Consider the following 57,671-nt stretch of genomic DNA (forward strand, 5'->3'; position numbering starts at 1 on the left):
GCTTCGCAGTCGTATGGTGCCCTGTTTTTAAGAGGCATCGAAACTCAAACCAGCCTACAATTATGAAAATCCTGCAAAAATTAACGGGCGATCAAGAATCATATTTCATTTTTAAACCTTACATTGCAATATACCATTCATTTATAAACACCTGTAAAATGCCAACGAAAGCTATATAAACAAATTTTCAAGTCAGTAGCATAAGGCGAAGGAAAAAAATCTCTAGTGCTTCGATTCCAAAGTGAATTCCTTATTTAATGAGAAAATCCATGATCATTGAACAGATCTAAACCTCAAGTTTTAAGAACCTACTTCGGAATCACAGTACTAGTAACAGTTTCAGCCTGAACCCGTCTTTAAATTAAAAAATACTGTAAAAACCGGTACTCGACCTGTTCAAAAATCGATTCAAAAAAAGTGACACTGCAAAAATAAGTCCCCCGCCCGGTTCCCCTCCGGACTGAAACCCCGCCGTCGGAAATTTTCATATAATTTTTCACTCCGACGGAAGCTGGCTGACTTTTATCAGAAATAAATCTTGATATCTCGAAAGGGAGAGGCTATCTAAGTTTGCTTGTCAAACCGGCCTTAATTATGAAAATCCTGCAAAAAATTATGTATAGGTATACGAAAAAGCCTGATTATGCAGGGTTATTCATTACTATATCCCAGTTTTGCATTACTCTCCTTGGCTTTTGCAAGGTATTGAGCAGCTTCTTCAGTTTTGCCCATTTTTTCAAGTACACTAGAATATTTTTCCAGGATCATGGAGGAACGGGCAAGGTAATTAAAGTCCTCGGGATCGGTTTCAAGCTGTTTTGCATTTAAACTCATTGCTTCTTCGAGGGCTTCCTTTGCTTTTTCCAGATCGTTTTGGGCTAAGAATGTGATTCCCATCTGGTGGAATGTGCCTTCAAGAACAGTTAAATAATTCAGATTTTAGGGGGTTTTTTCGTGTAATTTTTTGCGGAATGCAAGGGAACGTTCGAATTCTTCAATCGCCTCCTCATACATTTCGTTCTCTCTTAAGGTGATGCCCATCTTTTCAGCGAGTTCGGCAATCAATTCCTGATCTCCTATTGTTTCCGGTTTGACTGCCTGAAGTTTTTTCTCTGCTTTTTGAGCAAGCTCAAGGTACTCTTTGACAATACTGCTTTCTTTTCCTCGGGCTTCTTCCCCGAGTTTGAGAGTTGATCCCAGAAGATAAAGACCAATTATATGCCTGCTAAGATCTTCCAGATCTTCAGAAGATTTTTCCAGTAGTTTTTCATGAATATCAAGAGCCAGCCTGTGATAATGGGCTTCCTGCTCAATATCCCCTCTTTCAGAGTAAAGAAGTGCAAGGCTGGTGTAAGTTGCCGCAAGGTCTTTCCCATGTTCCCATTCTTCGGGGTCAAGGTCAAGCATACGCTGCTGGACTGCAAACAGTTTGCGGAACATCTCAACGGCCTTTTCATACTCCTCCAGGTTTTTGAACAATTTAATTAAGTTGTTGAGGACTGTCTTGAGCCCTGAATAATGTATCTCCATTTCCGGTTCCAGCTCGAAATTGTTTTCAAGCACGGGCAGAGCATCCTCAAAGTATTTCTGTGCTTTTTTTGGGTCTTCATCAAGATAGAGCTTTCCGATAGCAGCCTGTATCTCAGCCTTATATGTCTTAAAGTCCAGAGCATCGGGCTCTTTTTCCAGAAGGCTTTCGTAGATTTCGATTTCTTTTTCGTAGTAGCTCCTTGCTTTTTCGGTATCCCCCTGTTCTGCAAAGAGTTCTCCGAGGTCATCATAGGTATCGGAGATATAAATTATGGGATTCAGGTCTTCAGGGTCTTCATCATGCAGGTTCTGGAAAATATCCAGTTTGTCTTTATAGCAGAGCTCCGCAGCCTCTAATTCCCCTATTTCTGAAAAACGACCCCCCAGGTCATCCAGGTACATTGCAATTTTTTTGTTGCGTGCAAATTCTGAAGGGTGGTTTATTATCAGGCCCCGGTAAATTTCCCTGGCTTTTGTGTAATTCTCTATTGACTTTTCGACGTCTTCGCTTTCGGAAAACGCAGTGCCGAAGTCTTCATAAATGTTGGCAAGGGAGATGGCATATGCATTATCCTCAGGAAACTCTTTACATAGATTTTCCATCAGTTCCACAGCTTCTTCGAAATAATTCTCTGCTGTTTCCAAATTATCCATGCCTGAATACAGGCTCCCAAGGTAGCTGCAGGTATAACTCAGGTAATATTCGGCCAGGCTATTTTCAGAGTCTTTCTCAATCATTTTTCTGTAAATGCCCTCTGCTCTGAGGTAATTGCCTTCGGCTTCCTCCAGGTATCCGGAATTCCGGAATAAATACCCGTAAAGCTCGACGTCCCCATCAAAGTCACCGAGAAGATCCGTCTCTTCAGACTCAAGCTCGAAGATTTTTTCGTAAATGTCTATTTTTTTATCGAAAAGCTTCACAGTCTCATTCATTAAGTGCCCTGAATGATAACATAACCCCATATGGCCGATAATCTCCAGAAACCTCGAAAGCTGCTCCTTATTTTCAGGGTCTGATTTCACCAGTTTCTCAAATGTCCGGACAACTCTTTCGAGCTGTATTTTCATCGGTTCCAGCAACTCTTTAGCTCTTTCCTTATCATTGAGCTTGCCAAATGAACTCCCGATTTCCTCAATCGTATTGCTTATGAATTTTTGATAGTTCTCTTTCCCCGGCTCTCCTGAAAACAGAGGTCCGATAACTTTGAGGGCCTCCTCATAAAATTCCAGAGCTCCTTCAGGATCTCTAGCTTCACTTATTGCATACCCCTTCAAAAATAAGGTGTGGAAAGAAATTTCAGGGTCTTTTTCTTTTTTCATGAGTTTATCAACATCTTTCAGGCTCTCAAGAGCCCTGTCATACTCTCCGTTTTCAATGAAAGTGGTTGCTTTGCTGAATAAACGATTCGCAGAATCCTGAAGCCGTCTTGATACCATAATTGCAGTTATTGTCCTGATACATAATTAATACCAACGAACCTCATTACTAATGAAACGGCCTGGCCGAGGTAGCAGAGTTGAGCCAGCAGAGTTGCGGCTCTGTAATGCGCTGCCGTGTCCCTCACTTCGTTCGCTCAAGCGGACTAAATAACCTCATTTTTATTTTCTCCCGGGCGGTTCTCCCCCGATCAGCTCTCTCGAACCGTTCGAAAACTCGATGGTCCACAGAGCCCCGGCAAAAGCTCTCGCAATCATTTTCTTAGAAAAATGGAAAGGTGGAGGCCGGGATTTCTAGAAAGGAAAGGCAGCAAAAAATCCAGGCATTGTAATTATTCAATTCCAAGAACCATCTTCCATAGAGAAACGTACCTGATCCCTTCTTCTTCTTTTTCCAGGTTTTTTGTGAGCAGTATAAGTTCAGAAACTTTCTCTCCGAATTGCTCTTTGAATTCCAGCAAAGCACTGGTTTCTCCGGTCCTTACGCGGTCTGTGTAGGTGCAATTTATTCCGTTGAGGGTTCCATCCCTGTTTTTGACTACGAAATCCACTTCTCTTTTTCCTTTCCAGTAAAAGAACTCTACTTTTCTCCGTTTCAATTCCAGAAAGACAAGGTTCTCTGCCAGTCTCCCTTCATCTGCAGAAAACGTGAAAGCTGCCGCGTTCCGAAGCCCGTTGTCTATGCAGTAGAGTTTTTTAGGCATCTGGGATGAGATAGAATCCTTTACCGAATACGAAAAGAAGTGCAACTGGTATATCAGGTAGGCCTGTTCCAGATAGAGCAGGTACTCTTTCAGGCTGTTGATAGAAAGTCCTGCAACCTTTGAGATTTTAGAATAACTCATCAGGGTCGAAACATTTGAAAGAGAATAGTTTGCAAGCTCGATCAGTTTTGCGCTTTCTCTGATCTTCTTCCCGGCTATAATATCCCGGAGGAGGATGCTGTTGAAATATTCAGTAAGCCGCATGTGGTTGATACCATTATCTTCCTCCAGGACAACTTCGGGAAAACCCCCTTTGAAAATATAGTTGTTAAAGTGGTGAAGAATTTCGTTTCTTTGGGTGTCAGTGTCCTTAATTTCAAATCCTGCAAAATCGAGAAACTCCTTAAATGAAAGGGGAAAAACATGCTGGGTGATCATCCTCCCTGTAAGGAGGGTAGAAAGCCTGTCCGAAAGCATGGTGCTGTTCGAACCCGTGAGCACGAACTTGAGCTCTTCCCCGTAGAGGTCGTAAAATTTCTTTACCCATTGTTCCCAGTTTTCTATATTCTGGATTTCATCCAGGAAAAGGTACTTTCGCCCTTTCGGGGCGTGCAATTCGATATATTCGTCGAAGATTCGGTCGAGCAGCCCCACATTTTTGTCCTCGAAAGGCTCGTCGAGGTTGAAGTACAGGATATTTTCGGGTGCAACCCCTTTCCCTATCAGGTGGTCTATTGCCTGATACATAACTGTCGATTTCCCGCACCTCCTTACTCCGGTGATGCAGACTATCTCCCTGATGTCCAGAATCTTCAGGATTTTTTCAAGAGTATCCGGCCTGGAAATCCTTTTCCTGGAATCAGGAACTTCTCTCTCCGTCCACCAGGGATTCCACATCTTCATGAGCTGTTTCATGAAGAAATATTTGCTCTGTGGTTATTTATACTTTTCATTATAATGAAAGGTTTTGATGCGAAAATAATCATTATAATGAAACATATTTAAACGAATTCAATTAGCTCAAATGGATAAAAATAAAAATAGAAACTATCCTTAGAAGGTTTGATAGATTTTTTCAGCTACCCGACTTAAAAGATATTTATTATCGGTTATTAACCTCAGATAGTTCTCAAATAAATCGATTCAAAAAAAGCGACCCTGCAAAAATAAGTCCCCCGCTCGACGCCCCTCCGGACTGAAAGCCCGCCGCCTAAAGTTTTCATGTATATTTGCTATTTCGGCGAGAACTGGCTGATTTTTCTCAGAGACAAAAGCCAGAAACAATCGGTCATAAGTTGTACTCTATTTTAAGCCTTACATTACAATTTCATATAATTATACAAAAGCTTGTAAATTGCCAGAGCAAACTATATAGACTCAAAAAGTGGGTTACGGGGGTTAGTTACTGAAAAAGCATTAGCAGAAGTATTCAGTGTACTTAGTTAAAAAAGCATATCGAATGATTACTATTAAGAAATGTGTGTTCTAGATAGTATATATAAATCGAAGTGGTATACTATTTATATTCATTGAAGTTGAGATCTGGATATTCCAATCTCAAAATGAAAATGAATATGCTCAAATAGAAAAATTGGGTGTAGGGTAGCTTGCGGAGAATCATAAACGATGACAGATGTATCGTTTTATGGGATTTCAGTAGTAACTCTCTCCGCTGTCGCAATAAGTAAAAAATAATCTACCTTCCGCCTTCCCTTCAAGACTGAGACGAGATGCCGGAAATCCCTCCCCAATAGGTTTATTCCGGCAGGAAATTCGAGTGAAGGAAAACTATCCTTCACTCATTTCTGTTATTCAGTACTCATCTTCATCTTCTTCTTCGGCTTCTTCTTCGGCTTCTTCTTCGTTTTCTTCCTCAGCCTCTATCTCTTCTACTTCTTCTCCCTCGGATTCGTCGATGTCTTCAAGTTCTTCGATTTCTTCGACTTCGTCCTCTTCGACCTCTATTTCAGATCCTGCTGCTTTTGCTTCTCTGGCTTTAAGGGCGGTCAGTTTCAGCTCCTCTTCGGCTTTTCCGTTTTTGATCCTTGCCATGCCAACGACTTTATCCCCGGCTTTCATGTTCATTATCCGTACTCCCTGTGTGTTTCTACCCTGAATGGAGATGTCTTTTGCAGGGATGCGGATGATGATGCCTTCGGAGCTGGTGATCATTAGCTCATCGTCTTCGGCTACGGATTTGACGTTCGAAACCGGGCCGTTCCTGATGTTGGTCACGATTGTAATCACGCCTTTTCCACCGCGGCGGTGCGCAGGATACTGGGAGTATTCCGTCCTTTTACCGAAGCCGTTTTCGGTTACTGTCAGGAGGGTTGTGGTTTCGTCGACCAGGTCCAGGCTGACTACTTCGTCGTCGGGGCCGTCAAGGGTCATGCCGCGTACGCCTCTTGCGGTCCTGCCCATGGGACGGACATCTTCTTCAGCAAAGCGGATGGCTTTGCCTTTCTTTGAGACTATAACAATTTCCTGTTTTCCGTCGGTAAGGAGAACTTTTACAAGCTCGTCACCTTCATCAAGGCTGACTGCAATAATGCCGGCTTTCCTCGGGTTCCTGAACTCAGAGAGCGGGGTCTTCTTGATCGTACCTGCCCTTGTAGTCATAAGGAGGTATTTGTCTTCGGCAAACTGTTCCACAGAAATCATAGCATTGACCATTTCGCCTTCCTGAAGCTCAAGAAGGTTTACTATGGCTTTGCCTCTCGACTGGCGGGAGCTTTCCGGAATTTCGTAGACTTTCTGCCAGTAGAGCCTGCCCTTGTTTGTGAAGAAGAGAATATAATTGTGGGTTGACGAAACGAAGAGATTTTCCACAAAGTCTTCTTCCTTCATTTCCATGCCGATAATCCCTCTGCCTCCGCGTCGCTGCATGGTATAGGTGTCAAGAGGAAGGCGCTTTATGTAGCCGCTGTTTGTAATTGTGACCACAACGTCTTCTTCCGGGATCAGGTCTTCATCAGTCACATCTCCTGTGTACTGTATGATCTTTGTCCTGCGGGCGTCCCCATACTTTGCCCTGAGCTCAAGAAGTTCAGTCCTGATAATTTCATACTTAAGCTCATCGCTTTCCAGGATCTTTCTGAGTTCTGCGATCAAGTTTACAAGGCTTTCGAGTTCCTCAAGGATTTTCTGTGTCTCAAGCCCTGTGAGGCGCTGCAGGCGCATATCCAGGATAGCCTTTGCCTGAACTTCGTCAAGAGCGAAGTTTTCCATCAGGCCCTGCTTCGCTTCATCGCCATTTGCAGAACCCTTGATAAGAGCAACCACTTCGTCTATGTTGTCAAGGGCAATCCTTAATCCTTCAAGTATATGGGCCCTTTCTTCACTCTTTCTGAGATCGTAAAGCGTCCGCTTCTGGATTATTTCTATCCTGTGTTCCAGGTAAATTTCCAGAATCCGTTTAAGATTAAGCTCTTTGGGCTTTCCGTCAACAAGGGCAAGGTTGATGATCCCAAAACTGGTCTCCATCTGAGTGTGCTTGTAGAGCTGGTTTAAGATAACATTGGCATTTATGCCTCTTGAAAGCTCGACTACAACCCTTATTCCGTCCCTGTCAGACTCGTCCCGAAGATCGGAAATTCCGACAATGACCTTATCCCTGACGAGCTGGGCAATGTTTTCGATCAGCCTCGCCTTGTTCACCTGGTAAGGGAGTTCGGTTACTATAATTTGCTGCCTGTCTTTTTTGAGTTCCTGAATTTCGGCAACTGCCCTGATCTTTACAGGACCTCTTCCTGTTGTATATGCAGACCTTATGCCTGCTGTCCCGAGGATATGCGCACCTGTAGGAAAGTCCGGACCCTTTACTACAGTCATCAGCTCCGAAACCGGTGTTTCCGGGTTTTCGATAAGCATCAGGGTCCCATCAATAACTTCAGTTATGTTATGGGGCGCCATATTAGTTGCCATTCCGACAGCAATTCCGGTTGACCCGTTGATAAGCAGGTTTGGAAGCTTTGCAGGGAGGACTTCCGGCTCTTCCATGGACCCGTCATAGTTAGGTCTGAAAGGAACAGTTTCCTTATCAATGTCAGCCAGCATCTCCTCTGCAATCCTGTCCATACGGACTTCGGTGTATCGCATAGCTGCAGCCGAGTCCCCATCAATGGACCCGAAGTTTCCTTGCCCATCAATTAAAGGATAACGAAGTGAGAAAGTCTGGACCATACGCACAATACTGTCATAAACTGCAGAATCTCCATGCGGATGGTATTTACCAAGCACATCTCCTACAACACGGGCTGACTTTTTGTAGGGCTTTTCATGCGTAATCCCTGCTTCTTTCATGGAAAAAAGAATCCTGCGGTGGACAGGCTTTAAGCCATCACGGGCATCCGGGAGAGCCCTTCCGACGATTACACTCATCGCATAGTTAATGTATGAGCGTTTCATCTCGTCGTCGATAAGGATGGAGGTGACTCCTGTCCTTTCTGGTTCTTCGTCCGGCTCTTCGGGTTCTTCATTCAACTCTTCGGGTTCTTCAGCCGGTTCTTCAGGGGCGGTGTCAGTTCCGGCTTCCTGCTCTTCAAATCCGGATTCATCGGCCGGTTCTTCGGCTGTAAGGCTGGACACTTCTTCTGTTTTGGGACCTTCACCAGGTACTTCCGGAATAAGGGTTGCCTGGTAAGATTTTTTAATTTCCGCTTCTGTCTTCATTTCTGAATCTGATTTGTTTTCTTCTTCATGTTCTGCCATTTTTCACCACCTCAGATATCCAGGTCCACAACTTCTTTTGCATGCGTTTCAATGAAGTTCCTGCGCGGCTCAACCTCATCTCCCATAAGGATACGGAATATCTCGTCCGCGCGGATTGCATCCTCCAGAGTGACCTGCAAAAGAGTCCGGCCCTCAGGGTTCATGGTGGTTTCCCAGAGCTGTTCCGGGTTCATTTCTCCAAGACCTTTATAACGCTGGATAGCGAGTCCTTTCTCTCCGATTTCCTTTATCTTTTCGTCCAGCTCTTTGTCTGAATACACATAGTAATCCGCCTTTCCTTTCTTTACACGGTAAAGAGGAGGCTGGGCGATGTACACATACCCGGCGTCGATCAGGGGCCGCATATAGCGGAAGAGCAGCGTAAGGAGAAGAGTTCTGATATGAGCTCCGTCTACATCGGCATCGGTCATGATAATGACCTTGTGGTAGCGTGCGTTTTCCAGGGAAAAGTCCTCACTGACTCCTGTCCCTATGGCTGTAACCAGAGAAACAACCTCATTGTTTTTCAGAATTTTTGCAAGTCTGGATTTTTCCACGTTCAGGATCTTACCCCTGAGAGGTAGAATTGCCTGGAAACCCCGGTCTCTACCCTGTTTTGCCGAGCCGCCTGCAGAGTCTCCTTCAACAATATAAATCTCACATGCTGCAGGATTCTTCTCAGAGCAGTCCGCAAGTTTTCCGGGAAGGGTACTGACCTCGAGTGCATTCTTTCTCCGCGTAAGTTCCCTTGCCTTCTTTGCAGCTTCTCTGGCTCTTTGGGCAAGAAGGGCTTTTTCGAGAATAATGTTTGCAACCTTCGGATTTTCCTCAAAGTATTCCGCAAGCCCGTCTGTTACAAGGGAATCGACTATCCCTTTGACATCACTGTTTCCAAGTCTTGTCTTGGTCTGCCCCTCAAATTGGGGTTCCATAAGCTTGACACTGATGATTGCAGTCAGCCCTTCCCTTACATCGTCCCCGGTCAGTTTTTCTTCTTCTTTGGAGAGTTTGTTGGTTTTTATATAATCATTTGCGACCCTTGTCAGAGCGGTTTTGAAACCAATTATATGGGTCCCGCCTTCATGAGTGTTGATATTGTTTGCAAAAGAGTACACGTTTTCGTTATAGCTGTTCGTATACTGCATCGCAATTTCTACAACCATATCATCTCTTTGCCGCTCGAAATAGATCGGTTTTTCGTGGAGAGACTGTTTTTTCTTGTTCAGGTACGCCACGAATTCCACTATTCCTCCACTATAAGTGAAGGTTTCTGCCTGCCCTTCCGGGCTTCTTAAGTCTTTCAGGCTGATTGTTAGGCCCCGGTTCAGGAAAGCCAGTTCCCTGAGCCTGTTAGAGAGAATATCGTACTGGAAGTCTGTGGTCTCAAAGATTTTTGTATCGGGTTTGAAAGTGGTCTTTGTGCCTGTAACATCGGAGGTTCCTATTTCCTGAACGTCAGCCTCAGGCTTTCCGCGGATATAGCGCTGGAAATACTTCTTTCCGTCTCTACTCACTTCTACTTCCAGCAATTCTGAAAGGGCGTTTACAACGGAAACCCCTACTCCATGCAGTCCTCCGGAGACCTTGTAGGTATTTTTGTCGAACTTGCCTCCTGCATGCAGGACGGTCATCACGACCTCAAGAGCTGACTTTTTATGCACTGGATGGGGGTCAATAGGGATACCTCTCCCATTGTCCAGGACGGTCACGCTTCCATCGGGATTGATCGTGACATCGACCTTGGTACAGAAGCCTGCAAGGGCTTCATCAATACTATTGTCTACAACCTCATAGACTAGGTGGTGGAGCCCGCGGCCATCCGTGCTCCCTATGTACATGCTTGGGCGTTTTCGGACAGCTTCCAGGCCTTCGAGTACCTGGATGCGCGAAGCGTCATAAACCTGTTTATCACTCATCTTAGTTTATTCTCCATAAAAATCTGGTAAAATTATTTAATTGAAATCTCGTGACATGTTACACATTTTTAAAAACTCGCAGGAAAACTCTGTTCAAAATAGAACCTTAAAAGTCGTGCCAATTCTCTAAGCCTTCGCTTTTTATTATGCTATTTTTATATTTAATTTTTATGTTTTCATCACGAAACAAATTCATTATGCGCTCATACATTTTAAGCCTTTAGATCAGCCGCATATTTCGCCTGATTTTTCAGTCTCAACTCTCTCCTAAGAGGCAATTTTTAGCATAATTTTATGTCCAGATATGCCCTTTTCAGACTAATTTTTTAATATGTCTTTGGTTTAAATAAATATTTGCTGTTCCGCAGGGGAAAATTTGCTTTTCTTCGGGTAGTCAGGGCGTAACTCGCGGCATTTCAAAAGCCTCGATAAGTATTTTTGTAACAGAATCCCAGCTTTTTTTCCTGGACATATCAGGCACATAATCAGATCACTATATGGCAAAAGACTACTGTATAGCAAAAGCGTAACTGTATGGCAAAAGACTACTGTATAGCGAAAGCGTAACTGTATGGCAAAAGCATCACTATATGGAAAAGTATCGTTGTACAGCAAAAGTGATCACTTAGATATATACATTTATTAGCAAATTACACATGATAGTATGCTTTATGAAAACAGCATACGATTATGCAAACAGTGAATTTTCCATATATAAGCGATTGATACTTAGAGACTTGATCATACAGGTCATTCTTTAATTATATTTAGCTCCTCGAAACCTGCAGGTTCCAGCCAGCGCAAATTTCCGATTATCCACAGTACCCGGGATGATCCGGTTCACTGCCACGGTTCCGGTATTATTGAATTCCCTATACTGCTGTGTCCATCTGATTTATAGGAAGAAGCGTAAAACCCATGAAACCTTTATTTCATGGGATATAAGCGTCAACTTCCATATATTTTTCAATTGTTGATTCTGCTAAACTATTTTTCGTATTAAGTTAATTTAATAGTAGATACTGTCACCACAACCCAAAATGCGAAAACCAAGCTGAGGGAGTTGGATAACAGGGTATCGTATACCTGAAGGGATCGGGAACATTAAGCCGGAGAAAACCGGAAGCTCTAAGCATCTCAAGTAATCTCACGATCATATTTTTATTTCACCTGTGGTACGCGGGGTAGAGCCTGTATGACTTGTCCTCAGTAGAGGGAAGGATGACTCAGGAGGCAGGTAAATCTTTAGTTTAGCGGTAGTTCACCTTACACCATTCCCAGTTCTTTAAGCCGGTTCGGAAGATATACCTCGGTTACGAAGTCTAGGCCTTTTCCTGCAAAAGCTTGTTGTTCAGCCTTCTTACCTATATCGAGCTGGAGCTGGATCTGCTCTTTCCAGTAATCAGTCTCAAAGCGAGGATCGGAAAGTTCACTCCTCAGTGCACTTACATCCTGCTCGGTGAGTTTGTCAGTTGAGAGTTCGTACTCCACAATATCCGAGGGCTGAAGTCCCAGGAATTTGGCTGCAGGTGTTGCCATGAATTCCGAAAGGTGAGCACTTTTTATGGCTCCGTAAGCAACAGATGCATAGATCCTGTAAGACCATGGGTCGCCGTCAGTAAAAACTGCTACAGGGATCCCCAGCTCCTCGTTCATACGCTTGATCATCCTGCGGGTTGACCGAGCAGGCTGGCCCTTTAAGTGGACGAGAATCGCATTATAAGCCTCGTCAAACCCGTTTTCCATCAACCGTGCATACATACCGCCGGTTTCTATGGCTATAATCATGCTTGCGTCGTTGCTCTTGAACTCGATATTTTCTACATTGAAAGGAATCTGATATCCACCTTCCCCTACATCCTTCTGGCAGTGGATATTCCGCTCCCCGCGCTTTGTCTGTTCCGAGATCTCAATCGGCCCGAACATAGTGGCTCCGTCTTCTTCAGGACGCATGTGGAAATACTCCCTCTGAAGGCTGGTCAGGAGTTCCAGGTCTTCGATCAGGCGGTCGCTTTCAGCCTGCTCTTTGAATTTGGCAGCATCCCAGCCCTCGGATATATAGTAAAGTTCTCGAAGTGTTGAGCCGCGGTTCTGGGAAAGGTGTTCGTTTATGAGGAAATCTGTCGCATAAGTAGTTTTCAGGAGCTGAAATGCGCCTTTTACGGTCTTTGCACTCCTTTCGCTCTCCCTATCCCCGTAGACCCAGACATCGCTCTCATCGGAATATTCTATGTTTGCCTTGGTCCGGCTCGGAAGGCTGACGCTCGGAATAATCTCATCTTCAAACTGGTTATAGATCTTTTCTGCAAGCTCAAGCAGCCTTTCCTTTGCCAGGGCATCTCCCTGTCTTGTTTTGCTATTTGATACTCTTGCCATTTCAAACACCTTTAAACGCTTTTGCCCCGGTTACCAGTTCTTCTTCAAGCCCTTCTACAATCAGCTGGGGAAGTTTTCTGAGCTCTTCTTCGGTTGCAGATTCTATCCTGTAGCTGAGTACTTTTGAGGATCCTGCAGCTGCCGAAATCTCCCAGATGTAATCGTAATCATTGCCCATGGTCACAACCTTTGGCTCAGGTTTTACCCCGTTGATTTTGCAGGGAAGCATTTCATGTACCCTGAAAGAATAAGCTGAGGTCCCGAAATTCTTGACCTTAATAGCCACATCTGCAGTCCCATCTCCGTTGCTTTTAACTTTCCTGTGCACAAGCAGGTTTCCCATGATTTTTGCAACAACAGGATTTATGTCAGGGACGTCCTTTTCCAGGATATTTGCAACCTTTACTGCCATTTTCGGAAGCACCTTTGTAATTATAATCTCTTTTTCCCTGCGTTTCTTGAGGTTGCTCTGCTTGCTCAGGTAATGCTTGAGTTTTCTTGCAACTTCTTTGATTGCGAGGTCCACTTCTTCTTTAATCACAGGGATATCTGCAATTGCATCCTTTGATTCGGAGGTAAAGGGCACGTTAATAGAAGCGACATGGATCAGGAGAAGGACAGGACCTACAGGAATCCCTCCTCCGGGCTGGTTTAAGCCATACTGCTTCCATTTGATGTCTTCTACGGCGTGCGTGGTTACACAGCCTCCCTGCTGATAAAGTAAAGGCACACGGTTTGCAAACCGCATGATACTTATTTTATCTTCCTTCGGGAGATTACCCCCATATGCAAGCCCGACTTCCACCACAAAGGGGTTTCCTGAGTAGACAGCCGGTTTTCGTGTGCTTGTAGCAATGAAGTCCACATTTGTTTCTTTTTCAAGCCCCCGGTAGATCAGCTCTTCTCCTATCGGGGAGAGGCAATCTGTAGGGGGGGCCATGATCTTTACTTTCCCAAAAGCTTCAATCAGCTTCCTTGCTTCGTGGCGGCCAAGTGCCTGGGGATCGATTTCGGGATCGAGCCCTGCAGCCTTGCAGATTTCCTCCGCAGTAAGCAGCCCGATCTTACAAAAAGAGTAACGGAGAAATGGGGAAAGCTTCTGGCGCTCCGTGTAATGGAGCATTTTCAGAAGGGTTCCAAGTTCGATACCTTCGGGATGAGGCAGGATTTCCTCGGCAGGGTCGGGCATTTTATCCGTAGCCCTTTCAAATACTTCCTCGTTGCCGTCAGGGTCGATAAGAGTTATCCTGGCGTGGGGGTTTACAATTGCAGTGGCTTTAAGGTATTCGTAAATGGACTGCCTTCTCCCTTTTACGTAGGCAGCTTTCATCTCCAGTTCGACCTGGGTGCCATGTGGGCGGAACCAGTCCCTGACCTCATCTATCAGGATGTCAGGCTCATTGGTACTTGTATTGATCATGAGCTCGTAATAGTGGGCAGGGGACGTTGAGCTGGTTTTTGAGAGGATTTTTGTGTGCCTGCCTGCAGTCATCTGGGAATAGAGCACTGCTGCCGAAATTCCTATTCCCTGCTGCCCCCGGCTTTGCTTGAGAGCATGGAACCTTGAACCGTAGAGCAGTTTTGCAAAGACTTTAGGGATCTGTTCTCTTATAATTCCAGGACCGTTGTCTTCGATAATAACGGTTACATAATCCTGTCCTGTCCTCTCGACCTGAACAAGGATATCCGGCAGAATTCCGGCTTCCTCACAGGCATCAAGAGAATTGTCAACCGCTTCTTTTACGGTTGTTATAAGGCTTCGAGGCGCGGAGTCAAAACCCAGGATCTGCCTGTTCTTTTCAAAAAATTCTGCTACACTTATCGATTTTTGTTTTTTAGCGAGTTCTTCTGCAATGGGGGCTTCCATGGACTTTTACCTCAGGGCTGAAAAGTTGATCCGATGTTTAAAATGAATTTGATATTTAAAATAAATCTGCATTTAAAACAAATATGGTGCTAAAATATAGTAGATTATTTTTGACTCTGGTCTTATTTTTTACTTTTATTCTCAAAGAGGTTTTATAACAATTCTCAAAGTAGAATTTGCTGTCTAAATTCAAAGTAGAATTTGCTATCTGAAGCAGGATTTCTTTCATAATAAAAGTACAGGGTAATAAATATTAGCGCCTGCTAAAAAAGATAGCGATTCTTCCGGTTCGTTTCTGCCGGAGTCTGGTGCTTTCAGGCACCGGTTGCTCAGAGTTCCGCACCGACAATTGTCTGGGTTGCGGTTACATTCTCGCTTTCCCTTATCCTGTCTACCACGGCATTGAGGATGCTCAGGTCTTTGACATCTACGATTACGACAAAATCGTATTCCCCGAAAACGTGGTAGACGTCTTTGATTCCTTCTATAGCCTTTAATTCCCTGTATGCTGCTTTTTCGTATCCGGGCAGCACGTTTATCATTGTGACTCCTATTACCATGGGTATCAATAAGAGGTAACGGCTGCAAGATATTTATTTTTATCCGACAACCCGGAGAAAAAGCTGTGAATTGGATAAGTACTTAATATTCTACTTTTGGCTCATGAAAAGGATATTCCCTAACGATAAAACCTATCAGATGAGTAAAAGATTAATTGAGAAGCAGTACAAAATGATTTCAGAGAAATACAAAGATGCTGACATTGAAGGATTGAAAGGCAGTAATAAAGCCGTTAAAATCCTAAGGATACAATAAAGAGTGCAGTGTCAGTTTTTGATACTGATCTAATTGACTGTAAAAGCATTTAGAGGTAAATATGATCTCTGTCTCTATTCTGTATGCTGTATTTCTAGATTAAATTGTTTTTCGTCCAATTTCAGCAGAACATGAATAGAAGCAAGGAAAGTATAAAACATCCAATCATACCAAATATCTTTGTCGTAATCGTTTTGTTGCTTTCTATTGAGATGGCGGATATCAAAATTATTAATTATATTAAAGAGATTTTTTTCATCGGCTTTAGGTAGTCGTATATCACTTTTTTGAAGATATTCAAGAACATCAGCAAGTGTTCTTACAGCTTCTTTCTTATCTTCAACTGAAGAATTGTAGCGAGAAAACTTTGAAATTGAGTATTTTACCCTTAAATCAATATTTTCAGGATCATTTGTTTCAACAGCTTCTTTAATTAATGTTTCAAAGCCTGGGGATGAAAGCTTTTGGATTTTCCCATCTACAATTTCATAGCCAACTTTATCAATTTTGAAAATGTCATTTATATCATTAATAGTATTATACAGTCTTATATTAAATCCTGTACTCTCCTTCTCTTTCATGTAGATAAAAAGCTCAATAGCTCTCAAAAAATCCTCTATGGAACAGTTTAGTAATAATTCGTTAATGGCTTTTTGGTCATCAAGTATATCAGAGATGTTTGGTATTCCCTTGTATTTGCTAATTTCATACCTTAAGTTATGATAATCATCTGTTAACGGTCTTCCACTAAACGCCCCAATTTTTCCAAAAAGTACATTTTCAGAGACCACGAAAATGACTTTCTGTCTTGTTTCAGTAGGAATATTATCATAACTGAGAAACATTTTTTTCTCTACTTCTTCTTTTTGACAAAAAAGATCTTTATGAATCATCATTAAGACTCCATTTGTAGGAAAATATAATCATTGTTTCTTTGTTGAACTTTGGGTTTTAGCTTACAATTTATTTCTATAGGATTTCAGTTTTTCAATTATGTGAATAACTTCATATTCTCCTTATAAGCTTTGAATATGTACACTTTTTTATGTTTACCTTAACTTTCGTTTCTATTTCTCATCCTTTGAGTATAAATGGCAATGTTTATTTTAGTTCACTATCGATTAAGAACAGATAAACGTTTGTGGCAAAGGAAGAGTGCATGGATTTAAGGGAAGCAGTTGAAAAATATAAACAATCTAAGATTCCTTCTTTATCTACAACATGTGAGAAGGCAAGCCATCATTCCAAAACATGTTTACTTATTGCTATTATTCTTTTCTTAATTTTTATCTATCTAATACAACAAGTTCCACACTGGCAAGTAGCTCAATTTGGAATAACGAACCCAAAAGACTTAGCGGATGCTGAAAACAGTTACCGTGCTACATTAGCTCAAATATTTGGTGGTATTGCTATTGTTATTGGGCTTTACTACACATGGAGGAGAATCTCCATTGCTGAGGAAAATCTAATAGTTGCTCAAGAAAGTCAGATAACTGAACGCTTCACCAGAGCTATTGAACAGTTAGGGAATGAAAAAATTGAGATTCGGCTAGGCGGAATATACTCACTTGAGAGAATTTCACAAGAATCCGATAAAGATTACTGGCCAATAATGGAAATTTTAACAGCTTATATTAGGAGCAACTCACCAGCTAAAGTAATTGAAATTAAAGATGATTTTCCATATTTTCAAGCTTCCGAAGATAAAAAAGATGAATTAGAAGTCATGGATTTTCAACCTTTCAACGAATATGAAAAAGAAGAAGCGGAAGTAAATAAACTACCTTTAGACATTCAAGCGATACTTACTGTTATTGGAAGACGGAAGTATTCAATTTCCTCTGGTGAGCCTAGTTATCTGGATTTGAGAAAAACTAATCTAAGTAGATTTGTTCTTATAGGTGCTAACCTTGAAGGAGCTCTTCTTTACGAAGCTGATCTTCAAGAAGCTAGACTTCAACGTGCTAACCTTAAAGAAGCTAACCTTGAAGGAGCTTACCTTCAAAATAGTCTTCTTGTAAAAACTGATCTGCCTGATGCTATTCTAAAAAAGGCAAAACTTCAATGGGCTGACCTTTTTGGGGCTGTTCTAACAAATGCTAATCTTCAATTGGCTAATCTTGAATACGCTACCCTTTCAGATGCTAACCTTGAAAATGCTGACTTTGGACATGACACTGATTATAACTTTGAACGTTGGGGCGCCACTTGGGCTGCTGGGGCTACTCTTGAAAATGCTTACCTTTATAATGCTAACCTTAAAAAAGCCAACCTTCGTGGGACTAATCTCAAAGGAGCTATCTTTAAAGAAGCTAACCTTGAAATGGCTAACTTGGAACATGCTGATCTTAAAGGAGCTGATCTTGAAGGAGCTAACCTTGAAGGAACTTACAATCTAACAATTGAGCAGCTTTCAAAAGTGAAAACACTTTACAATGCAAAATTAGATGAGAAGCTAGAAAAGCTATTAAAAGAGAAGTATCCAGCCCTTTTTGAAAAATTTAAAGATAAACCTTTGTTTCCAGATGAAATATAACGAGATTTCTTCAGTACCTAATATACCCCATACTGACAAATAAATTTTTCACATGTTAGGTTTTCGAGAGTTCCCCATTGTTTTAATATTATCAGGGTATAATACAAGCGCATGCCCTCTGAGTCGCACAGGGATGAAGACATCTTCGAATCCCAGTTTATAGACAAGTACCTCAGCGAGTACGCGAGTATCTCTTCAATAGTACGTGAGGCGCTACCCTTTGAACTTTTGGCGACAGTAGGAGGAGTCATTGCCGGGATCATTCTTTCCGGGATGACCAGCGAACTTGAGATGATTCCCGGGTTAATTGTTATTTATCCTGGCGTTCTCGGGCTGCGCGGGAACATTTCATCAACCCTCGGCTCCAGGCTCGGCAGTGCAATTCATATGGGGCTGATCACTGACATCGACAGGAATAACCCCGAACTGACAAATAATATTGCAGGCTCCCTTCTCCTTGGTTTTATTATGGCGATCTTGCTCGGGTTTTTAGGGCATTTTGTCACCCTTGCCTTGGGATTTGAGAGTGCAGGGGCTTTTAAGCTTATCCTTATCTGTGCGATTTCTGCTCTCACATCCGGCGTAATCCTCTCTTTTGTTGCTGTCCTTCTTGCCATAGGCATGTTCAGGTTCGGCTTTGATCCCGATAATGTTGTCACGCCTTCAATTGCAACTATAGGGGATATCGTTTCCATGTTTATGCTTTTCCTCTCGGCAAAACTGGTGGTGATGCTTTGAGAAAAGCCAGGGGGCAGACCAGTTATTACACTGTAAGGGGCATTGTCAAGCGCGGGATTCCAGTGCTTTCGATCACCTGTGTGATGGGGATCCTGGTAGGGCAGATCCTTAACACAAGAGAAAACAGCCTCCTTTCCATGCCTGCAATCCTGATCCTTATCCCTTCTCTGATCAAGATCGGAGGGGATACCGGCAGTATGCTGGGTGCCCGGCTCTCATCGGCTTTCCATATGGGGCTTGGAGACCGGATTTACAGAAACCCTGTGGTACACAACAGCGTTATTGCAGCATTAATTGTGGGCTTTGTCTCTTCAATTTCTGTCAGTGTGCTGGTTTACCTCGCAAGCAAATTTATGGGTTTCGGCATGCCTTTCATTACCCTGCTGGAAATCAGCCTCATTGCGGTTGTAATAGAACTTTCGGTGGTATACTCTGCAACAGTTGGCATTGCCTTTGCTTCCCACCGCTTCGGGATGGATCCTGATGATACTGTTATCCCCTTAATAGCAAGTCTTGGTGACCTTGTAGGAGTAATAGGAATCCTCATAGCCCTGCATTTGCTGAATATTTTATAAACTGGATGTGACTTAATACTATCACTTTTATCCGGGACATTTCTATTTAAGTTATAGAGAGTTCAATTTAGGAATAATTCAAAAATTAATAATTACTATGAGGTATATACCTCATACATACCAACAATCAGGTAGAGTTGATATAGAGACCATGTTCCCCAAAGAATTCAGATACAGTCCAAGGAATCTTATAGGCCTTTTGACTGAGATGAAGGATACCTCCGAACTCATGGTAGACCTGGCATATTCTGCAATGGTCTATGATGATGAGGACATCGCAGAAGAGGTGCTTAACCTTGAAGATAAGATGGATACCCTCGACTATCATATGAAGATGGCTGCAATGTTAAGCACGCGCAGGGTTGATGAGGCTGAAGAACTCCTGGGAGTCCTTAAGGTCGCTGCATCCTCGGAAAATATAGCAAACGCTGCAGGCGATATTGCCAAAATCGTCCTTATGAATATGGGAATTCCGATGGAATTGAAGATAGCCCTGAGAGAAGCGGAAGAAACTATTGTAAGGGCAACCGTTGCTTCAGAATCTGTAATGGCCGGGCGTATTCTTGGAGACCTCGAGCTGGATATAGAGACCGGGATGTGGGTAATTGCAATCCGCAGAAGTGAGGACTGGATTTACGACCCTGATAAAGAAACCCGAATCCGCCAGGGAGATGTGTTAATTGCCAGAGGGCATGACGAAGGGGTTCCTATATTCTTTCAAATGGCGACAACAAGAAAATTTATTCCGAGGGAAATCGAGCACGATAAAGTCTTAAAGGACCTCGAACATGCCGTGGACATAATCGTGGACATGAAAAACATGTCTGAACTCTCGGTAGGACTTGCGTACTCTGCTATCCTTTTTGATAACGAAGATATCGCATACGAGGTCAGTGCCCTTGAGTCCGAAATGGATTCCATGAAGTACGAACTCCAGCACTGGGTGCTTGAAACCGCAAAACACGTTGAAGATGTAAACCTGCTCAGGGGGATCCTGCACCTTGCCAGCGCCTCGGAAGCCATTTCAGATGCTGCCTATGGGATAGCAGATACTGTCCTCAGGGATATTGAGCTCCACCCGATCATTACCCTTGCAGTTCGGAACTCAGAAGAGGTAATTACACGGCTACAGGTCGAAAAATGCTCTCCGATAGTTGGCAAGACCTTCTCGGAACTGAGACTCGAAACCGAAACCGGACTGCATGTAATGGCAATCAAGAGGGCTGAACGCTGGGTCTATGCTCCTAAAGGCAATACTACTGTCCAGGCAGGAGATATGCTTATTGCCCGCGGTTCCAGGATTGGAGAAGGGGCGCTCATAGAGATGTGCGAGTGCAAGTTACGCCAGTAATATCACCCGAGTTTCGCTTCGGGAGCACGAGGTCCTTTTCGCTACGCTTTGCTTCGCTCAAGAGGACTAATTTATAAAATCACAGATTTTCCCTTCCAAATTGCGCTTCGGGATCACAGGAAATCGAAGATTTCCTGGGAGTTGCACTGTAAGTGCAACAGTACGAGGTCCTTTTCGGCAGAGTTGCGGCTCTGAAGTGCGCTTTCCGTTTCACTCGCTTCACTCGCTCAAGCAGAATAATTGATGGGTTTAAGCAATGAGCTGCGCTCAAGAGGACTAAGTGCCTATCCGAAAAGTCCCGTTGCTCTGAATGTTATGCATGCATATGCTAAATGTAGCATAGCCATGTAATTTTCAATTTTCTTTTCCCATCTAATAAGCAGCCTTCTTTTTCGGTTTGGGGAGTGGGAGTAAAGGTTTGATTTTATTCCAGAATTCATTAGAAATCTCGTAGTCGTAACTGATTTTACGTTTTGTCATTACAAAACATTACCATGAATTGTAATTTTTATATTTTTCGGATAGGCTCTAAGTTGCAAACTTCTCTTACCGGTATAGCAGTAGTTTGCTATACCGGATTGTTCCTATCACGCTCGACGCAGAAGAGCGGTTTTTCCCGTGAAAAAAGAGAGAAAAGAAGCAAGTAAAAGCTTAAAATAGTTTAAATTTGCCAAAAGGAGTAGAATTAAATTTTATCTAAAAAATATTCGCTCTCGACTTTCTTTTTATTCTTTCTTTTTATTCATTCTTTTTCCTCTTTTTCAGCACTCGTTTTTGTTCTTATTTGTTTTATTTTATTATTCAGGTCGCCAGATAAGCTAGCGGGCGCGTTTATAACCTGTGAATTAAAAACCGGTTTTTAGGGTCCACCAAAAAGAATTTCCTCAGCCCATTCAGGGTATTTTCCTTGATATCAGTTTCTCTCAATAGCAACGCCATCTAATGGGTCAGTTTTGTATCTGACTAGAAGGAAGGTTACAGAATTATATGGTGCTTTTATACATCGGGTTACAATTACTCTATGGGAGTTTGATATGGTAATTGTTGGACTTTCGAGAAATAAGGACACCCTGGAATCCGTAAGAACAGCGGTGGAGCTTGCAGGTGGGCTTGGGATAAAGGAGGGAGCAACTGTATTGATCCGTCCGAACGCAAATACTGCAGACCCTGCTCCGGGTTCGACAAATCCCGAGGTGTTGAGGGGCGCTATCAGGGAAGTAAAAAGATACAGCCCCGGAAAAATAATTGTGGCTGAGAAGTCGATGACGACCCTGAACACGGAGAAGGTGCTCAAAAGGTTGGGGCTCTGGCAGGTTGCGGAAGTTGAAGGAGTTGATGAGATCCTGACGTTTGACCATATGAAACGGGAACATATGGAACCCAGGAAGGCTTATTCCTGGCCGCTGGGATTTGATGTGCCTGAGTTTCTGGCGGCTATAGACTATACAATTGCTCTTCCGGTAATCAAGACCCACTGGACTGCAACGTTTACTATGGGCCTTAAGTCCCAGATCAGCATAACCGCAGACAGGGACCGGAGACAGCTTCCTCACGGGCAGGGGATGGATGTACTCTTCGGAAATATGATTGCCGAATCTAACCTTGTTTATAAGCCTGATTTCTATATCTCGGATGCTACAAAATGTTTTGTGACCGAAGGCCCGAACATAGGGACTCTGCGAGAACCCGGGATTGTAATGGCGAGCAGGGATGTGATTGCAAACGACATTGCAGGACTTGCCCTTCTGAAAACCCTGGGCACGGTCCCGAAGATCCAGATGAACTCGGTCTGGGCTCAGCCCCAGATCAAAAGGGCTGTGGAATTGGGATTGGGGGTGCAGAGTAAAGAAGAAATTACAGTAAAGGGTTCAGGAGTCGAGGAGATAAATGAGATTATTGACAGGCTTGCCTGACCTGCCCTTACATGATGTAATCTGATAATAGTATCTGGAAGGTCTAGAAAGAAGATTTAAAGAATTTCAGAACTCCCTAAATTGCCATAGTTCCCGAGGTAGTCAGAGCTGGCAGGGGTGAAGGCCTGAGTGATTTAACAGGATGAAATCTCCTGCATCTGCAATACCCTTCGGCTTCAGATTTTTCAATGGCACGCAAATATGCTGATATATCACCATAATTTATTTATTTTCGACGATCCCATAAATAATAGGGGTATTTTCTATGAAATGTGAAATATGTGGAACAGAGAGCGATGCAAGATACTGCAACGATTGTGGCAGAGTGATGAACGACGTTATAAGACGAGTAGGCGAAGCTCGCTGGGCAGCAATTGATGACTGCTCGTTTATTTATCCGCTTGTACGGCGCGTAGGGAAGGGAGAGGCAACAGTTAACGATATAATTCAGGCTCTTGAAGTTGAAGACTGATCTGTACTGTCTTCAGGACTTCAAACTTATCAGAAGATGGCTTTAAAGGTTGTCTGACCTGAAAAGTGTTCCTGAACTGAAGATAGTTCCTGAGCTGAAGATAGTTCCTGAGATGCAGTTTATTTTAACCTGATTTTCAGGTTACCGGAGGTACCGATAACGGTGACGTGGTCCGGGAATTTTGGGAGACGGATTAAAGCTGTATGGGAAGTAAAGTTAATAGAATTCAATAAAATAAGCCAGGTCCTTTTTCAGGGACCCAAGCTCTAAAGTCAGGTTTCAGGGCCCTAAGGTCAGGTTTCAGGGATCTAAGGTCAGGTTTCAGGGATCTAAGGTCAGGTTTCAGATTAGTTTAGACTACGGTCTTTCAGTTCAAATTCTAAAGTCGGGCTCCGAGGTAAAATCCTTAAGGTTATATCTCTTTAGCCTTAATATTATAGTGTCAGGCAATTTTCTCTGATCACAGAGACGGTGCTATACATAAACAGAAAAGCCGGAACAGTTGTTTCAGCGTTCCTGTTTGCAGAAGTGCTCATAATTTCAGGATGTATTAAAAATGAACAGGTTGAAGCACCTGCAGATGAAGAATCTTCCAATGCCGGCAAAGGGGATGAGGATATGGACATCCAGACTATAAAGGTTTTTAGCAGCGCGTTTGAATCGAACAGTACTATTCCCAGGAAATATACGTGTAATGGGGAAAATATAAATCCTCCACTGGAATTCGCAAATATTCCGGAGGAAACTGAAAGTATGGTACTGATCATGGACGATCCTGATTCTTCCATGAATCCGTTTACACACTGGATCGTCTGGAATATCGAGCCGGTGGCAAAAATTGAGGAGGATAGTATCCCAGGGATTGAGGGAATGAATAACTTCAGGAAAATCGGCTACGGTGGGCCATGCCCTTCTTCAGGCACGCACAGATATTTCTTCAGGGTTTATGCGCTGGACAGGCAGCTTGAGCTCAAAGCAGGAGCAGGAAGAAAAGAGCTTGAAAGCGAAATGATAGGGCACATCATTGCCGAAGGGGAATTGATGGGGAAATACGGTAAAACCTGATCATGGGAAGCAGTCTAAAAAATGATCGAAAAAAGGTCTTATCCTGAAAAGATAGGTCTTATCCTAATAAGATGTACTTTATTATGCGGTATGGTTTTGATCATAAACAAACCCTGATATAAAGTAAGCCCTGATAAACCTGATTTCCGTGAAGATTAAGGGGGGAAGATAGTGGAAGGAAATAAAAAGGCTGAACAGAGTAACCCAACGTCTGAAGAAAGTACGGAAATATTTGAAAACCCCGGAGAAGGCCTGGAAAAGGCAACCTTTGCTGCAGGCTGTTTCTGGGGAATTGAAGAGGCTTTTCGGCAGGTTAAAGGTGTGGCTGCAACTGCGGTTGGATACAGCGGAGGGAATTTTAAAAAACCTACTTACGAGCAGGTCTGCACCCTTAACACCGGGCATGCAGAAGCTGTAAGGGTTATTTTCGATCCCGAAGTTGTTTCGTATAAGACCCTGCTGGATGTTTTCTGGAAAGTACACGACCCGACCACAAAAGATAGGCAGGGACCTGATGTCGGAAACCAGTACCGTTCCGTAATATTTTACCACAGCGAAGAGCAAAAGGCTGCTGCTCTCACCTCAAAGGAAGAACTCGAGAAGTCAGGATCTTTCAAAAACCCTATAGTAACCGAGATAGTGCCGGTTTCTGATTTCTATATGGCAGAAGATTACCACCAGCAGTACTTTGAAAAAAAAGGATTTTTACAGAATGTACTCAGGAGCTTTAAAAAATAAATGATGGAGACAGGTTATAGGGACAAAAAAGTAGGGAAAAAGGCCTGGGCCCGTATGATAAAGTCATGCGCAGACTGTAAAGTAATAAACAGATTGTGTACAGTTGCGCACAGAACAGCATCAGACGTGCCTTAAACAACCAGACAATAAGGGCAGTAAGCCGGATAGTACTGGGTAATAACTATACAGAGTCACGACATAAGCCGGAACTACAGGCTGATACAGTACAGACCATATAAAAAGATTAATTTAGAAGGATTCGCAAAGTAGTTCCGGATGGAAAATGCAGTCTCCATAAGGAAGCTGTCAAAAGTTTTCGGGAAAACTCCTGTCCTGAAAGCCCTTGACCTTGACCTCAAAAAAGGCGAATTTGCGGTTATTTTTGGCCCTAACGGGGCTGGAAAAACCACTCTTTTGAAGTTGATCTCAACCCTGATTGAGCCTACCGGAGGCTCTATTATCGTGTCCGGGTTTAACACAACCGAAGAGCCGGAAAAAGCCCGTAAAGAAATAGGGATGCTTTCGCACGATTCCTATCTCTATGGAGACCTTACAGCAAAGGAAAATCTGCGTTTTTTCGGGCAGATGTACGGAATCAAAGATAAAGAACTCGGAGAGAGAATTTCACATTTCCTGGAAGATGTAGGGCTTGTAACAAAAGCAGACGAAAGAGTCAGCACTTTTTCAAGAGGAATGAAACAGCGTCTTTCCATTGCAAGAGCTCTGCTTCACAGGCCTTCCATCCTCCTTCTGGACGAACCTTATACAGGTCTTGATCCAGGAGCCTCACTGGTTTTCGAAAATATCCTTAAGAGCCCTGAATTTCAGGAGAGCACAAAATTAATGGTTTCCCATGATCTTGAGAGGGGTTTTGCCCTCTGCAACAGAGTCCTTATCCTGAATAAAGGAAGGTTTGTATACGATGGATTTAAGGAAAATTTATCAGGGTTTGAGGGCTTCAAGGAAGAATGCGGCCCCATGATGGTGTAAAGCCCGAAAGTTAAGAACGAAAGTAAAAATAAAAAATAAATTTAAAAATGCGGATATTTAACAAATGCAAAGATTTAACAAATGAAAGTTTAACAAATGAAAATTTAACAAATGAAAGTTTAAAAAATTCAATGTTAAAAAATTCAATGTTAAAAATAGAATATTAAAAAAATAAATATTAAAGAATAGATCTTGAATTCAAGATAAGATGACGGATAAAATGAAAACAGGAGCTTAAAAATGATCCGGAGCTATTATATTGCTGCAAAAGACCTTAAAGCCGAGTTCCGGACAAAACAGATGCTCAACTCAATGTTTATTTTCTCGCTTCTCGCACTTGTGGTCTTCAGCGTTTCATTTGGAGATTTTCTCGGGGACGCTGAGAAGGTTGAAAAACTTGCTCCCGGAGTTCTCTGGATTGCTTTTACTTTTGCCGGGATGCTCGGGCTTTCCAGGACTTTTGTCATGGAAACTGAGAACGGATGCCTTGAAGCACTTATGCTCTGTCCTGTGGACAAGGGTGCTATTTATACAGGGAAAATTCTCTCCAATCTTGCAATTGTATTTCTTATGGAAGCTGTAACCCTGCCTTTCTTTATCATACTTTTCAATTACAACCTGGATATCCGAACCTTACTCCTGCTCCTGCTAATCCTTTTACTCGGGACTTTCGGGTTTATTGCTGTCGGAACCCTGCTCTCTGCCCTTACCCTCGGCACCCGTACCAGAGAGCTCCTCCTGCCAGTCCTTCTCCTGCCTGTTCTCCTGCCTGTCCTGATTCCTTCAGTGGAGGCAACTGCCGGAGTTCTTGCCGGAAACAATATAGTAGATTTGTTTCCTGAAATCAGGCTGCTTGCAGTTTACGACCTTGTGTTTTTTGTGATCTCGCACCTGGTCTTTGAATACGTAGTCTCAGACTGAGGTTTTTCTTGAAGGAAAAAAGAAGAAAAAGGAAAGAATGAGAAAAGTAAAGAGAAGAATGAGAAAAGTAAAGAGAAGAATGAGAAAAATAAAGAGAAGAATGAGAAAAATAAAGAGAAAAAAGGGAAAAGAAAAGAGAAGAAAGAGAGAAAAATAGTAAAGCAGAAGATGCTTCAAGAAAGCGATCAAAATAGAATCAATAATAAATAAAGTGAACCGATATATTCACACACCTGTACGCGGCTGCTTCACAATGCACCTGCTGCTTCATATTGTGCGTTGTTAACTTTACATCCAGTCTCTTTATCCAATATTTTCATCCGATTTCTTTATCGAATCTCTTAATAGGTCAGCTTTGATGGCTGATCAGCCCTGGTGGGCTAAAGTTGACAGAATTTATAGTTCACTATATTACACATGAATAATAATTATTCACAAATAAGTTAGTAACCTTCAGTATCATTATCGGAGTCGTGTTAATCTTAACCTATTAAAACACGTGAAAGAAATGACCTCAAGTTCCAGAAAAATCGGAGTGATGGCAGCTGCAACTGCCGGCGTAATGCTTCTTGCAACATATATGCTTTTCTTCTACCTGCCTCCAATCAGGGATGAATCAGGGGAGGTCCTGAGCGGAAGCTTCAGAATCTTTTTCTTCCACATGCCAATAGCAATTATTTCTTACCTGGCTTTTGGAATCTTATTTGTTGCAAGTATCCTCTACCTCAGGGAAAAGTCCCTTAAATGGGATATCTATGCCCGCTCGGCAGCCGAGGTAGGAACCCTTTTTGCATTCCTTGTGCTGGTAACAGGCTCGATCTGGGCAAAAGATGCCTGGGGCTGGTACTGGATCTGGGACATCAGGCTGACCACTTCCCTGGTCCTCTTCCTTGTTTACCTCGCGTATGCAATGCTCAGAAAATCCCTCGACGAATCTGAAAAAAGAGCCAGGCTCTCGGCAGTCTTCGGAATCCTGGGCTTCATGTCCGTACCCCTGAGTTTCTTTTCAATCCGGCTCTGGCGATCGGCTCACCCCCTTATGTTCGGAGGAAACACCGGCGGAAGTGGGGGAGGGCTTGAAGGGACAGCGCTTCAACTGACTCTCATTGTCAATTTCATAGCTTATTTCCTGCTTTTCCTTACCCTATTTTCTGTGAAAGTACAGAATGAGCGGATAGAAGAGGAACTTGACGCACGCAAATATGCTGAATTTGAAGCCTGATCAGAAGGATCCATTTCAGTATATTATCTCCTTTTTCCTTTTTTTTCAAGCCGTATTACATAATTTTGATATATATCATACTGGATATAGATAATAACTTCTTTATTTTTGAGGGAAGGTCATGCGTATTAAAGTTCTAGCTGCAGCAGGGTTAATTTTGTTGGGAATTGTGGTTTTTTCTATATATTTGGGCTCCAACAATGAGAGTGTACCGGATGACAAAGGCATAATTCAAAAAATAGAGGTTAAAAACAGCAGTTTTCTTGAGGTTTCGGAAGATTGGGATGGTTTTGAAACAGTAATTATAGATACCGACAAACTCAGGAAAGCCGCAGATAACGGACAAGTGACCCTCAGCTTAATGGGGGAGGAATTCGAGGTTAGAATCCAAGAGGTCTCCAGGCAAAATGGTAAGAATGGTGAAAACGCATACTTTTATATAGGATCTATTGTCGGCAGTAAACAAAGTAGAGCTGAGTTATATATAGAAGGAGAAATTTTTCATGGGTCTGTTGAACTGGGAGAACCCTGGAATGTTACATACAACATTGCACATACTGATGAAAGATACAATGGGAAAATAGTCCACGTTATGTTTATGATAGATTGGGAGAAGGAAAGGGAAAGGCTGGAACAGGAAGATATTGACCCCCTGCAGTTTTTCCTTATAAATAGTGATTCCAGGAAGCATGTGATATCTATCGAGATTTTTGATTTTAATAATAAATCCATATTCAAAGAGACCTACACACTGGGTTTCGAAGACGAGATATCCTCACCGAAAATAGATGCCGAACTGGGACAATACAGGTATGAAATTATTCTGGATAATAATTCTACTTTTGAACAGAAAGTACAGGCGGATCACGCTACTAATCTGTGTTCTTCAGAAAAACTATACATCAATCTAATAGATCATCCCGAATATCCGATGGAAATCGGAATTGAAGTTGCCTGATTTATTTTCCCTTCTCTTTCCTTCCTTTTCCTCTCGCAGCTAAAAGAAACTTTGTGCCTGAATACGAAGCCTCTTTTTTCAGGAATCCTGGATAATTATTTACCCTCCTCTCCCCTATTTTTTCCCATGATTTTCGACCCTATCACAGTCTGTAGCATGGAACTCCAGAACCGCATTGTAAGGTCCGCAACGCATGAATTCATGGCTGAAGAAGACGGGACGCCCACTTCCGGACTCGGAGATCTCTATGAAGAACTTGCAAAAAATGAAGTCGGCTTAATAATAACTGGCTATTCTTATGTCCTTCCCGGCGGGCAGAGCGATGCTTCCCAGCAGGGAATTTATGATGACAGGTTTATTGAGCCATACAGGAAGATTACGGATAGGGTACACAGATACAGAAGCAGGATAGTGCTTCAGATAGTACATGGAGGCAGGCAGGCAGATGTTTCTGAAGAATATCCTACCCCTATGGCTCCCTCAGCAGTTAAAAACGGGCATTCGGCAACTATGCCGAAGGAAATGACCGAAGGAGAAATTCTGAAAGTGATTGAGGCATTCACACAGGCGGCTGTCCGGGCAAAAAAAGCAGGCTTTGATGGAGTGCAACTCCACTGTGCCCATGGTTTTCTCTTAAGCAATTTTATCTCTCCTTATACTAACAGGCGGACCGATAGATGGGGAAGTTCCGTGGAAAACCGGGCAAGGATAGTCACGGAGATTGTAAGGCGCATAAAAGATGAGACTGGGGGCGATTTCCCGATTTTTGTCAAAATGAATGCAACGGATGGCTTCCAGCCCGGCACGGCGAAGGCAGAACTCGGGCTTGATATATCCCAGGCTGTGGAAACTGCAAAACTTCTGGAAAAAGCAGGTGTATGTGCAATCGAGGTCAGTGGAGGGATAAGCGAAGCAGGTGGAGTGACTATAAAGACCGCAATCAATTCTCCTGCTAAAGAGGCTTACTTTAAGGACTATTCCAAAATGATAAAAAGTGCAGTGAATATTCCTTTAATCCTTGTAGGAGGTATCAGGTCTCTTTCTGTTATGGAAGACCTGCTTGAAAACGGGTTCGCAGACCTTATATCCATGAGCAGGACATTCATCAGCGAACCTGACCTTATTTTAAAACTTAAATCAGGAGAGGCTAAAAAGGCAAGGTGCGTGTCCTGCAACCTCTGTTTTGACCCCAGAGGTTTAAGGTGCAATTTCGAGTTTGATCGATTTTAAAAAACTACAGTTATTTCCATTTCAAATACATTTTTTCCTTTTTCTGACTTTGTTTTTCTATTTTTTTCTATTTATTCTTTTTCTAGTTTTTTCTTTTTCTAGTTTTTCTTCCCTCTAATTTGTTGATCATTCATCTTTATATAGTGATATTTTTGAGTAAAAAGAAAAAGGTGGCTGATTCTAAACTCTTAACTCTTGCCCTTACAATATAACCACGGGGTCAGGAAAGTATTTTTCTCCCTATGTTGAGTATTTCCTCATAGTATTGAATTTCCTTAATAGCAGCAGCGGGTTGCTTGTGGACTTGATTTACTGGTAGGCTGGCTACAGGTCTGTACGGCGCAGAAGAGAAATAGAATTTGATTTATGAGTATCCCGGAATAGATCAAACAAGCAATTACGAACCGCTAATTTTTTCTAATAACTCATTCTTTCTTCGAACTGTTTATTGGTTTTTGTTTACAATTGTTTTTTAATAATTACCTGGAAAAAGAGGGTCTGAACGTATATTTTTTATAATAGATAGATACAAAAGAGATAAGCTTTACAGGCTGTTTATAGGGACTCTGGTTTACATTTTCTGCCGGGTCCGCGACTTAAAAATGTGTGTGAGGAAGAGAATAATGTCAGAAGAGAACCGTGTCGGAAGTAAAATACGCCAGCTTAGAGAAGCCCAGGATATGACTGTTGAAGAACTGGCTGAAGCCAGTCAGAGCAATGTGGAGTTAATCCAGCAGCTAGAAAACGGAGCCCTCGTTCCGTCCTTGACCCCTCTTTTAAAGATTGCCCGGGCTTTAGGCGTCCGCCTTGGTACTTTTCTGGACGACGTCCCCCAGAGCGGGCCTGTAGTCGTAAGGGCAGGACTATCCGAAAACGTGGTCCGTTTTTCCGGAAAGACCGAGAAGCCAAAGAAAAGTGCTCTTGAGTTTTACTCCCTTGCCTCGGACAAATCAGACCGCCATATGGAGCCTTTTATCATTGATATCCACCCTTCCCCTGAAGAAAGCCACAAACTCTCTTCTCACGAAGGGGAAGAATTCATTTATGTACTTTCTGGAGAAATTGAAATTTTCTATGGCAAGGACGTTCACAGGCTAAGTGTCGGAGACAGCATCTATTATGATTCCATCGTCCCGCATGATGTCCATGCAGCAGGGAAAGAGGATGCAAGAATAATGGCTGTAGTCTATGCTCCTCTCTGAAAGCCTCAGCTAGGTGGGTAAGAGAGTAAAAACGTTACTTAAAAAAGCAGAAATTTAGATTAAAAAATTGGATAATTGAGTACAGATACTAAGAGTTAGGGAATCCAAAATGTTCAGTATAAATGTTAGTCCGCGCTTTGGAGATATTGATGGGCTCGGGCATATAAACAACACAGTCCTTCCAGTATGGTTCGAAACGGGGAGAAACTCCATTTTCAGGCTTTTCTCGCCGGACCTTGACCTTAGCCCTGATGTATGGCACCTGATCCTTGTCAGAACTGAATTTGATTTTCTGAGGCAGATGTATTTCAGGTCCGACGTAGAGATCAGAACCTTCATTACAAAGATCGGGAACAGCTCCTTTACTGTCGGGCACGAGGCCTGGCAGGAAGGGGAACTTAAGGTAAGGGGTCAGGCAGTACTGGTTTATTATGATTTCAAACTCCAGAAAGCACTCCCCCTTCCGGATTCAATCCGCGAGATTTTAAAAAGGCATATTTTCCCTTCAATGGATGCCTCCTCAGCAGATGCGGAAACAGATACGGATTCTCCCTGCTCTATTTAAACATACTTCAGAAACGCCTTTAACTGGCCGGAATATAAAAACCCCATTCATAAGCCAGAAGTTTCTGAAAGTAGTAGTCCAGAAGAAGAGGCTGAAACCATGCATCTTATAGAAGATTCTCTTGGAGAATACTTTGAAAAACAGGTAGCTATAGACCCTGATCATGAGTTTATGGTTTATCCGGACCGTAACCTGCGCTTTACTTACGGTCAATTCAACGAAAGAGTAAATAACCTTGCAAAAGGGCTGCTTGCTATCGGGATAAAAAAAGGAGATCATATAGGGATCTGGGCAAAGAATGTTCCTGACTGGCTTACCTTCATGTTTGCCACCTCAAAGATAGGAGCAGTTCTGGTTACTGTAAATACTGCTTACAGGAGCCACGAAGTTGAGTACGTACTTAAACAGTCAGATATGAAGGCGCTTGCTCTTATCGATAGTTTCAGGGAAGTTGATTACCTTGAAATTATCAATGAGCTGGTCCCGGAGCTCAAAAGCTCGGAAAGAGGGCGCCTGAAGAGTAAAAATTTCCCATGCCTGAAGAGCGTGATCTATGTAGGACAGGAAAAGCACAGGGGAATGTACAACACCAGTGAGCTGATGCTCCTTGGCAGCCATTATCCTGATGACGAGCTTAAAGAGATTCTGGCAAGTGTCAGCGGGGATGATGTGGTCAATATGCAGTACACCTCAGGGACTACCGGTTTTCCGAAAGGAGTTATGTTGACCAGCAAAAATATCCTGAACAACGGGCTCTCTATTGGCGACCGCCAGAAGTTTACACACAAAGACCGGCTCTGCCTGCCTGTGCCTCTTTTCCACTGCTTTGGGATCGTGCTCGGGGTTATGGCTGTCCTGACCCACAGGGCAACGCTTGTTATGCTTGAGGTTTTCGACCCTCTTCTGGTGCTTGCAGCAGTCCAGAAAGAGAAGTGTACTGCCCTTTACGGTGTGCCTACAATGTTCATTGCCGAGTACACCCATCCCATGTTTGATATGTTCGACCTCTCCTCCCTGAGGACAGGGATCATGGCTGGTTCTACCTGCCCTGTGGAAGCCATGAAAAAGGTCGTAAAAGATATGAACTGTTATCAAATCACCAGCGTCTACGGGCTTACCGAAGCCTCTCCGGGAATGACACAGACAACTGTCGATGATCCGGTAGAACTCAGGGTCGAGACCGTAGGCAAGTGCTTCCCGGGCGTTGAAGTCAGAGTGGTTGACCCATCTACCAATGAGCCAGTGCCCCCTAACACAGTAGGAGAGCTCTGTTGCCGTGGATATAATATTATGAAGGGCTACTACAATATGCCGGAAGAAACGAAAAAAGTGATTGACGAAGGGGGCTGGCTGCACAGCGGAGATCTCGGGACCTGTGACGAAAAAGGCTACTACAGGATTACCGGTCGCATAAAGGATATGATTATTCGGGGAGGGGAAAATATCTACCCCCGGGAAATTGAGGAGTTCCTGCACGCCATGCCCGGAGTCAGAGATGCCCAGGTCGTTGGCATACCTGATAAGAAATACGGGGAAATCGTAGGAGCCTTTGTCATCCTTGAAAAAGGTGCGGACCTTACGGAAGCTGATATCAGGGACTACGCTGTAAGCAAGATTGCACGTTATAAGGTTCCGAAATATGTCTTCATAGTAAATGAGTATCCTTTGACCGCAAGCGGCAAGATCCAGAAGTACAAGCTCAGAGAACTGGCTGTAGAACTCTTAAAAAATAGGGAGGCAAACGACAACTAATTCAGTACTAATTCAGTACTATCGACCTTCTGGTCGGTTTCCTTTTTATATTTAGTTTTATTTTTTATTATTCTTTTACCGGAACGTCTCTTTCTACTGAACTTACTGAAACTTTACTTTTCCTATAATTTCATAATCTCCAAAACTCCTTTGGTTCCTGGAAATCACTTCTCAAGCCGCTCACTGCTCAAGTCACACCGCTAAAGCCATTCGCTGGACTTTGAATTCCAAGAGAAAGTAAAAGAATTCCAATCAGGTACCATGAGTACTAAATTCAATTTGGAAATTTAGCTTAGCCTATATTTTGCTTTGCTTGAAGTTTTCAATTGGGCTAAAAAATTAGAAACCATCTATAATTTAGGGGTTAACTGGATTTTTCAATGCGTTATAAAATAATGCACCAATCAAATGTTAATAAGCAGACAAAATTAATTAATCATTGAATATTTAACGGAATTTATTATATATAGAATTTCAGCATTAGAAGAATTGTAATTGTAAGAGAAGCATATCAGGCATGTTTGTACATAGAATATTGGGGAGTATTCATCGATAGGGGTTTCATCAGATTGAGAGCTCAGGGGATTACGAGCTCTCAGTCATTCACCGCAACAGCAGCAAATCTTTATTGCCTTCTCTTACAATTGTGTAAAGAATATGTGGGAGTATTCTTTAACGGGGGTTTCATCAGATTGAGAGCTCAGGGGATTTTCGGGCTCTCAATCAATCACTAACAGTTCATTTCAATTAACTTTTTTAAGCGATAATAATTCGTATAGCTCGATATATGAGAAAATTCACTATTGATAGAGTCTTCCAATTATAGAATATCCCCAAGACGCAATATGACACTCAATAAATCTTTTAAGTAATTATCTTACTATTCTATTGTATATAAGTTCTTTGATACCTGATCAAAATATAAATTATTCATTCTATAATCACGATCTAAATTTCTCATGTTTGGATTTTTTGATTACTTGTATAGCAGAGTCAGCAATTCGAAATTGACTTGAACTCCTTTATAAGGGATCTTATAGCCTCAATAATAAACCAGGGAAATAATTCTGTTTTCGGGAAACTGCTGAAGATAGGGCATATAAACATGATATACAGCATAAGCCCGGTTCCTGGATAAGCTCGGTCCACTGGATAAGCTCGGTTCACTAGATAAGCCTGATTCTCTGGACTATTGTTAATCAATGAGATCAGAGAAAAGTCCAGCAGGCACGAATTCGGCAGGTGCAGATAGGCAGGTGCAGATAGGCAGGTGCAGATAGCAGGTGCAGGTAGGCAGGTGTAGATAGATATCAGACGACACTCCTGAAAACCCCCTCATTTGTACGGAACACTGTGGAACATTCCCAAGTCTGCCATTTCATCCTGAGCCTTTACTTTTTTGTGTACGAGGTATTCTTCGGAAAAAGTTATGAAAAAGAGCTGTAACTGCCCTGCATGCCATTTATAAAAAACAGGGATTACAGAACCTGTACTTCTGTGAAACCGGAAAAGCTGTAGAAAGAAGGAAAGAAGAGAAAAAAGCATGAGAAGCTTGTATCAAGTGACTAAGTAGAAAATAATAAAGTTCTGACCAGCAGACAGAGCCCTAACTAGCAGCTCTTCGCTTTTTTAAAATTGTATTATTATAATTTTTTTAGTTAGATAACTTTAATTTCATAATTTTTGTTAGAAATTACATTTCTATTAATTATATGGGTGTTTGAATATTATTTGCTACTGAAACATTGCAAATCTTCTTAATATCAGATCTTTTGGTAATGCATTTGGGGGAAGAAATTATGAAAGTATATCTGAAATTATCGTGTCTCTTGCTGGTGTTTTTCTTATTGTTTACGCCATTTAATGCCACAGCATCTGAAATAAATTCGGATGCCGCACCTGTTGGAATAAATATCGACCTTTCCGGGGCAAACCCTGCAGACTCCCTGGTTTCCGAAACCATAGGTGCAGCTGTCTACATAGAAGAAGAAATTTACAATAATGAATACGCTACGATCTCCATAACAACAAAAAACAACGGAGAAAAATCAAGTGATGGTCATATTATTGTCTCGTTTCCGAACAATGAGGAAATCTTGATCATGGAAGGAAGTGGGGACAGTGTGGAACTCTATCCGAAAGGAAGTTCAATTGAGACCAAAGACGGGACAAAAACTGGCTTATCAGAATATCCTTTTGTCGACCTGGCAAAGTCCGGGTGGGAAACCGGGAAAAATGAAACTCTCAACCTGAAGGTCAAGCCGAATAAGGGTTCCGAAGAAGTTGTATTCCTAGTCAGGGTGGCATTGAAGAATGATGCAACCGGGGATTATGAGAGGTATCCCGGAATTTCGAGTGATGTTGACCAGCAGGGCTGGTACGTTTACAAGAATTCGATTGGCGTATCCGGCTATCCAGATATGATAATCGAGGACATTTCCTGGGAACCTGCAAATCCCCGTGAAAACGAAAATGTGACATTTAAAGTTACGCTAAAGAATGTAGGGCTTGCATCATCTGGAAATTGCAATGTAAAATGCTACCTGAACGGAAATGAAATCTCTTTTTCCCCGGTTTCCGGGCTTGAAGCGGGTTCGAAAACTTCTTTTACATTTAACTGGGTTCCAACCAGTTCAGGAAGCATGGACTTGAAGGTGGTTATAGATGCAGAAAACCAGTTTTTCGAGTTTAATAAAATGAATAATGAAAAAGCAGGGATATTTACAGTGATATCTTCTACAACCTCTTCATCCTCTTCTTCAGGTTCGTCTTCCAGTTCCGGAAGTGGAGGGGCAGGTGGCTCTCCCGAATCTGCCAGCAATATTGAGATAAAAGAACTCGCCCAGCAGTTTATCAGCAATGGCAACCATGCTAAATTTGTATTCACAAAAAATGTAACCTCAATAGCATACATTGAATTCGATCCCAAAAAGACTATCGGGAAGACTACAACCATTGTCGAGACGCTTAAGGAAAAATCCACCCTTGTGACGGAACTGCCCTCAGGGAAAGTTTACGAAAACACGAATATCTGGGTCGGAAACGAAGGGACTGCAAGCTCGGAGAACATTGAAAACGCAGTTGTCGGCTTCAAAGTTGAAAAAACCTGGATTAATTCAAACGGAGTGGATTCGTCTTCTGTCAGACTCTGGAAGTTTGAGGACGAAAAATGGAGAGAACTCTCTACCACCCAGACCGGTGAAGACGGTGACTACGTCTATTATGAGGCAGATACGCCCGGGTTCTCGGCTTTTTCAATAATGGTCCTTTATCCGGGAGAAGATCCAGAAGGCACATCCTTGCCCCTGGGGGGTTCTGTCGAGGATAAGGATTTCAAGGCAGTTTCCGAAAACTCAGAAGAGAAAGAATCCGATGTTATCGATTCTGAAGTTGAAGAGAATAATCCCGGAATTTCCGGAAGCCTGAAAAAAGTATTGCTGCCAGTGGTTATGCTTGCTGCGGTAATTCTGGCTGGCTATGTGGCTTCAAGGAAGCGAATTTAAGGCTTACTTCCTATTTTTCTCTTTTTTGATTCTTTTACTTTATTTTTGGATATGATAATTTTCTTCTTTTCCGCAGTTTCGTTCGGATTTTGCAGGTTCTTCCGAGTTTCAGATGGAAAAACCAGGACGAGCTTACATAAACCCGCCAAGCACCACTCCCAGACCCATGACAGCTACGCAGCCTACAGCTGCTACGTCAGTTTTATTCCAGATAAGCTTATTTTTCTCGACGCTCTGCCTGCTTCTATATCCCCGCATGTCCATGGTAAGACCGAGCACCTGGGTCCTTCCAAGGGAGTTTGCGACCAGGGGTACGAGGATCGGTTTTACACTCATAATTTTTCCACGCATTCCTTTTCCGGGGTTGTAGCCCCTTGCTAGCTGGGCTTCGTGGATACGCTGGCCTTCTACCTGCAGGCTCGGGATAAAGCGGAGAGCTATCACGAACATGAGCACGTAGTCAACAGGGACGTGGATTGCCAGGAGGGCTTTCATGAGGTCACTTGGCTTTGTGGTGACCACCAAGAGCTGAAAGGCAAAAAGCATTGCAAAGAAACGGAGAGAAAGGACGGTCCCAAAGTCCAGGGCTCCGGTTGTAACCGGAACAAGCCTTCCGGCCGCAAGCGTACCTGCAGGGATCAGGTATCCGATAGTTTCCCCGCTTTTCAGGGTGAAGACAGTGAGCAGGATAAGAGTCAGGCTTAAAAACACAAGAAGTTTGAGCTGCCTCAGAAGTTCCTGCTGGAGCCCTGCTTTAAGGGAAGCCAGAAAAATCCCCAGGACCATCAGTCCGAGGACTGCAGAATCTGTGGTAAAGACGCTCAAGGCGATAATACCTGTAACGGCAGCAATTTTCGAAAGTGGGTTCATGCTGTGCAAAAAAGTGTCCCTATTAATGTATTGCATAATTTCTTTCATACTATTACTCCCCTTCGGCAGATTTCCCTTCGGTGCTTTTGATTTCTTTTTTGACAGAACCGAGGATTCCATTTGCCGAATCTCCAACAATTTTTCCGGATTCCATCCGAATGACCCTTTCAGCATGATCCTTTACAATCTGCATATTATGGGTCACCATTACAATAGTGTGGCCTTCCTGCTGGAGCCTTTTCATAAGCTGCATCATCCGGTCTGACTCTTCGGCGTCCAGACCTGTAGTGGGCTCGTCAAGCACTATCAGCTCGGGCCGCATTGCAATTACACAGGCAACGGCAAGTCTCTGTCTCTCTCCATGGCTAAGGTGGCGAGGAAATACTTTCTCTTTACCTTTCAGATTCACAAGTTCAAGAGAACGATCAATCGCCTCAGCTGCCTGATAGCCAGTTATCCCGATATTATTTAACCCGAAAGAGACCTCGGCTTCAACCGTATCTTCAAAAAGCATATTGTCAGGATTCTGGAAAACCAGACCCGTATGTTTCACCAGCTCGTTAATAGGCACTCTGGAGGTATCGAGCCCTTTTACGATCACGCCCCCGGAGTAAGGGCGCAGGAGCCCATTAAAATGTTTGACAAGCGTTGTCTTACCTGAGCCATTTTTCCCGAGGACTGCAACAAGTTCTCCCGAGTATATCTCAAGGTCGACATTGTCAAGAGCAGTAAATTCTCCGTAGCGCTGGGTTAGCTTTTTTACGGAAATAACAGGCTGTCCTTCTTTTTCAGGATGAGAATAGTCCTGCTTACCTTTCTCAATCTCAAGAGCAACTTCTTCAGGAAAAGTTGCAAAATCGGCAGGGCTTTTTACTGCTTTTATTTCCCCTTTCTCAAGAAGCACAACCCTGTCCCCTATTTCAAGGAAGTCCTCCACATTGTGGTCCACAATTATAATCGTCTTTCCTGCTTCTTTCAGCCTTTTCAGGACAGAAAATACCCTTCGTACTGCCTGTGTATCAAGTTCAGCGGTAGCTTCGTCAAGGATAATGACTTCCGTATCCAGGGCAAGGGTTGCAGCAAGGGCAGCTTTCTGCTTTTGTCCTCCGGACAGAGTGTGAGGAGCCCTGTGCTTCAGATGGCTGAGTTCACAGAACTCCATTGCCTCTTCAAGCCTGCGTACAGTCTCTTTTTCCGGGTGACCACGGTTCTCAAGTCCAGAACGGATTTCTTCTTCAACAGTTGTAAAAATCAGCTGGGATTCCGCATCGTCAAAAACCATCCCTGTATACCGGCTCAACTCCTTCATGCCGTCAAAGTCCTTTATATCCCTGTTTTTGAAACTGAGGCTTCCTTCAATTTTGCCTCCGATTTCGTGGTGAAGGATACCTGCCATTGCAAGGGCAAGAGTGGTTTTTCCGGCTGCACTGTGCCCTGTAACAAGGAGCAATTCCCCTTTTCGGACTTCCAGATTTATGTTTTTTAAGGCAGGGTTTTCCGCTGTTCCGTAAGTATACGAGAAGTTTCTGAGTTCAATCATGTTTTACGCTTTCCCCCGGGCAAGTACCTTTGAAGCAGGGACATAGAGGATCTGGACAATGACTGCGTTAGCAATCGCGGTTAACACGACGATTGGGATTACAGCACCTGCAAAAGCCCCCATGGTCTCAAACTTTGATACGATTGTAGGAGCAACAAGAAGCATCGCAACAACTACGAAGGTTGTCCCGCTGGCAAGAGTTCCGAGCAGAGTTGAGATGGCAGGGGAGATAGAAAGCCTGCCCACAAGGATCTTATATGTAGTAAGGCAGGCTACTGCACCAACCGGCTCGCTGATGAGATTTGCAGGCGGAAAAATAGAGTGACTTAATAGGGCGCAGACTATTCCTGCTACAATTCCTATCCCTATTACCTCGGTGAATGTTGGTATAACAAGGATAATGGCAAGACAATAAAAGGCTATTACGAGATTTGAGACGATTGGTCCCGGAATAACGAGTGATAAATAGCGAACTATCGCACCGATTGCGAGTAAAATTCCAACAATAGCAATATCCTGAGATTTCATTAAAACCATCTTCCCGCATCAATTTTTAGGAGAACAATCCTGAATTTATAAATACCACATATCAATTAAATGTCATAAATCAGTTAAACACAGCAACCAGTTAAACACATCAACCAATCAAACACTAAATAAATTAAACATCATAAATCAGTTAAACATCATAAATCAATTAAACATCATAAATCAATTAAATTCGATAATTGGTTAGAGGGAATAAACCAATTCTACATTGTAGTACAACAGAGCATAATAATGTACATTAGTATATGTACTTTACGCTTTATCAACCTATTTTTACTCTATTTTCAGCGTCTGTAAGTATCTATCTATAAAGATACCCCGATTTTCGATATAGTCAAAAGGAATTTCTTACACATGTGAAGAGTTTCCGACAGGAAAATAGCTCTCATAGGAAAACTGATCATGAGACAGGACATAAGAATAACAAAGACTAGTTGGGGTGTTGCATGTCTTCGGTAGATGAACGTGAGCTCGCTGAAGTAAGGATGATTGAAGAAGGGTTTAGAAAAGCCTATGAGGGGGATGCTGAAGGGGTGGTAGATACTTTTAGCAGCCTGAGAGATTTCGCAGTACAACTAATACATCTGGACACTACTGCAGAATACGAGATTGATGCAAAAGCTCTGATAATTGCTATGGGGGATATAGGCAAAGTGACTGCCGAAAAAGGAATGGAGATTTCATCCATAGCCTCGGCTCGCGCTCTTGGGGAAGTAGCTATTGAGGCTGCGGACCAGGAAAGAGAGCTTCTTGCACTAAAAGCACTATCTGTACTAGGGAACCTTGCCCTTGAGTTTGTAAGGGAGGGCATGTACTCCGCGGCAAAAAGCGCAGCCGAGTCCCTGGGAAATTTCGGGAAAGCCTCTTCAAGGAAAGAAATGGAAGTTCTGGCAGGCCTTTCCGAGGTCTACATTATGCAGTTGTCCCTGAAAGCCATGGAAGAAAATACCTCCGAGACCTGGAATGCTGCCGTAAAACTCCTCGGAGAAATAGGAGCTTCTTCAGCTGAACAGGCAATGGAGAACTGTGCAGTCGGGGCTGCAATCCTCCTTGAAGAACTGGGCGCTGCTGCTGCAAGAAAACGAAAAGAACCTCAGTTAAAGGGTGTAATCCAGACACTTGGAAAGTTGGGGGAGTCACTTTCTCAGAAAGGCTCTAAAAGTGCACTTGTCCAGACGGTATGGGCTCTGGAAACTCTTCGGGTCCTTGCGCTGGAATATGACATGGAAGCTGCCGGAACTGCAGGGAAGCGGGAACTGGAATCTCTGAGTACAGCAGGAATTCCTGATGAAGAGCAGAACCTGGAAAAAATCCAGGAAATAAAGGAGTTTCATCAGCGTATCCTTAGAAGGAGTTAACTGCAAATAGTGCAAGTTGTAAAAAAATCATATTGAAGTTCCGGATTTTTCAAATGGACGTTAGAGTAACTTTCAGGCATAGTTTCAACTTCACAGCTCAGCCACAGACAAAATTATTTTTAAGATATAATACGATGAAAGTATCCAAAAATCTGTTTTTCACATTATAAAACATATTAGAAAAGAGAATTGGTATTTGGTGCTCCGGCCGGGATTTGAACCCGAGTCTTCGGCTCGAAAGGCCGGAATGATTGGCCGGACTACACTACCGGAGCACATTGCATCTCACAGCGAAACCAACAATATCCCTTGTAATATATAAATCTGTCCCTTCTTCATCAGCTTCTGGTTCAGTTTGTTGAGCAAACCAGCTTGTATGATCCGAAATTTCGGACAATGACTTCAATTTTTTCCCAGGTATCATATTACTGGTGGAAAAATATTTAGTCAGAAAACTCCCTTCGTGGCTCAGAAACTTAGGGAAGCGCGGCGACAGAAAGGAAGTAGCAAACCAAAATCAAGTACAGGGATATGGCAACTAAAATTGAATAACGAGAATACGGGGATCAAAATCGAATAATAAAGATACGATAACCGGTGAACTACCCCTCCCTGCCTGATGGCAAGGAAGGGGCTTCTTGCTTCATCCCTCGAACTAACCGTTCGCAAGTCCACAAGCCCATCCCCTACGTTCCGTAGGTGTCAGATAACTATAAGATTTTGATCTTGAAGAGAGAATTTTTTGATATTGATTGCAGCATTTACGTCTCTGTCGTGCGTGGTTTTACAATCAGGACATACCCATTCTCTGTCTTTCAAGGTCAGATTACCATTATAATATCCACAAATATTACATATCTTTGAAGACGGCTCAAATCTTCCGATCCTTAGTATAGTTTTTCCTAACCATTCAGCTTTATACTCTAACTTTGTTACGAAACTACTCCATCCAGCATCAGAAATGGATTGAGCCAGACAATGATTCTTTACCATGCCTTTAACATTCAGAGTTTCCAACGATATAGCTTGGTTCTCGCAGATAAGTTTAGAAGAGAGTTGATGTTGGAAATTATTTCTCTGATTGCTAATAGTTTCATTAATTTTTGAAAGATGGTGTCTTGCTTTGTTACGGTTATTGGAACCTTTAACCTTCTTACTCACTCTTTTCTGCAAACATTTCATTCTTTTTAGAGAGTTTTTCAGGTATTTGGGATTCTCAATCTTATCTCCATTTGATTGAACTGCAAAATCTTTGATGCCTACATCAATGCCTATTGTAGTTGATTCTGAAAAATTCTGCTTATCAGGTATATCTTTTTCATTATCTACAAGGATACTAATATAATATTTTCCTGTACTTGATCTTGAAATTGTTGCAGTTTTCATAGCACCTTCAAACTTTCTATGAAGTACTGCTTCGACTTCGCCTATTTTTGGAAGCTTAATTACCTGCTTTTCGAAATCTACAGAGTAATGTTGAGGCATCTGATAAGACTGTACTGGATTTTTCTTAGATTTGAAATTGGGGAATCCAGATTTTTCTCTAAAGAATTTCGTAAATGCGGATTCTACATTTACTAAAGATGCAAGCAGCGCCTGCGAATTAGCTTCTTTCAACCATTCGTTAGAAGGTTTTACTTCGTGAACTAAAATGTGCTGTAAATCAAACCTTGATATTGATTTGCTATTTTGCTGATAAGTTTTAATTTTCTGTTCTAAAGCCCAATTATATACAAATCTACATGCACCAAAATTTACTTTTATGAATTCTTCTTGGTCTTTATCTGGGTAGATTCTGTACTTATAGGCTTTTAACATACTATAGATTATAAGTTTTAAAGAGGTATATAAGTTTTGTTAAACTTACTATAATATGAAGTTGACGGCTTTCATCCCCCACCTGTCGGCTGATGCCTCCGAGGAAGGGGACTTCCCGCCTTAAAGTTAAATGGAAGTAAAAAGGGGAAAGCAACAGGGAAGAGGAAGGTGATAGGAAAAGGATTCAACAAAAAGATGATAGAAAGTGTAACAGAGAAGGTAAAAAATTGAAAAGGGGAAAAAATATGATGAGAAGAAGTAAAGTATGATGAAGATAAAAAAACGGTAATAGAATTGATAATAGAAGAATGGAAAATAATAGTAAAGTAATAACAATAAGAGGTCTCAGAGCAATCAAAAGAACAGAGCAATCAAAAGAACAGAGCAATCAAAAGAACAGAGCAATCAAAAGAAGTTTGGTGCTCCGGCCGGGATTCGAACCCGAGTCTTCGGCTCGAAAGGCCGGAATGATTGGCCGGACTACACTACCGGAGCAGTTTGGTTATGTTTAAGTAAATTTTTTTCCCTTATTGAAGGGGGTTCTTCAATAAGGGCCTCTCATATAAATAGGTATCGGTTAAGAGAGTTTATCAGGAGATTAATTAAGGCCATTCAAGATTTTTTAAGACCTTCTTGACCTCTCAGTCCCTTTGGATTTTATGAATTTTTACTTTAACTATTCATTCTTTCTCTTAACTATTCTTTCAGATCTCTTCTTCAAATTCTTCCTCATCTTCGGCTTCAATATCCATGTCTTCTCCGGCTTCTTCAGGTTTCTCAGCTTCTTCCACCACAAGGTTTCCGATCCATTCGCTGAGTCTTCCGCAGTACTCGGGCTCGCAATCCCCGGTACAGCCAGTGCAGGATGAAAACATGTCTCTTGAGAGCAGAAGGTCATATTTCTCTTTAACCTCCTCTTTTGCTTTCAGGAGGTATGTCCTTGCTCCGTTTGAAACTCCTACCTCACGGATAATAAGGTCTTTGTCCAGAAGCTTTTTTATGATCCTGGAACACTTCCTGCTGTCGATATCCAGCTCTTTCCAGATAACGTTCTGGAAAACGCCGTCTTTATGTCTTCTTATTATATTGTATGCTTCGTCTTCAAGATCCATGCCTGTTTCCACACTAACGAGGTTCCTTCTTCAGACGTTTCAGTCTTCGACAGGAGTGATCAGTATGATGTTATTGCCCCGAAGCACTACAGAACCAAGGGAGCGGACTTTTTCCCCTCTTACGATCTCCATAGTATCAACAAGATGAAGATTCATATAGTCGTCCACACTCTTCAGAGTGCCTTCAAGCAAATTAAGGTCGCCTTTCATTTCTACCTGGATCCTTGATCCAACAATTTTCTGAACTTTTTTATTTGGGAACAAAATTAAACCCTCGCTGATTTATTCTGGATTTTCGGTCCCCCGTACTCCCGGGTTCCTTCTTCTCTAATTCCAAAGCCGGCACAGGGCAAATTGTGTCAGGGCCATATAAGCATTTACAATAAGCCTGCTGCCTTCATCAGATGCTTCCTGCCAGCAACTGAAAAACCATTCCGAATCGTCACTCCACCGGCTCTTAAGAAAACTGAAATTACATACCCTTTTCAGAGATATATAACCATCGATGTCAGAGAGTATTAGAAGATCATTGTGAGCCTTTAAATCTTAAATCAGATAAAGGTAGTTAAAACGGAGTTAAACATGCACCAGAAAGAAAGTAAGTTAAAATAGGTTAAGCGCTGCTGCCCTATTTGAGTCAGTTTTCAAGGTTTTACAGTCTTAACTCTCTAAAACTCAAACTTTCCGATCAGGTTTTCTTGAGGTATTAACCACCTGATCACTAACTCCAATAGTAACCTGACTCAACAATTATCTGAGTTCAACAATTATCTGAGTTCAACAATTATCTGAGTTCAACAATTATCTGAACTTAGATATAACCCTGAATATTAGTGCTTTCATCAACAGATTTTACGGGCTCTTTTCTGGGCATTCTTGGGATCGCTCGTGCAATAGGCCCAAAAACTGATTCGTACTCGTTTATGTGCTGAGTCAGCCAGCGGTTCAGTTCAAGAGCTGCAACCGGAGAGAGTATTACTTCGGCTTCAACGCGCCTTTCGATAACCCTTGATTCTGAGGCGTCCCCGAACATCTTCGGAGTATCATTGTAAAAACCAATCCTGAAATCGTAAGGGCTGTGCCCGCCTGCAGCTCCTATTGCATATATCTGCCGGAAGTCTTCAGGCTTTACAAACTCTATTGTGATACTCTTTTTCCCTTTTTTGGAAGCTGCGCTTTCAATATTTTCCCTGGATTCAACGTCTTCGGCCATAAAAATTACCTCTGTGCTTTGATCTCGTGAGAACCCCGGTATCCGGGCTCTGGTTTTTACCAGTTATCCATAAACTGGCAGGTTATTCCTTGCAAGCTATTTTTCCCGGTATAAACAGGAATATTTACCTCTTCATCACTTATAAATCACTGGTCTGCTAAAACTTTTGTAAATTATCTCAACCCTGGACTTTCTTCTTGAGCTTCTTTGCTTCTTCTGCAACTTCCTTTTTCGAATGGACTCTTGCGATCAGCTCGACAGCATCAAGATTGCGCACTGCACCGTCCAGATACCCGAAAACATCGCCCTGGTATGCTGAAATGCCATACTTATCCTCAAGCCTCTTAATTATCTGTGAAGGATCCATGCCTTCCATACGCAGCCGGATAATCTTCTCCGAAAACTTTTGTTCTGCACAGCCGCAGTAAGGTGAGTCTCTGCACGTGCAGGTTAAAAAATCCGAGGCAAAGCTCAGCATAAGTTCCCTTATTTTTATATCAAGGTGTGATAGAGACTCTCCGTCAAAGACAATATCAAGGGCTGCTCCCTGAAAAACCCTTGAAGGCATATTCACGTGTAGAGAGCTTCCGATCTGGTTTGCATACTTGAAGTATGCAGCATCGAAAAATTCCAGGTTAGTTACAATTTTCAGGGAACTGTTTTCCGCAAGCACAGCATCTCGAATCAGGAAAGCTTTGGACACCGGAAGAAAATGGGCTGCAATAATTTTCCCAAAGCGGGTAAGTGCTACTTTATTTCCCTTTTTCTCAAGGAATCTGTAGTTCTGGAGACGGGAAACCTGTTTATCCAGGTCAAAGCCTCCGAACATAAGGGCATGTATATTCCTTAAATCCTGGATCGAAGAAGTGACAGCAACTGATGCAAGAACCTCTTCAAGCTGTTCGGCTTCCCCATATTCTACTCCTGCAGAAAGCATCTCCCCCTGCAGCAACTTGATTGCAACCTCCTCTTCAGTATCGGATTGTGCGCTTGAATATGATTTCCCTGGCACGGGCATGAGCACGACAATGCCCCTATCGTGATAATCAGGTCTGCCTGCCCTTCCGCTCATCTGCATAAATTCCTGGACCGAAATCCAGTCTATACCCATTGCAAGTGATTCGAATATAACCTGAGAGGCTGGAAAGTCCACTCCAGCTGCAAGGGCAGCAGTAGTCACGATTACCGGAAGCTCTCCTTTTGCAAAAAGGGTTTCTACTTTTTTTCGTTCATACTGTGAAAGCCCTGCATGGTAAGGGGAAGCCTGGATTGAAAGAGCTCCTGCAAGCTTATGGCAATTTCTCCTTGAATTCGTAAAGACTATTGTCTGCCCCCTGTGATTTTTCGAAGAGAACATCGAATACTCTTCTTTTGCAAGCTGGGAAATCAGGTTTGCCTTCTCATTTTCCTGGCAGAAAAGGAGATGCCTGTCTATTGGAACCGGTCTGTGTTCATATCGGACAAGCCGGGCTTCGAGTTTCTTTGCATAGGCTGCAGGGTTTACAACGGTTGCGGAGAGATAGATGAACTGGGCTTCAGGCGCAATATAGCGAAGCCTTCCTATAAGCCCGTCAAGCCTGTGACCCCTTTCCTGGTCTTCGAGCATATGGACTTCATCTATAACAACAGTTCCTATCTTGCCAAGAAAATCGGCATTCCCTGAGCGGAGCATGTGGTCTACGCCTTCATAGGTCCCTACAATGATATCTGCATTCGGGCTTGTGTGCATTTTCATGCGCTGAGAGGTCTTTATGAGAATTGCGCCAATCTTAATGGAGGTTGTAAGCCCGAGTTTTGAATAGCGTTCCGTGAACTGGTCATATTTCTGGTTTGCAAGAGCTACAAGAGGGACCAGGTAGAGCATTTTCCCTTTTTTTTCCAGCAGGTTCTGAACCCCTGCCATCTCCCCAATCAGAGTTTTTCCGGTTGCGGTTGCAGAAACCACAAACTGGTTTTTTCCTTCAAGAAGCCCGGCTTCTACAGACAACGCCTGCACGGGAAGCAGGGTTTCGGATTTCTGAAGAAGCATTTCTTTGAACTTTTTTGCAAGGGGGAGGTTCTTTATCCTGACCGTGGCTTCGGAGGGTTTTGTCCTGATAGTGTCATAACGTGTGAATTCGGGGTCCAGCCTCTCAGGGCTTAACATACGGATTGTCCTGTCAAGGTCTCTTGTTTTGGAGAGAACCTGCTCAAAGAAATCAACGGACCTTTCCCCATACTGTACGCCAGCGGAACGGATTGCTCGCAGGAGTTCTTCTTTTGCACAGTCTGCACAGATAAGCTCATCGTGGTACTTGATCGACTTGCTGTTTACAAAATTAAAACGCTTATTAATCCAGCAGTGTTTGCAAATTTTCACCTTATCTGCATTGAGCTGAAACCCTTTAAGCATTTCAAGAAAAGCCTCTTCATTTGCAGGGTCCCCTCTTTCTGCCAGCATGATCCTATTTGCACTGCGCAAAAGCTCTATGAACTGCTGGGGAGGAATAAATTCTTCATTTTTTTTGCCGGCAAGAAGCCTGATTTTGTGAGGGCGCGGACCTTTGTAACTGTCCTTTATATGGAGCTCGGCCACGGAAAGAGGCTGCTTCATCCGGTCCTTTATTGTCATTACTATAATTTTTGATTTTTCAGCGTAACTGAGGACCCAGAGCGTCATTGTTTATCCTGATATGTGAATAATATAAGTAAGCTTCCTTTCGAAGTTTGAAAAACGATGGTATTCTATCATCTTGACGACATCTCCGCCTTGAAGACGCCTCTGTCTTGATGTCTTAATACTGCAGCATTGCCTGTGAAAATTAAGATGTGAATGTAAATTTAAAAGGAAATACGCAATGATTTTCAGTAACTCTTCTAAAACGGACAGGTTTTCCAGGAGACAAAACCTGATTTTCCTGGTAGTTAATGCTTTCCTGAGCACTTCTTCAGGGTATCTCCATAGTATCTACGTATATAGGATCTATTGTATTTATATTTTATCACTTGATTATTATATAATAATCGTACTTGTCTGTTTCTGGCAACAAATGTTCTGATTTTTCAGAACGTGAACTACTCCTCCCTGTCGCTTACGCTCCGAGGAAGGAGCTTCTTGTTTCATTCCCTGCACTGTTCATGAGTCCACAAGCTCAACCCTGTGTTCCACAGATAGAATCCTCTGTTGAGAGCAGACAGGTTCATCTGACCAGGGGATTAAGCTGGATAAAGAGAAATGGTTAAACAGAGAAGTTAAATTGAGCAGTATGCAGGTTGAATAAAGAAGTCAGGCTGAAGAGAAAGTTTGAGATTTCAGTTTATACCGATATTTTCAGTTGATACAGTTCAGTTTATACCGATATTTCCAGTTGATACAGTTCAGTTTATACCGATATTTCCAGTTGATACCGAAATCTCAGCTGAGACTGATATTTAGCGAATACTCTCTCTATCTACTCTTTAAAAATGTTAAAGGCAGGCTCCTTCCTTTGCAAACCTGCACATGCATTTCGGGGTTTCCGGAATGTTTCCTATTGCATCCGAGAGGATTTCGAAGATTGAATCCTGAGCTTTCCCGACAACTTCTGAGACTTCATCTGCGGTTAATTTCTGCGTGGTCATCCCGCATGCCTGATTTGTAACAATGGCGAGAGAAGCGTAACATAGACTAAGTTCCTTAGCAAGGACTACTTCCGGCACACCTGTCATGCCAACAACGTCTGCAAACTGGCTCATCATGCTGATTTCAGCCCTTGTCTCAAAGCGAGGACCTTCAGTACAGGCATAAATTCCTTCTGTATAGGAAAGTCCCTGTTTTCCCAGAGCATATTTAAGAGCTGCCTTTATTTCAGGGCAATAGGGCTCAGTAACGTCAACGTGGACAGTTTTATCGTCATAAAAAGTTGAAGGCCTGCTACAGGTAAAATCAATGAAATCGTCAAGCACGACAAAACTGCCAATAGGATGCCCACGCATTGACCCGACAGAGTTTGTGGAGATTACACGTTTTGCACCCAGGGAATGAACAGCCCAGACATTTGCTCTGTAATTAACTCTATGTGGCGGGATATGGATTTCTTCGGCGTGCCTGGGGATTATTGCGACGCTTTTTCCTTTTATACTGGCAATATATGCCGTAACTCCCCCATAGGGAGTCTTTACCGGCTGGCTTTCGCATTCCCCGTATGAACTGAAACCCACACCCCCAAGCACTGCAATTTCTGCAATTTCAGATGCCTTATCCATTTTTAAGTCTCCTTTTCGGCGTTTTTAATACTGAGCTTATTGGTTTTCAACTGATTGGTTTCTCTGGTGATTGGTTTCTCTGGAGTTCATGCGATTTTTTTATTTCTCCGACCTCTCACTCGCTTCTCGTTTTCCGGAGTCTGGTTGGATAGAGAATACTTTATCCCTGCAAGGGCAATGAGGACTGCAACTGTGATAGAATATACGAAGTACTGCAGAGCAAGGGTAGGATCACTCAGAGACCCGTCAGATATGGAGGCAACTGCTAGGATATATGTGCTTGCCCCCCAGAAAAGAAGGCCTGTTGCGATCACGAATAAGGAAATAGAGACATTTCTATATATGGGTCTGCCATCCGTCTTGAGATCGAAAATCTTTCCCAGGTCTGCGAGCAGGAGGGCTGCTGCGTACCACCAGATAGAGACATTGATGAAGACCGAGATAAGTGTCAGAGTTCCGTGATACCAGACCCCTTCTGCAGAGTAGAGTTTCCATACCTCCATAGCTCCGTATACAGTGGCTACAAGACTGGTAAGCAGGGCAGCAGTATAACTGATGAAAACCATTCTCTGCTCAAGGAAAGCATCCCAGAGCTTTTCTTTCTCAAGGGCAACAATGTCGTCGAGACCGAAGCCCCTGTACAGCATGTAAAGCCCTACAGCTGCAAGAATTCCCACAACTGCCCCTTCGGGATAACGGGCAAGCAGGAAAATCGCATATATGAGAAAAGCAAGCCCCAGAGGTACAAAAAATGTCTGAGAAATCTTGGGGTCACTGAAAGCATGCTTGAGGATATAGTACGTACTTTCCAGGTTTTCACTCTGCATAACAACAATCCGTTTTACGGAGTCGATTTTCATCCTGGACTGCACAATAGGGACAAGAGTCTCATCTTCTGCCCCATCCGAAACAAAGACAGCTCTCTGCACGTCGTTCATCTGGAGATAAAGCTCAAGCTGTTCGGCGATCTTCTGGTCTGAGATCACTCCGACATTCTTGTCTCCTGCAAAAGAAACTATCTCCGCGTCAACTCCTTTTGCCCGAAGCTCATCAAGGATCCGGATCCCTCCAAAAATGGTATTTGTGTCCGAATCCTCAGGGTCAGCAATCCCGAGTGCAACTGCTGCCTGAACGTTTGCCTCCCTTCCTACAATGGGAGTTCCCATTTTTGCTTTTTCACCGAGGTCGTTATCCCTGTCTATGCATATAACTAAGGTCTGCATGTCTCCTCTATTATTTTTATGGAGTTGTCCTGTCCCGGAGAGCGAATCTTTGCTGAATACGATATTGATTCAGCTTTTATATGATCCTTGACGGAGTTTTCAATAAACTCATTTAATTAGTTAAGTTGCCTTACTCTTTACAAGCATACTATTTTAATTTATACTTTATAAGCCTGTAGCGTCATAAAATCTATTTAAAAACCATTTTTCGTCATGACAGGTTTTAAGCGTCAGCATGGAACATACTGAAAATTGCAAAAACGACAATTAATGTCAGTCATTTAGGTATAAAATTGTTTTGGATGTAAGGTGTAAGCAGATATTAAAAAACGATAGTTTTTGATTGATTGATTGATTGATTGATTGATTGATTGATTGATTGATTGATCTATTCAGGAATCCAGGAGGAAATTTTTCAGATTTTACTCCCTGAACCGTAAGGGACTGTAGCCAGCCTGTCAGCCAGATAAGTATTTTCCTTAACCCTAAACAGTTTTTTAATTAAGGCAGATATAAGAGATTCCGCTAGCTTTTCTAACGGTCTGGAAAAAAAGCAGAAAAATACAAAAACAAATAAAAACGACACCATATAGCTAATATTGTGTAAGGGTCAAAATTAAGGATTCATGATTTCGATGCCATGATTTTGAGCTGTCGTTATTTTCTTAGTGCTCTAAAATATCAACCAGGTAACAGGGGATGACCAAAAACCAATGGATAAAATAAGGATATTTAAAAGAAAAAATAAAAGCAGATGAGATAGCCGATGAGAAGACAGACGTCTTCTCTTTCATCATTTTATATTTTCTTCTCTGGCTTGATGGGATTGTTGTGCTGAAGAGACTGTTTTGGATTTTACTTGGTTTTACTTAATACTTGTTCCCCTGGGTACAGATAAAATCAACAACTTCGCCTTCGATGATCGTAACAGTCATTGTTGCTGTATCGACCATAGTATGGTCTTTTTCAGAAATAAGATCAAACTTGTAGACGAACTGCCAGCATGAAGAGCAGTTGAGATTTGTGCTCTCAACAAGAACCGGTTCTGTCAGATTATAGGTTTTATAAGAGCCAAGGTCTCTTACATAATTCCCGGCTATCTGCTGGCTTTCTTCTTTTAAGGATTCATTCAATCCACCGCTATTTCTGTCATTGCTCTCGGTACAGCCGGATACGGCAGAAAAAATACAGAAAAATATCAGAGTAAGGAAGAAGATAAACCGGATTTTCACAGAAATTCGTCCTTTTCTTCGGGCTTGCTTTTAAAAGAAGTACAAAATGAAAGTATTTAAGAATTGCTTGAGTTAAGAATTGCTTGAAGTTTGTTCCCGTTTTTAACCTTCCAGGCGTTTATCGGTTTATACCTGTGAAATAAAAGGAGTTTTAAAAAATAAAAGGAATTTCAAAGCTTCAGGATCAATGTTGTTGAGATTATATAAAATGCATTAAGTACGGATTCTCCTAAAAAAACTCCCACCAGGCACTTGATTACAGGAATTCTAAGACTTGAGCCTATATACACGATCAGATCCGTAGGCACAAGAGGGAAAAAACTCCAGCCAACAATTACCGGGAGTTCTTTGTCTGTAATGCTATTCCTTATTTTTCGGACATATTTTCCGTATTTTGTTTCAAAATATGAGTCAAAGCCCAGGTACTTCGAAAAGTAGTATACAATGATAGAGGAACTCAATATACCTGCCATGTTTACGGCGAAAAGCTCCATAGGGTCAAAGATTAATACTCCTGCCAGAAGGAGGGGAGTTGAAGGGATCATGGTCAGCCCTCTGACTGACAGGAGCAGGAAATAAATACTCAGGGCTATGTAATGGTACTCTTCGGAGAGTTCTTCCAGGAAAAAGATATTTATTTCGTCCGGAAAGAGGAAGTATGCTGTTATCCCTCCTGTTATCAGGAGCATCCAGAAATAAAAAGCGAGCTTTTTCGGGTTCATTTCTGATCGCTCACTTCCTGCCCGGATCTGCCGGTGGTTTCATATCCTTATGAAACGCTTCGCCTTTATTTTCAGAGGCCCTGTGTACTTTTCTGGTACTTACATAGACAAGATCGGTATACTTGTTTATTCCGTAAAGCGTATAAGTGAAATTGTCTTCCGGGTCCTGAATATCATAAGTAACTATCAAGAACTCGTTTTTCTTATTGGAAATCCCGTAGTGGCTCTCGAAAAGTTCTATAAAGTCATCTTCCTGGCTTAATGAGACATTGAAATATTCCAGCGCGAATTCTTCTTTTGTGTAAGTCTGAAACTTAAATTCATGAGGATCGGTCCCGCTGTGCTTAACAAGTAAATTGACGTGTGTATTCAGAAAAAAAGGGTGAGAAAAAACCAGAATACCTGATATAAAAATAAGTATAGATAGAGTTAACATGGTATAGATGATAATTTTCAGGTATTTTTTCATCCTTCCTTTCATTAACCTGAATTAGCTTTGTAACAGTTATAAATATAATCCCCTAATGAAGCAATTATTTTAATGAAGAATCTTTTCAAAAAATCCTTTTAATAAATACGTTAAATAAATAAATTGAATAAATCAGTCTAATAAGTACATAATACACACAAATAAAACCTGAAATAAAAATACAAAATGAAATCCACTCTTTTCGCCCTTTTCTTAACTTCCCATATTTAAACAAGACGTTTTGTTCGTAATGGGTAATTTTATAATTCAGTCCTGCCTAATGTATAAAATCTCTTAGAGGGAAAAAATATGCAGGCTTATTCGGGTTTTCTCAGGAGGTTAATAGCCTCGATAATTGATTCTTTCATAATTATCCTTCTTGTGGCATTCATCCAGTTCATCTCAGGAACAATGAGCGGAGCTTTTTTTTATATTTTATTGATCCTGCTTTCCTGGAACTATTTTGCCTACCAGGAAAGTTCAGTCAGACAGGGGACAGTTGGCAAACAAGCAATGAACATTATCGTAACTGACCTTAAAGGAAACCGGATTTCATTTGAACGTGCAACGAAGCGTTTTGTGGGAAAAATTCTGGCTTCCCTTCCTTTCTTCGCAGGGTTTTTGCCAGTTCTTTTCACTGAAAACAAGCAAGGTCTGCATGATAAAATAGCAAAAACTCTGGTTCTTGTTAGAGAGGATTAATTCCTGTTTTCAGGCTTTTTTCTTTATTTATTTCTTTCTTTTTTTATTTATTTATTTATTTATTTCTTCTTTTTCTTTCTTCTCTTTCGCTCTTTCTTCTCTTTCGCTCTTTCTTTCTGTTATCTTTTTTGTTTTTCTCTTGCTTTGTTCTGTTTCTCTTTCTTCTACCTGATCTTTCCGTTTAATTTTGTCTTGCAATAATTGGATTTTTGCGCTGTATCAGTTAATTATATTATTTAGAATGATTAAATACTTTTATTATCCCTCCCATAATAAACAGGAAATTATTTGCCGCCAGAAGAAGAAAGGAACGGTTGTCATGTCCATTTATGTTGATCAGCGCAGATTTATAAAGAAAATTTCCGTTAAAAGCAGTTCAACTCTAGATTATTATGTCCAGAGTAGCTCAGTCCAGAGTAGCTCAGTCCAGAGTAGCTCAGTCCAGAGTAGCTCAGTCCAGAGTGGTTTGTTTCAGGATTATTCTGCCCAGAGCAGCCCGGTTCAGAGCAAACCCTTGAGTCTCCACAGTTCCTTTCCAGACAATTCCCCTGCCTCCTTATTTTCCGGGCAGGACCCAAGGCTGAAGGTTTTTCTGGATATGGATGGAGTACTTACTGATTTTACAGGCGCATGCGAGAGCTTAAGCGAACATATGATGTTCTGGTACACGGCAGATAAAGAGCGTTTCTGGAAACATATTACAGCGGCAGGATCTGGCTTCTGGTCAGATATGCCCTGGATGGCTGGAGGAAGGGAACTTCATGGTTTTCTTATGAATTCCGGCTTACATCCCACGATTCTTTCTGCGCTTCCCAGCCCGGATAGAAAAACTGCTATGGCCAATGCCAGAAGAGGAAAAATAGAATGGCTAAAAAAGGAACTCGGGACTCCATACGCAAATAATGCAATTCTATGTTTCCGCCCGGAAAAAGCCCTGCAGTCCGGAACCTCCAGAGTCCTGATCGACGATAATTCAGATAATATCCGCGAATGGGAAGAAGCAGGAGGGACAGCTATCCTGCATAAAAGTACGGATCGGACAATCAGGTGTCTGGGCAAAATAGTCAAAAAAGAACAAAAGGCCTGAACTTTATTCCTTTTTTCCTTTTCTCCTGTCTCCCACGAACCCTCTGTGACTGTTATTTTTAGATTTGGCTGGCAGATGGCTATAAAAATGTGCAGCTAAAAAGTAAAAAGCCGGAAGTTAAAATCTCTGGATACTCTTGAATAATATAAAAGACGGTCAGGAACCGGCAGAGCTAACCCAGAAGTTAAAAATTATTAGCCGGATCATCTGAATTAAATAGTTAATCTGAGTTTTTATTATTGTTTGTGCTCTGTCGACTTTCTGATACCTCGATCACATGAAACTCTATTCATCTGGCAGGGGCACTTAATGTTTATTTTGTAGACTTTATTCTGTGTCTGTCTTTCTGTTTTTTATAGCATTCATTCCGGTTTACCTTTCTGTTTTTCATGATATATTAAAAGGAAAGGATTCTTGTCCCTTTTGTTGCGGGAAAACAAGCATCCTTTTCGAACGTGAGAATTAAGAGTCCTGCTTCCGCCTGAAAAAGAAGAGATAATGGGAGACATCCATTTGTGGAATATTAGGCGGAAGCACCATAAACAAAACACAATTAATTTATTTTAACCTGCTTATCCGGATAATAAACCTTAGCTCCGGGTTAATAATGCCTGACTTACAAAAGCCTGAATCACAAGAGACATGGAAAAACTCAGGTTTATAATTAATGGTTTTCCTTATTTCCAAGAAAACTTAAAACGGAAGGGAACTTTGGTCCCCTCATTTTAAGAATGAAAGTCCTTTTCTTTCAGTTCGCTTTTTAGCTATTCCTTCTCTGAAGTAAAAAAGCAATGCATAAGAGTCCTTCAAAAACTAAAAGAGCTCCGAATCCAGGTGTACTTTCTTCTTCCATTCCTGTCACTGGCTCATCATATGATGCTTCTTCGTATACCATATCGCTCTCAGAAAGTGAAGCCTGGGAGGATTATGTCTGACTACCTGAAAAAGCAGCCATTTCGCCTTTTATAACTGGCTCTTCCGCAGGTATTTCAGAAAACGTTTCTTCCCCGTCGGCTGATTCCGGATTGGTAAATTCAGGGACTTCCACAAAAAGAGAGGTGTAGGGGGTCACAAACTCGAATTCAAGAGCCAGGTTCGTTACCGCAGACACGATATGTTCGTTTTTTCCTTCTACTTCAATCCTGTCCAGCAAGGATTCGATTGTGGTGTACGCCCAGAGGCGGGGGATGAAGTAATTGTCCGCTTTCGGGCTCACAACAAATTCTTTTGAAAAAATTTTAGCCCCGGCCCTGGTACTGGCCGAAATATCCGCCTTGATTCTGCCGATTTCTGGGCTGTATTTTCCAAGGACAATAGCATCTGAGCCTGCAAAGAGGTTCTTTTCTCCGGTGTTTACAAGTTCGGTGACCCCCCACCGCTATAGGAGAGTCCATGTCCGTGACAAGGGGGGTTGAAATCGTTTCATAGAAGCTTCCTATTTCCTCAGAAGCATTGTCTTTCAGATAGAAACTCTCCGCAATCCCGTAGTTTTCCAGGCTCATAGCCCTGAGGAAGTGGTAGTTGCTTTCGTCCTCGATCCCGAAGGCGATCGAGAAGATAGATACCTGCGCGGTGTTGGCATCTTTAATGTTCTGACGGATTGCGTATGGGGAAACAACGCCTATGGTGGGTTCCCCATCGGTTAAAAAGACTATGATCGGAACCCTTTGACTCTCCGGGCTGAACATACCTAGAGCTGTCAGCAGGGCTTCGTTGATATTTGTGCCCCCGTCTGCTTCAAGGCTGTTTACGAAATCCAGGGCTCCTGCCTTTTCTTCCGGGTCGGCTTTCATAAGGGTTTCGGAATAGCTCTGCACCATGAAATCAAAAAAAATTATGTTAAAATAGTCTCCTGGCGGGAGATCTTCAATGATTTTTCCGAAAACTTCCTTTACCTGCTCGATTTTGTACCCTTCCATAGAGCCAGATTTATCGAGCACGAAAACGATTTCCTTGTCCATCGCTTAAATTCCGAGATCTGCTTCCTCCGGGGAAAAGACGTGCATAAAATATCCTTTACCCCCATTTTCGTAAAACAGCATGTTTCCGTTCAGGGGAGGGTTTTCAGTCTCGAACACGACCCTGATTTCCGAAGTAGGGTGAGAATTCGTTTCATACCTCACCTGTCCGCTGTTTGCCGAATGGTACTCAACCTCAGCTGCCGGGAAATCCGGAACTTCCAGGCGGGTACGTAGTTTCAAATGCCCATCATGATGACAATGTTCTCATTATCCCGGGACATCAGGTAGATGGATATGAAAACTCAGAAACTAAAGTTGCCGGATTTTTCGGAACCGCATATGTGGTATCCTGGCTGGACAATATGTGCTATAGTAATTACTGTGAACTACACCTACCTAAAATCTTCGTAAACTCAGATTTTTGAGGAAGGTGCTTCCTGCTTCATACTAGGCGGTTGCCGTTTTTTCCTGGTCCACAGGCTCAAACCGTAGTCCCTACGG

The 57,671-nt window shown here is 42.4% G+C and carries 49 protein-coding genes, 2 tRNA genes and 2 pseudogenes (1 of these 53 only partly in view); 21 read left to right on the top strand and 32 right to left on the bottom strand.

The genetic code is table 11. From position 1 onward, the window contains the following. Positions 1-651: 651 nt before the first annotated feature. The 9 genes from FXV91_RS14980 to FXV91_RS15020 form a co-directional block, all read right to left on the bottom strand. Positions 652-897 (bottom strand): hypothetical protein, encoded by a 246-nt coding sequence (locus FXV91_RS14980; protein ID WP_229391488.1) that lies wholly within the window; start codon positions 895-897, stop codon positions 652-654. Positions 898-939: 42 nt separating this feature from the next. Beyond that, on the bottom strand, positions 940-2,967 hold the full coding sequence (locus tag FXV91_RS14985) for a tetratricopeptide repeat protein (protein WP_229391489.1): 2,028 nt from the start codon (positions 2,965-2,967) through the stop codon (positions 940-942). 332 nt (positions 2,968-3,299) lie between these two features. Next, a complete protein-coding gene (locus FXV91_RS14990; protein ID WP_229391490.1) occupies positions 3,300-4,586 on the bottom strand; it encodes an ATP-binding protein in 1,287 nt (428 codons plus the stop codon). A gap of 897 nt (positions 4,587-5,483) precedes the next feature. After that, on the bottom strand, positions 5,484-8,381 hold the full coding sequence (gene gyrA, locus FXV91_RS14995) for a DNA gyrase subunit A (protein WP_255680641.1): 2,898 nt from the start codon (positions 8,379-8,381) through the stop codon (positions 5,484-5,486). 11 nt (positions 8,382-8,392) lie between these two features. After that, on the bottom strand, positions 8,393-10,297 hold the full coding sequence (gene gyrB / locus FXV91_RS15000) for a DNA topoisomerase (ATP-hydrolyzing) subunit B (RefSeq protein WP_229391491.1): 1,905 nt from the start codon (positions 10,295-10,297) through the stop codon (positions 8,393-8,395). A gap of 1,266 nt (positions 10,298-11,563) precedes the next feature. Continuing rightward, a complete protein-coding gene (locus tag FXV91_RS15005) occupies positions 11,564-12,673 on the bottom strand; it encodes a DNA topoisomerase IV subunit A (protein ID WP_229391492.1) in 1,110 nt (369 codons plus the stop codon). A 1-nt stretch (position 12,674) separates the two neighbouring features. Further along, on the bottom strand, positions 12,675-14,540 hold the full coding sequence (locus FXV91_RS15010; RefSeq protein WP_229391493.1) for a DNA topoisomerase VI subunit B: 1,866 nt from the start codon (positions 14,538-14,540) through the stop codon (positions 12,675-12,677). Positions 14,541-14,869: 329 nt separating this feature from the next. Next, complete coding sequence (locus FXV91_RS15015) at positions 14,870-15,100, bottom strand: Lrp/AsnC ligand binding domain-containing protein (protein WP_229391494.1); 231 nt, start codon at positions 15,098-15,100, stop codon at positions 14,870-14,872. 330 nt (positions 15,101-15,430) lie between these two features. Further along, positions 15,431-16,252: a hypothetical protein gene (locus FXV91_RS15020; protein ID WP_229391495.1), complete on the bottom strand. Its 822-nt coding sequence runs from the start codon at positions 16,250-16,252 to the stop codon at positions 15,431-15,433. A 245-nt stretch (positions 16,253-16,497) separates the two neighbouring features. On the opposite strand from FXV91_RS15020, the gene FXV91_RS20280 reads away from it, so the two are divergent. The 4 genes from FXV91_RS20280 (at position 16,498) to FXV91_RS15040 (ending at position 20,559) form a co-directional block, all read left to right on the top strand. Beyond that, positions 16,498-17,895 carry a pentapeptide repeat-containing protein gene (locus tag FXV91_RS20280; RefSeq protein WP_229391496.1) on the top strand — a complete coding sequence of 466 codons (1,398 nt, stop codon included), beginning with the start codon at positions 16,498-16,500 and terminating at the stop codon, positions 17,893-17,895. A gap of 111 nt (positions 17,896-18,006) precedes the next feature. Beyond that, a complete protein-coding gene (locus FXV91_RS15030) occupies positions 18,007-18,633 on the top strand; it encodes a magnesium transporter (protein ID WP_229391497.1) in 627 nt (208 codons plus the stop codon). Beyond that, the gene (locus FXV91_RS15035) at positions 18,630-19,208 is read left to right on the top strand and encodes a magnesium transporter (protein ID WP_229391498.1); all 579 of its coding nucleotides are present in this window, start codon (positions 18,630-18,632) and stop codon (positions 19,206-19,208) included. Before FXV91_RS15030 ends, FXV91_RS15035 begins: the two co-directional genes overlap by 4 nt. A 151-nt stretch (positions 19,209-19,359) precedes the next feature. After that, positions 19,360-20,559 (top strand): potassium channel family protein, encoded by a 1,200-nt coding sequence (locus tag FXV91_RS15040; protein WP_229391499.1) that lies wholly within the window; start codon positions 19,360-19,362, stop codon positions 20,557-20,559. A gap of 284 nt (positions 20,560-20,843) precedes the next feature. On the opposite strand, the pseudogene FXV91_RS15045 reads toward FXV91_RS15040, so the two are convergent. Next, positions 20,844-20,957: pseudogene (locus FXV91_RS15045) on the bottom strand (IS5/IS1182 family transposase); the annotation flags it as partial. Between the two features lie 636 nt (positions 20,958-21,593). Here FXV91_RS15045 and FXV91_RS15050 point away from each other — a divergent pair. The 12 genes from FXV91_RS15050 to FXV91_RS15105 all read left to right on the top strand — a co-directional run bounded on the left by FXV91_RS15050 (position 21,594) and on the right by FXV91_RS15105 (position 33,587). Beyond that, positions 21,594-22,472 (top strand): DUF362 domain-containing protein, encoded by an 879-nt coding sequence (locus FXV91_RS15050; protein ID WP_229391500.1) that lies wholly within the window; start codon positions 21,594-21,596, stop codon positions 22,470-22,472. A gap of 265 nt (positions 22,473-22,737) precedes the next feature. Beyond that, entirely contained in the window at positions 22,738-22,944 is a 207-nt protein-coding gene (locus FXV91_RS15055) for a hypothetical protein (RefSeq protein WP_229391501.1), read from the top strand. 471 nt (positions 22,945-23,415) lie between these two features. Next, positions 23,416-24,009 (top strand): YbhB/YbcL family Raf kinase inhibitor-like protein, encoded by a 594-nt coding sequence (locus FXV91_RS15060; protein ID WP_229391502.1) that lies wholly within the window; start codon positions 23,416-23,418, stop codon positions 24,007-24,009. Positions 24,010-24,180: 171 nt separating this feature from the next. Beyond that, positions 24,181-24,747 carry a peptide-methionine (S)-S-oxide reductase MsrA gene (gene msrA / locus FXV91_RS15065; RefSeq protein ID WP_229391503.1) on the top strand — a complete coding sequence of 189 codons (567 nt, stop codon included), beginning with the start codon at positions 24,181-24,183 and terminating at the stop codon, positions 24,745-24,747. Positions 24,748-25,023: 276 nt separating this feature from the next. After that, the gene (locus tag FXV91_RS15070) at positions 25,024-25,737 is read left to right on the top strand and encodes an ABC transporter ATP-binding protein (protein WP_229391504.1); all 714 of its coding nucleotides are present in this window, start codon (positions 25,024-25,026) and stop codon (positions 25,735-25,737) included. Positions 25,738-25,977: 240 nt separating this feature from the next. Beyond that, positions 25,978-26,658, top strand: a complete 681-nt coding sequence (locus tag FXV91_RS15075) for a heme exporter protein CcmB (protein WP_229391505.1) — start codon at positions 25,978-25,980, stop codon at positions 26,656-26,658. A 508-nt stretch (positions 26,659-27,166) separates the two neighbouring features. Beyond that, positions 27,167-27,880: a cytochrome c biogenesis protein gene (locus FXV91_RS15080; protein WP_229391506.1), complete on the top strand. Its 714-nt coding sequence runs from the start codon at positions 27,167-27,169 to the stop codon at positions 27,878-27,880. Between the two features lie 121 nt (positions 27,881-28,001). Then, the gene (locus FXV91_RS15085) at positions 28,002-28,838 is read left to right on the top strand and encodes a hypothetical protein (RefSeq protein ID WP_229391507.1); all 837 of its coding nucleotides are present in this window, start codon (positions 28,002-28,004) and stop codon (positions 28,836-28,838) included. 126 nt (positions 28,839-28,964) lie between these two features. After that, complete coding sequence (locus FXV91_RS15090) at positions 28,965-30,068, top strand: NADH:flavin oxidoreductase (protein WP_229391508.1); 1,104 nt, start codon at positions 28,965-28,967, stop codon at positions 30,066-30,068. Between the two features lie 623 nt (positions 30,069-30,691). After that, positions 30,692-31,270 (top strand): XRE family transcriptional regulator, encoded by a 579-nt coding sequence (locus tag FXV91_RS15095; RefSeq protein WP_229391509.1) that lies wholly within the window; start codon positions 30,692-30,694, stop codon positions 31,268-31,270. Between the two features lie 109 nt (positions 31,271-31,379). After that, positions 31,380-31,835: a thioesterase family protein gene (locus tag FXV91_RS15100; RefSeq protein WP_229391510.1), complete on the top strand. Its 456-nt coding sequence runs from the start codon at positions 31,380-31,382 to the stop codon at positions 31,833-31,835. 99 nt (positions 31,836-31,934) lie between these two features. After that, positions 31,935-33,587, top strand: coding sequence for an AMP-binding protein (locus tag FXV91_RS15105; RefSeq protein ID WP_229391511.1), 1,653 nt, complete (start codon positions 31,935-31,937; stop codon positions 33,585-33,587). Between the two features lie 1,195 nt (positions 33,588-34,782). Here the strand turns inward: FXV91_RS15105 and FXV91_RS19930 are convergent. Then, entirely contained in the window at positions 34,783-34,908 is a 126-nt protein-coding gene (locus FXV91_RS19930; RefSeq protein ID WP_255680642.1) for a hypothetical protein, read from the bottom strand. A gap of 478 nt (positions 34,909-35,386) precedes the next feature. Between FXV91_RS19930 and FXV91_RS15110 the strand changes: the two genes are divergently transcribed. Continuing rightward, complete coding sequence (locus FXV91_RS15110) at positions 35,387-37,090, top strand: PGF-pre-PGF domain-containing protein (protein ID WP_229391512.1); 1,704 nt, start codon at positions 35,387-35,389, stop codon at positions 37,088-37,090. Between the two features lie 132 nt (positions 37,091-37,222). Here the strand turns inward: FXV91_RS15110 and FXV91_RS15115 are convergent, their stop codons facing one another. Genes FXV91_RS15115 through FXV91_RS15125 form a run of 3 tightly spaced genes read right to left on the bottom strand, consistent with a single transcriptional unit; the run spans position 37,223 to position 40,028 of the window. Beyond that, entirely contained in the window at positions 37,223-38,008 is a 786-nt protein-coding gene (locus FXV91_RS15115; protein ID WP_229391513.1) for an energy-coupling factor transporter transmembrane component T, read from the bottom strand. 4 nt (positions 38,009-38,012) lie between these two features. Beyond that, positions 38,013-39,500 carry an ABC transporter ATP-binding protein gene (locus FXV91_RS15120; RefSeq protein WP_229391514.1) on the bottom strand — a complete coding sequence of 496 codons (1,488 nt, stop codon included), beginning with the start codon at positions 39,498-39,500 and terminating at the stop codon, positions 38,013-38,015. 3 nt (positions 39,501-39,503) lie between these two features. Beyond that, positions 39,504-40,028, bottom strand: coding sequence for a tryptophan transporter (locus FXV91_RS15125; protein WP_229391515.1), 525 nt, complete (start codon positions 40,026-40,028; stop codon positions 39,504-39,506). 467 nt (positions 40,029-40,495) lie between these two features. Here FXV91_RS15125 and FXV91_RS15130 point away from each other — a divergent pair, with 467 nt between their 5' ends. Then, entirely contained in the window at positions 40,496-41,407 is a 912-nt protein-coding gene (locus tag FXV91_RS15130) for a hypothetical protein (RefSeq protein WP_229391516.1), read from the top strand. Positions 41,408-41,604: 197 nt separating this feature from the next. Here FXV91_RS15130 and FXV91_RS15135 read toward each other — a convergent pair. From FXV91_RS15135 to FXV91_RS15190, 12 genes are all read right to left on the bottom strand, one after another. Then, positions 41,605-41,682, bottom strand: a tRNA-Glu gene (locus tag FXV91_RS15135). Between the two features lie 427 nt (positions 41,683-42,109). After that, positions 42,110-43,225 carry an IS200/IS605 family element RNA-guided endonuclease TnpB gene (tnpB, locus tag FXV91_RS15140; RefSeq protein ID WP_229391517.1) on the bottom strand — a complete coding sequence of 372 codons (1,116 nt, stop codon included), beginning with the start codon at positions 43,223-43,225 and terminating at the stop codon, positions 42,110-42,112. A gap of 417 nt (positions 43,226-43,642) precedes the next feature. Continuing rightward, positions 43,643-43,720: transfer RNA gene (locus FXV91_RS15145), tRNA-Glu, on the bottom strand. Positions 43,721-43,929: 209 nt separating this feature from the next. Further along, positions 43,930-44,337 carry an Lrp/AsnC family transcriptional regulator gene (locus tag FXV91_RS15150; protein ID WP_229391518.1) on the bottom strand — a complete coding sequence of 136 codons (408 nt, stop codon included), beginning with the start codon at positions 44,335-44,337 and terminating at the stop codon, positions 43,930-43,932. A gap of 39 nt (positions 44,338-44,376) precedes the next feature. Further along, the gene (locus tag FXV91_RS15155) at positions 44,377-44,601 is read right to left on the bottom strand and encodes an LSM domain-containing protein (RefSeq protein ID WP_048134347.1); all 225 of its coding nucleotides are present in this window, start codon (positions 44,599-44,601) and stop codon (positions 44,377-44,379) included. 547 nt (positions 44,602-45,148) lie between these two features. Further along, positions 45,149-45,550, bottom strand: coding sequence for a DUF3467 domain-containing protein (locus tag FXV91_RS15160; protein ID WP_229391519.1), 402 nt, complete (start codon positions 45,548-45,550; stop codon positions 45,149-45,151). Between the two features lie 178 nt (positions 45,551-45,728). Then, complete coding sequence (locus tag FXV91_RS15165) at positions 45,729-48,209, bottom strand: DEAD/DEAH box helicase (protein WP_229391520.1); 2,481 nt, start codon at positions 48,207-48,209, stop codon at positions 45,729-45,731. A 788-nt stretch (positions 48,210-48,997) separates the two neighbouring features. Continuing rightward, complete coding sequence (gene mtnP / locus FXV91_RS15170; RefSeq protein WP_229391521.1) at positions 48,998-49,774, bottom strand: S-methyl-5'-thioadenosine phosphorylase; 777 nt, start codon at positions 49,772-49,774, stop codon at positions 48,998-49,000. 86 nt (positions 49,775-49,860) lie between these two features. Beyond that, positions 49,861-50,997 (bottom strand): DUF373 family protein, encoded by a 1,137-nt coding sequence (locus FXV91_RS15175; protein WP_229391522.1) that lies wholly within the window; start codon positions 50,995-50,997, stop codon positions 49,861-49,863. An 869-nt stretch (positions 50,998-51,866) separates the two neighbouring features. Beyond that, positions 51,867-52,229, bottom strand: coding sequence for a hypothetical protein (locus tag FXV91_RS15180; protein ID WP_229391523.1), 363 nt, complete (start codon positions 52,227-52,229; stop codon positions 51,867-51,869). Positions 52,230-52,399: 170 nt separating this feature from the next. Then, entirely contained in the window at positions 52,400-52,951 is a 552-nt protein-coding gene (locus FXV91_RS15185) for a TVP38/TMEM64 family protein (protein WP_229391524.1), read from the bottom strand. Positions 52,952-52,961: 10 nt separating this feature from the next. Continuing rightward, entirely contained in the window at positions 52,962-53,432 is a 471-nt protein-coding gene (locus FXV91_RS15190) for a hypothetical protein (protein WP_229391525.1), read from the bottom strand. Between the two features lie 297 nt (positions 53,433-53,729). On the opposite strand from FXV91_RS15190, the gene FXV91_RS15195 reads away from it, so the two are divergent. Next, a complete protein-coding gene (locus FXV91_RS15195) occupies positions 53,730-54,122 on the top strand; it encodes an RDD family protein (RefSeq protein ID WP_229391526.1) in 393 nt (130 codons plus the stop codon). 51 nt (positions 54,123-54,173) lie between these two features. Here the strand turns inward: FXV91_RS15195 and FXV91_RS15200 are convergent, their stop codons facing one another. Continuing rightward, on the bottom strand, positions 54,174-54,320 hold the full coding sequence (locus tag FXV91_RS15200) for a hypothetical protein (protein ID WP_229391527.1): 147 nt from the start codon (positions 54,318-54,320) through the stop codon (positions 54,174-54,176). Between the two features lie 194 nt (positions 54,321-54,514). On the opposite strand from FXV91_RS15200, the gene FXV91_RS19935 reads away from it, so the two are divergent. Both FXV91_RS19935 and FXV91_RS15205 read left to right on the top strand, forming a co-directional pair. Beyond that, entirely contained in the window at positions 54,515-54,640 is a 126-nt protein-coding gene (locus FXV91_RS19935) for a hypothetical protein (RefSeq protein WP_255680643.1), read from the top strand. Beyond that, positions 54,637-55,209: a hypothetical protein gene (locus tag FXV91_RS15205; RefSeq protein WP_229391528.1), complete on the top strand. Its 573-nt coding sequence runs from the start codon at positions 54,637-54,639 to the stop codon at positions 55,207-55,209. Before FXV91_RS19935 ends, FXV91_RS15205 begins: the two co-directional genes overlap by 4 nt. Before the next feature lie 760 nt (positions 55,210-55,969). On the opposite strand, the gene FXV91_RS15210 is transcribed toward FXV91_RS15205, so the two are convergent. The 5 genes and pseudogenes from FXV91_RS15210 to FXV91_RS15230 form a co-directional block, all read right to left on the bottom strand. Further along, positions 55,970-56,104 carry a PGF-CTERM sorting domain-containing protein gene (locus tag FXV91_RS15210; protein WP_229391529.1) on the bottom strand — a complete coding sequence of 45 codons (135 nt, stop codon included), beginning with the start codon at positions 56,102-56,104 and terminating at the stop codon, positions 55,970-55,972. Between the two features lie 30 nt (positions 56,105-56,134). Further along, on the bottom strand, positions 56,135-56,425 hold the full coding sequence (locus FXV91_RS15215; protein ID WP_229391530.1) for a hypothetical protein: 291 nt from the start codon (positions 56,423-56,425) through the stop codon (positions 56,135-56,137). A gap of 22 nt (positions 56,426-56,447) precedes the next feature. Beyond that, the gene (locus tag FXV91_RS15220; protein WP_229391531.1) at positions 56,448-57,170 is read right to left on the bottom strand and encodes a VWA domain-containing protein; all 723 of its coding nucleotides are present in this window, start codon (positions 57,168-57,170) and stop codon (positions 56,448-56,450) included. A gap of 3 nt (positions 57,171-57,173) precedes the next feature. Then, on the bottom strand, positions 57,174-57,410 hold the full coding sequence (locus FXV91_RS15225) for a hypothetical protein (protein ID WP_229391532.1): 237 nt from the start codon (positions 57,408-57,410) through the stop codon (positions 57,174-57,176). A gap of 241 nt (positions 57,411-57,651) precedes the next feature. Then, positions 57,652-57,671, bottom strand: a pseudogene (locus FXV91_RS15230) (RNA-guided endonuclease TnpB family protein) (it continues 1,037 nt past the right edge of the window).

This window comes from Methanosarcina sp. DH2 (assembly GCF_020804225.1).
Taxonomy (GTDB): domain Archaea; phylum Halobacteriota; class Methanosarcinia; order Methanosarcinales; family Methanosarcinaceae; genus Methanosarcina.

Excerpts from the sequence above, each read along its gene's own strand:
- FXV91_RS15095 (WP_229391509.1), top strand. The coding sequence starts at position 30,692 with ATGTCAGAAGAGAACCGTGTCGGAAGTAAAATACGCCAGCTTAGAGAA.
- FXV91_RS15160 (WP_229391519.1), bottom strand. The coding sequence starts at position 45,550 with ATGGCCGAAGACGTTGAATCCAGGGAAAATATTGAAAGCGCAGCTTCC.
- FXV91_RS15175 (WP_229391522.1), bottom strand. The coding sequence starts at position 50,997 with ATGCAGACCTTAGTTATATGCATAGACAGGGATAACGACCTCGGTGAA.
- FXV91_RS15125 (WP_229391515.1), bottom strand. The coding sequence starts at position 40,028 with ATGAAATCTCAGGATATTGCTATTGTTGGAATTTTACTCGCAATCGGT.
- FXV91_RS15210 (WP_229391529.1), bottom strand. The coding sequence starts at position 56,104 with ATGGTATACGAAGAAGCATCATATGATGAGCCAGTGACAGGAATGGAA.
- FXV91_RS14990 (WP_229391490.1), bottom strand. The coding sequence starts at position 4,586 with ATGAAACAGCTCATGAAGATGTGGAATCCCTGGTGGACGGAGAGAGAA.
- FXV91_RS15130 (WP_229391516.1), top strand. The coding sequence starts at position 40,496 with ATGTCTTCGGTAGATGAACGTGAGCTCGCTGAAGTAAGGATGATTGAA.
- tnpB (WP_229391517.1), bottom strand. The coding sequence starts at position 43,225 with ATGTTAAAAGCCTATAAGTACAGAATCTACCCAGATAAAGACCAAGAA.
- FXV91_RS15080 (WP_229391506.1), top strand. The coding sequence starts at position 27,167 with ATGACCTCAAGTTCCAGAAAAATCGGAGTGATGGCAGCTGCAACTGCC.
- FXV91_RS15030 (WP_229391497.1), top strand. The coding sequence starts at position 18,007 with ATGCCCTCTGAGTCGCACAGGGATGAAGACATCTTCGAATCCCAGTTT.
- FXV91_RS15040 (WP_229391499.1), top strand. The coding sequence starts at position 19,360 with ATGTTCCCCAAAGAATTCAGATACAGTCCAAGGAATCTTATAGGCCTT.
- FXV91_RS15100 (WP_229391510.1), top strand. The coding sequence starts at position 31,380 with ATGTTCAGTATAAATGTTAGTCCGCGCTTTGGAGATATTGATGGGCTC.
- FXV91_RS14980 (WP_229391488.1), bottom strand. The coding sequence starts at position 897 with ATGGGAATCACATTCTTAGCCCAAAACGATCTGGAAAAAGCAAAGGAA.
- FXV91_RS15115 (WP_229391513.1), bottom strand. The coding sequence starts at position 38,008 with ATGAAAGAAATTATGCAATACATTAATAGGGACACTTTTTTGCACAGC.
- FXV91_RS15185 (WP_229391524.1), bottom strand. The coding sequence starts at position 52,951 with ATGAACCCGAAAAAGCTCGCTTTTTATTTCTGGATGCTCCTGATAACA.
- FXV91_RS15005 (WP_229391492.1), bottom strand. The coding sequence starts at position 12,673 with ATGGCAAGAGTATCAAATAGCAAAACAAGACAGGGAGATGCCCTGGCA.
- FXV91_RS15190 (WP_229391525.1), bottom strand. The coding sequence starts at position 53,432 with ATGAAAGGAAGGATGAAAAAATACCTGAAAATTATCATCTATACCATG.
- FXV91_RS15110 (WP_229391512.1), top strand. The coding sequence starts at position 35,387 with ATGAAAGTATATCTGAAATTATCGTGTCTCTTGCTGGTGTTTTTCTTA.
- FXV91_RS15020 (WP_229391495.1), bottom strand. The coding sequence starts at position 16,252 with ATGATGATTCATAAAGATCTTTTTTGTCAAAAAGAAGAAGTAGAGAAA.
- FXV91_RS15150 (WP_229391518.1), bottom strand. The coding sequence starts at position 44,337 with ATGGATCTTGAAGACGAAGCATACAATATAATAAGAAGACATAAAGAC.
- FXV91_RS15120 (WP_229391514.1), bottom strand. The coding sequence starts at position 39,500 with ATGATTGAACTCAGAAACTTCTCGTATACTTACGGAACAGCGGAAAAC.
- FXV91_RS15085 (WP_229391507.1), top strand. The coding sequence starts at position 28,002 with ATGCGTATTAAAGTTCTAGCTGCAGCAGGGTTAATTTTGTTGGGAATT.
- FXV91_RS14985 (WP_229391489.1), bottom strand. The coding sequence starts at position 2,967 with ATGGTATCAAGACGGCTTCAGGATTCTGCGAATCGTTTATTCAGCAAA.
- FXV91_RS15195 (WP_229391526.1), top strand. The coding sequence starts at position 53,730 with ATGCAGGCTTATTCGGGTTTTCTCAGGAGGTTAATAGCCTCGATAATT.
- gyrA (WP_255680641.1), bottom strand. The coding sequence starts at position 8,381 with ATGGCAGAACATGAAGAAGAAAACAAATCAGATTCAGAAATGAAGACA.
- FXV91_RS15055 (WP_229391501.1), top strand. The coding sequence starts at position 22,738 with ATGAAATGTGAAATATGTGGAACAGAGAGCGATGCAAGATACTGCAAC.
- FXV91_RS15090 (WP_229391508.1), top strand. The coding sequence starts at position 28,965 with ATGATTTTCGACCCTATCACAGTCTGTAGCATGGAACTCCAGAACCGC.
- FXV91_RS15220 (WP_229391531.1), bottom strand. The coding sequence starts at position 57,170 with ATGGACAAGGAAATCGTTTTCGTGCTCGATAAATCTGGCTCTATGGAA.
- FXV91_RS15105 (WP_229391511.1), top strand. The coding sequence starts at position 31,935 with ATGCATCTTATAGAAGATTCTCTTGGAGAATACTTTGAAAAACAGGTA.
- FXV91_RS15050 (WP_229391500.1), top strand. The coding sequence starts at position 21,594 with ATGGTAATTGTTGGACTTTCGAGAAATAAGGACACCCTGGAATCCGTA.
- FXV91_RS19935 (WP_255680643.1), top strand. The coding sequence starts at position 54,515 with ATGTCCAGAGTAGCTCAGTCCAGAGTAGCTCAGTCCAGAGTAGCTCAG.
- FXV91_RS15070 (WP_229391504.1), top strand. The coding sequence starts at position 25,024 with ATGGAAAATGCAGTCTCCATAAGGAAGCTGTCAAAAGTTTTCGGGAAA.
- mtnP (WP_229391521.1), bottom strand. The coding sequence starts at position 49,774 with ATGGATAAGGCATCTGAAATTGCAGAAATTGCAGTGCTTGGGGGTGTG.
- gyrB (WP_229391491.1), bottom strand. The coding sequence starts at position 10,297 with ATGAGTGATAAACAGGTTTATGACGCTTCGCGCATCCAGGTACTCGAA.
- FXV91_RS15165 (WP_229391520.1), bottom strand. The coding sequence starts at position 48,209 with ATGACGCTCTGGGTCCTCAGTTACGCTGAAAAATCAAAAATTATAGTA.
- FXV91_RS15015 (WP_229391494.1), bottom strand. The coding sequence starts at position 15,100 with ATGGTAATAGGAGTCACAATGATAAACGTGCTGCCCGGATACGAAAAA.
- FXV91_RS15075 (WP_229391505.1), top strand. The coding sequence starts at position 25,978 with ATGATCCGGAGCTATTATATTGCTGCAAAAGACCTTAAAGCCGAGTTC.
- FXV91_RS15010 (WP_229391493.1), bottom strand. The coding sequence starts at position 14,540 with ATGGAAGCCCCCATTGCAGAAGAACTCGCTAAAAAACAAAAATCGATA.